This window comes from Lysobacter cavernae (assembly GCF_042648505.1).
Lineage (GTDB): Bacteria > Pseudomonadota > Gammaproteobacteria > Xanthomonadales > Xanthomonadaceae > Lysobacter_L > Lysobacter_L cavernae.
On the sequence record NZ_JBHRXK010000003.1, the window covers coordinates 230,687 to 284,966 of the forward strand.

General features: G+C 68.3%; 58 protein-coding genes (2 of these 58 cut by a window edge). 24 read left to right on the forward strand and 34 right to left on the reverse strand.

The features are described from left to right. On the reverse strand, positions 1-406 hold the start of the coding sequence (locus ACFOLC_RS08120) for an L-serine ammonia-lyase (protein WP_386758741.1). It extends 992 nt beyond the left edge of the window; only the first 406 of its 1,398 coding nucleotides appear in the window; the start codon lies at positions 404-406; the stop codon falls past the left edge of the window. A gap of 129 nt (positions 407-535) precedes the next feature. On the opposite strand from ACFOLC_RS08120, the gene ACFOLC_RS08125 reads away from it, so the two are divergent. Beyond that, entirely contained in the window at positions 536-766 is a 231-nt protein-coding gene (locus ACFOLC_RS08125; RefSeq protein ID WP_386758742.1) for a glutaredoxin family protein, read from the forward strand. Positions 767-842: 76 nt separating this feature from the next. Here ACFOLC_RS08125 and ACFOLC_RS08130 read toward each other — a convergent pair whose 3' ends face one another. Genes ACFOLC_RS08130 through ACFOLC_RS08140 form a run of 3 tightly spaced genes read right to left on the reverse strand, consistent with a single transcriptional unit; the run spans position 843 to position 2,697 of the window. After that, positions 843-1,394: a YceI family protein gene (locus ACFOLC_RS08130; protein ID WP_386758743.1), complete on the reverse strand. Its 552-nt coding sequence runs from the start codon at positions 1,392-1,394 to the stop codon at positions 843-845. Further along, positions 1,394-1,990 carry a cytochrome b gene (locus ACFOLC_RS08135; RefSeq protein WP_386758744.1) on the reverse strand — a complete coding sequence of 199 codons (597 nt, stop codon included), beginning with the start codon at positions 1,988-1,990 and terminating at the stop codon, positions 1,394-1,396. Before ACFOLC_RS08135 ends, ACFOLC_RS08130 begins: the two co-directional genes overlap by 1 nt. After that, a complete protein-coding gene (locus ACFOLC_RS08140) occupies positions 1,987-2,697 on the reverse strand; it encodes a YceI family protein (protein WP_386758745.1) in 711 nt (236 codons plus the stop codon). The genes ACFOLC_RS08135 and ACFOLC_RS08140 overlap by 4 nt, the downstream gene beginning before the upstream one ends. A 189-nt stretch (positions 2,698-2,886) precedes the next feature. Here ACFOLC_RS08140 and ACFOLC_RS08145 point away from each other — a divergent pair, with 189 nt between their 5' ends. Further along, positions 2,887-6,411: an ATP-binding protein gene (locus ACFOLC_RS08145; RefSeq protein WP_386758746.1), complete on the forward strand. Its 3,525-nt coding sequence runs from the start codon at positions 2,887-2,889 to the stop codon at positions 6,409-6,411. A 25-nt stretch (positions 6,412-6,436) separates the two neighbouring features. On the opposite strand, the gene hemE is transcribed toward ACFOLC_RS08145, so the two are convergent. From hemE to ACFOLC_RS08165, 4 genes are all read right to left on the reverse strand, one after another. After that, positions 6,437-7,537, reverse strand: coding sequence for a uroporphyrinogen decarboxylase (gene hemE, locus ACFOLC_RS08150; protein WP_386758747.1), 1,101 nt, complete (start codon positions 7,535-7,537; stop codon positions 6,437-6,439). 120 nt (positions 7,538-7,657) lie between these two features. Further along, positions 7,658-7,912, reverse strand: a complete 255-nt coding sequence (locus ACFOLC_RS08155) for a hypothetical protein (protein WP_386758748.1) — start codon at positions 7,910-7,912, stop codon at positions 7,658-7,660. Positions 7,913-8,058: 146 nt separating this feature from the next. Further along, positions 8,059-9,165, reverse strand: coding sequence for a 3-dehydroquinate synthase (gene aroB / locus ACFOLC_RS08160; protein ID WP_386758749.1), 1,107 nt, complete (start codon positions 9,163-9,165; stop codon positions 8,059-8,061). Further along, on the reverse strand, positions 9,162-9,704 hold the full coding sequence (locus ACFOLC_RS08165) for a shikimate kinase (protein WP_386758750.1): 543 nt from the start codon (positions 9,702-9,704) through the stop codon (positions 9,162-9,164). Before ACFOLC_RS08165 ends, aroB begins: the two co-directional genes overlap by 4 nt. A gap of 144 nt (positions 9,705-9,848) precedes the next feature. Between ACFOLC_RS08165 and ACFOLC_RS08170 the strand changes: the two genes are divergently transcribed. Then, positions 9,849-10,052 carry a dodecin family protein gene (locus tag ACFOLC_RS08170; protein WP_386758751.1) on the forward strand — a complete coding sequence of 68 codons (204 nt, stop codon included), beginning with the start codon at positions 9,849-9,851 and terminating at the stop codon, positions 10,050-10,052. 15 nt (positions 10,053-10,067) lie between these two features. Here the strand turns inward: ACFOLC_RS08170 and ACFOLC_RS08175 are convergent, their stop codons facing one another. Further along, the gene (locus ACFOLC_RS08175; RefSeq protein WP_386758752.1) at positions 10,068-10,904 is read right to left on the reverse strand and encodes a kinase; all 837 of its coding nucleotides are present in this window, start codon (positions 10,902-10,904) and stop codon (positions 10,068-10,070) included. Between the two features lie 17 nt (positions 10,905-10,921). Here ACFOLC_RS08175 and pdxH point away from each other — a divergent pair, with 17 nt between their 5' ends. Both pdxH and ACFOLC_RS08185 read left to right on the forward strand, forming a co-directional pair. After that, the gene (gene pdxH / locus ACFOLC_RS08180) at positions 10,922-11,527 is read left to right on the forward strand and encodes a pyridoxamine 5'-phosphate oxidase (RefSeq protein WP_386758753.1); all 606 of its coding nucleotides are present in this window, start codon (positions 10,922-10,924) and stop codon (positions 11,525-11,527) included. A gap of 74 nt (positions 11,528-11,601) precedes the next feature. After that, positions 11,602-12,414 (forward strand): ABC transporter substrate-binding protein, encoded by an 813-nt coding sequence (locus ACFOLC_RS08185; RefSeq protein WP_386759029.1) that lies wholly within the window; start codon positions 11,602-11,604, stop codon positions 12,412-12,414. Positions 12,415-12,426: 12 nt separating this feature from the next. On the opposite strand, the gene ACFOLC_RS08190 is transcribed toward ACFOLC_RS08185, so the two are convergent. The 3 genes from ACFOLC_RS08190 to ACFOLC_RS08200 form a co-directional block, all read right to left on the reverse strand. Then, complete coding sequence (locus ACFOLC_RS08190) at positions 12,427-12,900, reverse strand: DUF4426 domain-containing protein (RefSeq protein WP_386758754.1); 474 nt, start codon at positions 12,898-12,900, stop codon at positions 12,427-12,429. 19 nt (positions 12,901-12,919) lie between these two features. Then, positions 12,920-13,765 carry a pyrroline-5-carboxylate reductase gene (gene proC, locus ACFOLC_RS08195; RefSeq protein ID WP_386758755.1) on the reverse strand — a complete coding sequence of 282 codons (846 nt, stop codon included), beginning with the start codon at positions 13,763-13,765 and terminating at the stop codon, positions 12,920-12,922. Between the two features lie 71 nt (positions 13,766-13,836). After that, a complete protein-coding gene (locus tag ACFOLC_RS08200; RefSeq protein ID WP_386758756.1) occupies positions 13,837-14,541 on the reverse strand; it encodes a YggS family pyridoxal phosphate-dependent enzyme in 705 nt (234 codons plus the stop codon). A gap of 100 nt (positions 14,542-14,641) precedes the next feature. On the opposite strand from ACFOLC_RS08200, the gene ACFOLC_RS08205 reads away from it, so the two are divergent. From ACFOLC_RS08205 to ACFOLC_RS08260, 11 genes are all read left to right on the forward strand, one after another. Then, entirely contained in the window at positions 14,642-15,679 is a 1,038-nt protein-coding gene (locus tag ACFOLC_RS08205) for a type IV pilus twitching motility protein PilT (RefSeq protein WP_386758757.1), read from the forward strand. A 62-nt stretch (positions 15,680-15,741) separates the two neighbouring features. Then, the gene (locus ACFOLC_RS08210; RefSeq protein WP_386758758.1) at positions 15,742-16,890 is read left to right on the forward strand and encodes a PilT/PilU family type 4a pilus ATPase; all 1,149 of its coding nucleotides are present in this window, start codon (positions 15,742-15,744) and stop codon (positions 16,888-16,890) included. A 222-nt stretch (positions 16,891-17,112) separates the two neighbouring features. After that, on the forward strand, positions 17,113-18,558 hold the full coding sequence (locus ACFOLC_RS08215) for a DcaP family trimeric outer membrane transporter (RefSeq protein ID WP_386758759.1): 1,446 nt from the start codon (positions 17,113-17,115) through the stop codon (positions 18,556-18,558). Positions 18,559-18,627: 69 nt separating this feature from the next. Then, positions 18,628-19,950: an arginine/agmatine antiporter gene (adiC, locus tag ACFOLC_RS08220; RefSeq protein WP_386758760.1), complete on the forward strand. Its 1,323-nt coding sequence runs from the start codon at positions 18,628-18,630 to the stop codon at positions 19,948-19,950. Between the two features lie 87 nt (positions 19,951-20,037). Beyond that, the gene (locus ACFOLC_RS08225; protein WP_449284292.1) at positions 20,038-22,326 is read left to right on the forward strand and encodes an Orn/Lys/Arg family decarboxylase; all 2,289 of its coding nucleotides are present in this window, start codon (positions 20,038-20,040) and stop codon (positions 22,324-22,326) included. Positions 22,327-22,394: 68 nt separating this feature from the next. After that, a complete protein-coding gene (locus ACFOLC_RS08235; RefSeq protein ID WP_386758761.1) occupies positions 22,395-23,303 on the forward strand; it encodes a cation diffusion facilitator family transporter in 909 nt (302 codons plus the stop codon). Further along, complete coding sequence (locus ACFOLC_RS08240; RefSeq protein ID WP_386758762.1) at positions 23,300-24,646, forward strand: amino acid permease; 1,347 nt, start codon at positions 23,300-23,302, stop codon at positions 24,644-24,646. The genes ACFOLC_RS08235 and ACFOLC_RS08240 overlap by 4 nt, the downstream gene beginning before the upstream one ends. Before the next feature lie 41 nt (positions 24,647-24,687). Continuing rightward, positions 24,688-26,034 (forward strand): TolC family protein, encoded by a 1,347-nt coding sequence (locus ACFOLC_RS08245; protein WP_386758763.1) that lies wholly within the window; start codon positions 24,688-24,690, stop codon positions 26,032-26,034. Beyond that, positions 26,024-27,028 (forward strand): HlyD family secretion protein, encoded by a 1,005-nt coding sequence (locus tag ACFOLC_RS08250; RefSeq protein ID WP_386758764.1) that lies wholly within the window; start codon positions 26,024-26,026, stop codon positions 27,026-27,028. The genes ACFOLC_RS08245 and ACFOLC_RS08250 overlap by 11 nt, the downstream gene beginning before the upstream one ends. Positions 27,029-27,107: 79 nt before the next feature. Then, entirely contained in the window at positions 27,108-28,232 is a 1,125-nt protein-coding gene (locus ACFOLC_RS08255; RefSeq protein WP_386758765.1) for an ABC transporter permease, read from the forward strand. A gap of 23 nt (positions 28,233-28,255) precedes the next feature. Further along, the gene (locus tag ACFOLC_RS08260) at positions 28,256-29,416 is read left to right on the forward strand and encodes an ABC transporter permease (RefSeq protein ID WP_386758766.1); all 1,161 of its coding nucleotides are present in this window, start codon (positions 28,256-28,258) and stop codon (positions 29,414-29,416) included. Positions 29,417-29,426: 10 nt separating this feature from the next. On the opposite strand, the gene ACFOLC_RS08265 is transcribed toward ACFOLC_RS08260, so the two are convergent. Beyond that, complete coding sequence (locus tag ACFOLC_RS08265) at positions 29,427-29,981, reverse strand: DNA-3-methyladenine glycosylase I (protein ID WP_386758767.1); 555 nt, start codon at positions 29,979-29,981, stop codon at positions 29,427-29,429. 7 nt (positions 29,982-29,988) lie between these two features. After that, positions 29,989-31,713, reverse strand: coding sequence for a dipeptidyl-peptidase 3 family protein (locus ACFOLC_RS08270; protein ID WP_386758768.1), 1,725 nt, complete (start codon positions 31,711-31,713; stop codon positions 29,989-29,991). Between the two features lie 90 nt (positions 31,714-31,803). Between ACFOLC_RS08270 and ACFOLC_RS08275 the strand changes: the two genes are divergently transcribed. The 3 genes from ACFOLC_RS08275 to ACFOLC_RS08285 are packed head-to-tail and all read left to right on the forward strand — an operon-like array spanning position 31,804 to position 33,787. Continuing rightward, positions 31,804-32,370, forward strand: coding sequence for a YqgE/AlgH family protein (locus tag ACFOLC_RS08275; RefSeq protein ID WP_386758769.1), 567 nt, complete (start codon positions 31,804-31,806; stop codon positions 32,368-32,370). Next, positions 32,370-32,861: a Holliday junction resolvase RuvX gene (gene ruvX / locus ACFOLC_RS08280; RefSeq protein ID WP_386758770.1), complete on the forward strand. Its 492-nt coding sequence runs from the start codon at positions 32,370-32,372 to the stop codon at positions 32,859-32,861. The genes ACFOLC_RS08275 and ruvX overlap by 1 nt, the downstream gene beginning before the upstream one ends. Beyond that, positions 32,858-33,787: an aspartate carbamoyltransferase catalytic subunit gene (locus ACFOLC_RS08285; protein WP_386758771.1), complete on the forward strand. Its 930-nt coding sequence runs from the start codon at positions 32,858-32,860 to the stop codon at positions 33,785-33,787. Before ruvX ends, ACFOLC_RS08285 begins: the two co-directional genes overlap by 4 nt. Before the next feature lie 104 nt (positions 33,788-33,891). On the opposite strand, the gene ACFOLC_RS08290 is transcribed toward ACFOLC_RS08285, so the two are convergent. The 16 genes from ACFOLC_RS08290 to ACFOLC_RS08365 form a co-directional block, all read right to left on the reverse strand. Continuing rightward, on the reverse strand, positions 33,892-34,656 hold the full coding sequence (locus ACFOLC_RS08290) for a carboxylesterase family protein (protein WP_386758772.1): 765 nt from the start codon (positions 34,654-34,656) through the stop codon (positions 33,892-33,894). Positions 34,657-34,795: 139 nt separating this feature from the next. After that, positions 34,796-36,157, reverse strand: coding sequence for a magnesium transporter (gene mgtE, locus ACFOLC_RS08295; RefSeq protein ID WP_386758773.1), 1,362 nt, complete (start codon positions 36,155-36,157; stop codon positions 34,796-34,798). A gap of 210 nt (positions 36,158-36,367) precedes the next feature. After that, positions 36,368-38,089: a phosphoenolpyruvate--protein phosphotransferase gene (gene ptsP / locus ACFOLC_RS08300; protein ID WP_386758774.1), complete on the reverse strand. Its 1,722-nt coding sequence runs from the start codon at positions 38,087-38,089 to the stop codon at positions 36,368-36,370. 13 nt (positions 38,090-38,102) lie between these two features. Beyond that, positions 38,103-38,372, reverse strand: coding sequence for an HPr family phosphocarrier protein (locus ACFOLC_RS08305; RefSeq protein WP_386758775.1), 270 nt, complete (start codon positions 38,370-38,372; stop codon positions 38,103-38,105). A gap of 51 nt (positions 38,373-38,423) precedes the next feature. After that, positions 38,424-38,816 (reverse strand): PTS sugar transporter subunit IIA, encoded by a 393-nt coding sequence (locus ACFOLC_RS08310; protein ID WP_386758776.1) that lies wholly within the window; start codon positions 38,814-38,816, stop codon positions 38,424-38,426. Between the two features lie 122 nt (positions 38,817-38,938). Next, the gene (locus tag ACFOLC_RS08315) at positions 38,939-39,196 is read right to left on the reverse strand and encodes a hypothetical protein (RefSeq protein WP_386758777.1); all 258 of its coding nucleotides are present in this window, start codon (positions 39,194-39,196) and stop codon (positions 38,939-38,941) included. A gap of 96 nt (positions 39,197-39,292) precedes the next feature. Then, positions 39,293-39,508 carry a hypothetical protein gene (locus ACFOLC_RS08320; RefSeq protein ID WP_386759030.1) on the reverse strand — a complete coding sequence of 72 codons (216 nt, stop codon included), beginning with the start codon at positions 39,506-39,508 and terminating at the stop codon, positions 39,293-39,295. Positions 39,509-39,775: 267 nt separating this feature from the next. Further along, entirely contained in the window at positions 39,776-40,657 is an 882-nt protein-coding gene (rapZ, locus tag ACFOLC_RS08325) for an RNase adapter RapZ (protein ID WP_386758778.1), read from the reverse strand. Then, positions 40,654-41,604, reverse strand: coding sequence for an HPr(Ser) kinase/phosphatase (gene hprK, locus ACFOLC_RS08330; protein WP_386758779.1), 951 nt, complete (start codon positions 41,602-41,604; stop codon positions 40,654-40,656). Before hprK ends, rapZ begins: the two co-directional genes overlap by 4 nt. Before the next feature lie 144 nt (positions 41,605-41,748). Further along, positions 41,749-42,075 (reverse strand): ribosome hibernation-promoting factor, HPF/YfiA family, encoded by a 327-nt coding sequence (gene hpf, locus ACFOLC_RS08335; RefSeq protein WP_386758780.1) that lies wholly within the window; start codon positions 42,073-42,075, stop codon positions 41,749-41,751. A gap of 153 nt (positions 42,076-42,228) precedes the next feature. Continuing rightward, positions 42,229-43,644 (reverse strand): RNA polymerase factor sigma-54, encoded by a 1,416-nt coding sequence (locus ACFOLC_RS08340; protein WP_386758781.1) that lies wholly within the window; start codon positions 43,642-43,644, stop codon positions 42,229-42,231. 90 nt (positions 43,645-43,734) lie between these two features. Then, complete coding sequence (gene lptB, locus ACFOLC_RS08345) at positions 43,735-44,454, reverse strand: LPS export ABC transporter ATP-binding protein (protein ID WP_386758782.1); 720 nt, start codon at positions 44,452-44,454, stop codon at positions 43,735-43,737. Next, complete coding sequence (gene lptA / locus ACFOLC_RS08350; protein ID WP_386758783.1) at positions 44,454-44,957, reverse strand: lipopolysaccharide transport periplasmic protein LptA; 504 nt, start codon at positions 44,955-44,957, stop codon at positions 44,454-44,456. Before lptA ends, lptB begins: the two co-directional genes overlap by 1 nt. After that, a complete protein-coding gene (gene lptC / locus ACFOLC_RS08355; protein WP_386758784.1) occupies positions 44,938-45,507 on the reverse strand; it encodes an LPS export ABC transporter periplasmic protein LptC in 570 nt (189 codons plus the stop codon). Before lptC ends, lptA begins: the two co-directional genes overlap by 20 nt. Beyond that, on the reverse strand, positions 45,504-46,085 hold the full coding sequence (locus ACFOLC_RS08360) for a KdsC family phosphatase (RefSeq protein WP_386759031.1): 582 nt from the start codon (positions 46,083-46,085) through the stop codon (positions 45,504-45,506). The genes lptC and ACFOLC_RS08360 overlap by 4 nt, the downstream gene beginning before the upstream one ends. Positions 46,086-46,107: 22 nt before the next feature. Next, positions 46,108-47,133: a KpsF/GutQ family sugar-phosphate isomerase gene (locus ACFOLC_RS08365; RefSeq protein ID WP_386758785.1), complete on the reverse strand. Its 1,026-nt coding sequence runs from the start codon at positions 47,131-47,133 to the stop codon at positions 46,108-46,110. Positions 47,134-47,280: 147 nt separating this feature from the next. Here ACFOLC_RS08365 and ACFOLC_RS08370 point away from each other — a divergent pair, with 147 nt between their 5' ends. From ACFOLC_RS08370 to ACFOLC_RS08380, 3 genes are read left to right on the forward strand one after another with little or no spacing between them, the layout of a single operon-like run. Continuing rightward, positions 47,281-47,511: a BolA family protein gene (locus tag ACFOLC_RS08370; protein ID WP_386758786.1), complete on the forward strand. Its 231-nt coding sequence runs from the start codon at positions 47,281-47,283 to the stop codon at positions 47,509-47,511. A gap of 12 nt (positions 47,512-47,523) precedes the next feature. Beyond that, positions 47,524-48,801, forward strand: a complete 1,278-nt coding sequence (gene murA, locus ACFOLC_RS08375; RefSeq protein ID WP_386758787.1) for a UDP-N-acetylglucosamine 1-carboxyvinyltransferase — start codon at positions 47,524-47,526, stop codon at positions 48,799-48,801. An 11-nt stretch (positions 48,802-48,812) separates the two neighbouring features. Continuing rightward, the gene (locus ACFOLC_RS08380) at positions 48,813-49,145 is read left to right on the forward strand and encodes a hypothetical protein (protein WP_386758788.1); all 333 of its coding nucleotides are present in this window, start codon (positions 48,813-48,815) and stop codon (positions 49,143-49,145) included. A gap of 71 nt (positions 49,146-49,216) precedes the next feature. Here ACFOLC_RS08380 and ACFOLC_RS08385 read toward each other — a convergent pair whose 3' ends face one another. Genes ACFOLC_RS08385 through purM form a run of 4 tightly spaced genes read right to left on the reverse strand, consistent with a single transcriptional unit; the run spans position 49,217 to position 52,402 of the window. After that, positions 49,217-49,903: a DUF3108 domain-containing protein gene (locus tag ACFOLC_RS08385; RefSeq protein WP_386758789.1), complete on the reverse strand. Its 687-nt coding sequence runs from the start codon at positions 49,901-49,903 to the stop codon at positions 49,217-49,219. Beyond that, positions 49,903-50,622, reverse strand: a complete 720-nt coding sequence (locus ACFOLC_RS08390; protein ID WP_386758790.1) for a DUF3108 domain-containing protein — start codon at positions 50,620-50,622, stop codon at positions 49,903-49,905. The genes ACFOLC_RS08385 and ACFOLC_RS08390 overlap by 1 nt, the downstream gene beginning before the upstream one ends. A gap of 39 nt (positions 50,623-50,661) precedes the next feature. After that, positions 50,662-51,333 carry a phosphoribosylglycinamide formyltransferase gene (gene purN, locus ACFOLC_RS08395; RefSeq protein ID WP_386758791.1) on the reverse strand — a complete coding sequence of 224 codons (672 nt, stop codon included), beginning with the start codon at positions 51,331-51,333 and terminating at the stop codon, positions 50,662-50,664. A gap of 4 nt (positions 51,334-51,337) precedes the next feature. Then, complete coding sequence (purM, locus tag ACFOLC_RS08400) at positions 51,338-52,402, reverse strand: phosphoribosylformylglycinamidine cyclo-ligase (protein ID WP_386758792.1); 1,065 nt, start codon at positions 52,400-52,402, stop codon at positions 51,338-51,340. Positions 52,403-52,523: 121 nt separating this feature from the next. Between purM and ACFOLC_RS08405 the strand changes: the two genes are divergently transcribed. Further along, positions 52,524-53,621 (forward strand): DUF2066 domain-containing protein, encoded by a 1,098-nt coding sequence (locus ACFOLC_RS08405; RefSeq protein ID WP_386758793.1) that lies wholly within the window; start codon positions 52,524-52,526, stop codon positions 53,619-53,621. Positions 53,622-53,632: 11 nt separating this feature from the next. Then, on the forward strand, positions 53,633-54,280 hold the 5' portion of the coding sequence (locus tag ACFOLC_RS08410; RefSeq protein ID WP_386758794.1) for an AI-2E family transporter. The gene runs 498 nt beyond the window's last position; 648 of the gene's 1,146 nt are visible here — the first part of the coding sequence; it begins with the start codon at positions 53,633-53,635; its stop codon lies off the right edge, out of view.

Sequence of the window (54,280 nt, forward strand, 5' to 3'; positions counted from 1 at the left end):
AACGCATGCCGTTGGTGTGAAACGGCAGCTTCTGCCGCTTGTTCATGATCAGGTCGTGCTTTTCGTCGAAGCCGATCTCGTGCTGCCCGAACAGGCGGATGCGCTTCTCGCTGCGGATGCGTTCGAGCGCGGCGGGGATGATGTCCGGGTCGATCTGATTAGGCATGTGGCCTTCCAGGCCCATCAGCACCGCCTTGTCGGTGCCGTGACCACGGCCGGTCAGGGCCAGCGAGCCGAACACCTCGGCGCGCACGCGGACGGTGCGTTGCAGGTCATTGCCCTCGCCGGTGCCGCCCTCGATCAACCAGCGCTGGATGAAACGCGCCGCGGCGCGCATCGGACCGACGGTGTGCGAGGAACTCGGTCCGATACCGATCTTGAACAGGTCGAAACTGCTGACAGCCACGTGTTGCTCCGACGGATGAGAGGCCCCATGGCGGCTGGCTTTGGGGCGATGCCGTTATTCTACGCGCGCCCTCGGGCTCGTTCCCGCCATACCGTGGCGCATTGCCGATGCCACTCCGATGCCGATGCCATGTCTCATCTGAAGCTGTTCCAGCGCGACGACTGCCACCTCTGCGATCTGGCCCTGGAAGTGCTGGCCAACGCGCGTTCGCCGGATTTCGAGAGCGTCTTCATCGACGACGACGATGCGCTGGAAGCGCGTTACGGCATCCGCGTGCCGGTGCTGCGCGACGAGGCGCGGGGCGTGGAGCTGGATTGGCCGTTCGATGTGGACGCGCTGGGGCGATTCCTGGCGCGCTGAATTCGCTCGGCACCGACGTCCTGACAGCAGGACGGCGCACTCCGGGCGCGCCGTCTTGCGTGGGCCGGGGCAGCGATCACTTCGCCGGGGCGAAGACGACCTTGGTGCTCACCGCCACTTCGTTCGGGATCAGGCCAGTGTCCGCCCAATCGCCGCTGCCGACGCCGAAGTCCAGGCGCTTGACCGTGGCCTTGCCGCTCAGCACCGGTTGCGTGCCCGGGGTCCAGGTGAAGGTCAGGGTGACCGGCTTGCTGACGCCGCGCAGGCTCAACGTGCCGTCGGCGGCGTACTGGTTGCCGCCGAGGCTGCGGAACCTGCTGGCGGTGTAGCGCGCCTGCGGGAACTTGGCGACGCTGAAGAATGCGCTGCCCTTGAGTTCGCTGTCGCGGTCGTTGTTGGCGGTGGTCACGCCGGCCAGCGGGATGGTCACGTCGAGCTTGGACGCGGCCAGTTGCTGCGGGTCGAAGCTGAACCTGGTGGCGAAGCTCGGGAAGCGACCGCTGAACACCTCGCCTTCGTACTGGGTGGCGAAGGTCAGGCTGGAACCGGGCGCCTGCACGTAGTCGGCAGCGAAGGCCGGTGCAGTGAAGGCCAGGGCAGCGGCGAGCAACAGGGGCTTGAACGACATCAGCGAATCTCCGAAGCGGTGACAGAGGGGGCAACAGCGCTGCGATCGCGACGTCCCGGCAACATGCGGGTCAGCGTGGCGTCGCGCTGGAACAGGTGGTGGTAAAACGCGGCGCCGGCGTGCACCGCGACCAGCGCGACCAGCATCCAGAACAGCCATTCGTGGGTGTCACGCAGCAGCGGTTGCAGTTCCTGGCTGGGTGCGGCGAGCTTGGGCAGCTTGAACAGGCCGAACCAGCGCAGCGGGCGCAGTCCGCTGACCGAGTCGTACAGCCAGCCCGACAGCGGCACCGCGAACACCATCGCGTACAGCAGCCAGTGGGTGACCGTGGCGATGCGCTCCTGCCAGCGCGGCGTGCCCGCCACCGGCTGCGGCGCGCCGGCATACGCGCGCCACAGCAGGCGCAGCAGCACCAGCGCGAGCACGGTCAGGCCGGTCGACTTGTGCAGGTCGTAGACCCAGAAATAGCGCGGCGACTTGGGCAGCTCGACCATGACCAGGCCGACCACGGCCATGATCAGGATCAGCAGCACGGTCAGCCAATGCAGCAACTGGCTGATCGTGCCCCAGCGGTCGGCGGTGTTCCTCAGGGTCATGGTGTCGGTTCCGGTGCGGGCGATGGGGTGTTCTGGGAAGCGGGGTCGGGCGGCGGAATCGGTTCGCCTGCCGGTTCGGCCGGTATCAGCGGCGGGCGTGCGTCGTCCGTCTCATCGTCGGGTCCGTTGCGGCTGCGCACCGCCTCGGCCTCGATGCGCAGCTCGACGCAGTCGCCGATCACGTTCTTCCAGGCGTCGATGCCGAAGTCGCTGCGACTGATCGTCGCGGTCGCCGAAAACCCCGCGGTACGGCGGAACGGCGGCAACGGGTGACGCTTGATCGCGTTGAGGGTGACGTCCAGGCACAGCGGCCGCGTCACGCCGCGCAGGCGGAGATCGCCGCAGACCCGGGCCCGGTCGGCCGCGACTGGCTCGACCGCGGTTGAAACAAAATGCGCCTCGGGATGGTGCTCGCCATCGAGCAGGTTGGCGGCCAGCGCGGCGGTGTTCCACTTGGTATCGCCCAGGTCGAGCCGCTGCAACGGCACGCGCACGTCGAGCCGCGCGCTGCGCCAGTCGTCGCGGTCGAACACCAGCACGCCGCTGCTGCCCGACACCGTGCCCAGCGCCTTGGAGAAGCCGGCGTGTTCGATCGCGAACAGCACGCGCGTGTGCACCGGGTCCAGGGTGTAGGTGTCTGCCGCGGCGACCGCGGAGAACGGCAGCCAGGCGGCGAGGGCGGCAGCGGCGGCGCGAGGCCAGGGCATCGAACAGGGCTCCACAGCAGGGCGAGGTCGGGACGATTCTAGGCGCAGGCGGGTGAACCCACCGGCTGCCGTTTGCAACGGAACGTTGCGCACCGCACGGGAACCCCGGATGCAGGCGCCGACTTGCGCCGCAAGGCGCTGATCGCCGAGCCTAGTGGCTGGGGACGGAACTGGCCGGAGAAGGACGCCATGCTGGCAAGAGGGATCGTGCTGCTGTTGCTTGCGCTCTCGGTGGGGTGGCCGGCGTATGCGGGTCTGCCGGAAACGCCGCGCCCGCGCCAGCTGACCGTGGCCGACGGGCTGCCCTCCAACCGAATCAACGGCATCACCGAGGACCACAACGGCTACCTGTGGATCGCCACCAGCGACGGCCTGGCCCGTTACGACGGCATAGGCTTCCGCATCTGGCGCGCCGAGGACGGTCTGCGCGACAACTTCGTCTGGGCGGTCCACGTGGACGCGCGCAACCGCGTATGGGCCGGCACCAGCCAGGCCGGGTTGGCGATGCTCGATGTCGACCGCAAACAGTTCCGCTTCTTTGATCGCAGCAACACGCCGGCGATGGGCAGCGACACCGTCTGGTCGATTGCGTCGACGCCGGATGCGGCGCTGTGGTTCGGTACGGCATCCGGCGGCTTGCACCGGCTCGCTGCGGACGGCGCGGTCACCCGCTACATGCCCCGTGCCGGCGACCCGCGCAGCCTGCCGAGCGCCGAGATCGGGCAACTCGTGGTGGCGCCCGACGGCGCCCTGTGGATCGGCACCAAGGCCGGCGTGGCGCGCTGGACCGGTCGCGATTTCGAGCGCGTCCCCGAGTCGGCGCTGAGCGCTTCGGCGATCAACGGCATCACCGTCGAGTCCGATGGCACGCTGTGGTTCGGCACGCCGCGCGGGGTGGCCGTGCGCCGTCCCAGTGGTGGTTATGCCGCCACGCCGTGGGCCGATGCCGGCATGACCGACACGATCCTGCACGTGCTGCTGCGCGATCGCAGCGGTCAGTACTGGTTCGATATTCCGCAGGGACTGGGCCGCGACAACGACGGCGTGCTCGGCGTGGTGCCGCTGTACAGCGAGGTCTCGCAAGGCCTGGTGCGCCCGGCCTGGGTCGGTGCGTACCAGGACCGCGAAGGCGGCTTGTGGTTCGCCAGCTACACCAGCGGCCTGTGGTATCTGCCGGTGCACTGGCGGCAATTCGCCGTGTTGTCACGTCGCGTCGACGACCCGGCGTCGCTGGCCAATGCCCATGTCCGCGGCATCGCCCCGGCGGCCAACGGCGACATGTGGCTGGTGGGCAGCGGCGGCGTGCTCGACCGACTCGACCCCGAAACCGGCACGGTCCGGCATGTCGCCCGCGATATCGGCGACGGCTACGTCCTGGCCAATGTCCTGGAGGACCGCAGCGGTGCGGTCTGGGTGAGTTTCGTCGACGGCCTGGCCCGGGTCGATCCGGCCAGCGGGCGTGTCGAGCGCTGGGCCGCGGGCAGTGCCCAGGATGCGCCACCGAGCGGCGAGAGCATGCTCGCTGAAACCGGCGACGGTCTGATCTGGCTGGCCGAGGAGCGCGGCATCGTGCAGGCGCGCGACACGGACGGACACGTACGCGAATCGTTGAGTGCCGGCGACGGCCGGGGCCTGCCCAAGGGCCTCTTCATCGAGCAGATCGGCCGCGGACCGGATGGGTCGTTGTGGGTGGCCGGGTCGCAGGGCGTGTCGATGTGGAACGCCGGCGCGCGCCGTTTCGAGGCGGTGCCCGGTGCCTCAGCCCGGCACACCCACGGCTTCGCAATCGAAAATGAAAAGCGAGTGTGGCTGGCGCGGCTGGGTGTGTTGGAAGCCTACCGCTGGGACGGTGCCTCGTTGCAGCCGGAATCGGGCGTGGACACACGTCAGGGCCTGCCCCTGATCGCGCCGAGTGGCGTCACGATCGATCGCACGGGCGTGCTCTGGGTCAGCAGCGTGCGCGGCCTGATCCGGGTCGATCCGGCCGGCAAGTCGGTACGCATCTACGGAGTGCGCGATGGCCTGCCCAGCCAGGAGTTCGACACCAGGCCGGTGCCGCGGCCGAGTGACGGCCGCATCCTGGTCGGTAGCCCGGAAGGGCTGGTGCTGTTCGATCCGGCGGTGGTGCGTCCGGGCACACAGACGCCGCACCTGATCATCGAAAGCGTCGACGCGCGCCGCCAGGACCGGCGGGTGCCGTTCTTTCCCGGACGCCCGTTCCGCATCGAGCACGACGACCGCGACCTGCGCATCGTCGCGCGCCTGCTGTCGTTCAACGACGCGCGCAATCACGTCTACCGCTTTCGCCTGAACGGCTACGACGACGACTGGGTCGAGGTCGGCGCCAGCGGCGAGCGCGTGTTCTCGCAGCTCAAGCCGGGTGACTACCGTCTGCAGGTGTCGGCGCGCACTGCCGACAACGTCTGGTCCGCGGCGCAGGCGGTCGCGTTCACCGTGGCGCCGCCGTGGTGGCAGACCTGGCCGGCGATCGTCGGTTTCATGGGTCTGGCGCTGCTGCTGGTGTGGTGGCTGGCCGATGCCTACCGCATGCGCCTCAAGCGCAAGCATGCCTGGCAGCTGGCGCAACACGAGCGCGAGATCGCCAAGCAGGCCTCGCTGGCCAAGACCCAGTTCCTGGCCACGCTGGGTCACGAGGTGCGCACGCCGATGACCGGTGTGCTCGGCATGAGCGAGTTGCTGCTCGACACGCCGCTCGACCCGCAGCAGCGTGGCTACACCGAGTCGATCCGCCGCGCCGGTCAGCACCTGCTGCGGCTGGTCAACGACGCGCTCGACCTGGCGCGGATCGAGTCGGGCAAGCTCGAATTGACCGAACAGCCGTTCGACCTGCGCGCGCTGGTCGAGGAGGCCGCCGGGCTGATGGCGCCTCTGGCGCGCCAGCGCGGCCTGGCCTTCAGCGTCGACATCGCGGCGGATGCGCCGCACGGCCTGCGCGGCGACGGCAGCCGCGTTTGCCAGATCCTGCTCAACCTGCTCGGCAACGCGATCAAGTTCACCGAGCACGGCTCGGTCAGTCTGCGGGTTGGCGCGTTGACACCCCAAGGCGTGCACTTCGAGATCGTCGACACCGGCCCGGGCCTCAACGAGGAGCAGAAGACGCGCCTGTTCCGTCGTTTCGAGCAGGCCGAAGGCGCACGCACCTCGGCGCGCTACGGCGGCAGCGGCCTTGGCCTGGCGATCTGCCAGGAACTGGCCGCGGCGATGGACGGCCAGATCCGTGTCGACAGCACCCCCGGCGAAGGTGCGTGCTTCGTGGTCGACTTGCCGCTGCCGGCCGCACCGGTGCCGTCGCGGCAGGTGGTGGAGGTCGACTTCGCATCGCGGCGCAGGTCGTTGGCGTTGTTGCTGGTCGAGGACGACCCGACCGTGGCCGAGGTCATCGCCGGCCTGTTGCGCGCGCAGGGGCACCACGTCACCCACGTCGGCCATGCCTTGGCGGCGCTGACCGAAGCGGCGACCGCCTCGTTCGACGCGGCCCTGCTCGACCTCGACCTGCCGGGCCTGGATGGCCTGGCACTGGCGCGGCAACTGCGCGCGCAGGGTTTCGAGCGGCCGCTGCTGGCGATCACCGCGCGTGCCGATGCCGACGCCGAACCGCAGGCGATGGCCGCGGGGTTCCACGGTTTCCTGCGCAAGCCGGTGACCGGCGCGATGCTGGCGGGGTTGCTGGAAGGCGCGGGCGGCCGCCCCTAGGCGAGACGGCCGCAGATCATAGAGCTCAGCGGGCGCTGAGCTCGTGCACCGCCGCGACCAGCGCGGCGACGTGGTCGGGGCTCATGTCCGGCGACATGCCATGGCCGAGGTTGAACACGTGGCCCTCGCGCGAGCCGCCGTTGCCGGCGGCGTAGCTGTCGAGCGCACGGCCGACTTCGCGACGGATCGCCTCTGGCTGCGCGTACAGGGTGACCGGGTCGAGGTTGCCCTGGATCGCGACGCGGCCGCCGGTGCGGCGTGCGGCATCGCCCAGCTCGACAGTCCAGTCGACGCCGACGCCTTCGGCGCCGCTGGCGGCGAGTTCTTCCAGGTAGGCGCCGTTGCCCTTGCCGAACAGGATCAACGGTGCGCTGTTGTCACCGTCACCGCGCGGCAGCTCCTGGGCAATGCGGTTGAGGTAACGCAGCGAGAACTCGCGGTACATCGCCGGTGACAGCACGCCGCCCCAGGTATCGAACACCTGCAACGCCTGCGCGCCGGCCAGGCGCTGCGCGTTGAGGTAGGCGATCACCGCATCGGTGACGACCTCGAGCAGCCGGTGCATCGCCGCCGGCTCGTTGAGCGCCAGTGACTTCACCTTGGAATAGTTGTCGCTGCCGCCGCCCTCGATCATGTAGCAGGCCAGTGTCCACGGGCTGCCGGAGAAGCCGATCAGCGGCACAGTGTTGTCGAGCTCGCGGCGGATCGTGCGCACCGCGTCCATCACATAACGCAGCTCGGTCTCCATGTCCGGCACGGCGAGGCGGGCGATGTCGGCGGCCGAGCGCACCGGGCGCTCGAACTTCGGGCCTTCGCCCTCGACGAAATACAGCCCCAGGCCCATCGCGTCGGGCACGGTGAGGATGTCGGAGAACAGGATCGCCGCGTCGAGCGGAAAGCGGCGCAGCGGCTGCAGGGTGACCTCGCAGGCCAGCTCCGGGTTCTTCGCCATCGCCAGGAAGCTGCCGGCCGCGGCGCGGGTGGCGCGGTATTCCGGCAGGTAGCGGCCGGCCTGGCGCATCAGCCACACCGGCGTCCTGTCGACACTCTCGCGGCGCAGGGCGCGCAGGAAGCGATCGTTCTTGAGGGCGGATACGGACGTCGGCGGAGCGGGGGCTGCGGTCATTCGGGATCCTCGCGCGCGTGGGGCGCAAACTGGGGGCGGCATTATCGCCGTTGGCGCCCGCCGGAGCAGCGGGCCAGGCCGGCACGGGCGCACCGGTGTGTTTCATCCGGCATGCGACCGCTATTTCGGGGACTCGCTGCCCTGCGCGAACATCAGCTGGAAACCCCGTTTGAGCTGCAGATCGCGGGCGTGTTCGAGCGCGCTGAACGCGCTGTCGCGGTCGAGGAACTGCTCGCGCCGCAACGTGCTGCGGCCGCCGATCTGGCCCGACTCGCGCACCAGCGTCCACCCGCCCAGCAGGTCGGGTTGCAGCATCAGTTGCACGAAGCGCGGAGCCTCGCGGCCGTCGGGCCGTTGTTGCAGGAGCAGTCGCATCGACAGGAATTGTACGGGAGCCGGGGCTCCTGCCGCGTCGCAGCGCTTGCTCGTCCCGACGGACCCGGCTGGGGCTTGCTTCTCCCCTCGTGGCGACTACAGGCAGTGCAAGGCTGGGAAGGTGCCCGAAGTGCGGAGAGGGGGCTTCAGCCCGCAGCCAGCGCCGCGATCACGGCGTCGTCGGCGACCCCGGAGACCACCCGCGCCGCGCCCGCTTTGTCCCACAGCACGAAGCGCAGGCCGGCGGCGTCGGCTTTCTTGTCCAGGCGCATGCGCGCGAGCAGGGCCTGTGCATCAAGCCCGGCCGGGATCGTGGTCGGCAGCCCGAACCGCTGCAGCAGCGCGGTCAGGCGCTGGGCATCGGCCACCGGAGCCCGTCCCAGCGCGGCCGACAGCCGCGTCGCCAGCACCATTCCGACCGCGACCGCCTCGCCGTGGTTGAGGCCGCCGCCGTGGGTGCCGGCATAGCCCTGCTCGGTCTCGATCGCATGACCGAAGGTGTGGCCGAAGTTGAGCATGGCGCGGTCGCCGTGCTCGTAGGGATCGCGCGCGACCACCTCGGCCTTGTACGTGCAGCTGCGCGCGATGGCCTCGGCCAGCGTCGCGTCGTCGCGGGCGAGGAGGGCATCGGCGTGCGCTTCCAGCCAATCGAGGAACGTCGCATCGAAGATCGCGCCGTACTTGACCACCTCGGCCAGGCCGGCGCGCAGTTCGCGATCGGGCAGGCTGCGCAGCGCGGCGGTGTCGGCGATCACCGCGCGCGGCGGGTGGAACGCGCCGACCAGGTTCTTGCCCGCCGGCAGATCGACCGCGGTCTTGCCGCCGACCGAGGAGTCGACCATGGCCAGCAGCGTGGTCGGCAGCTGCACGCAGTCGATGCCGCGCATCCAGCAGGCCGCCACGAAGCCGGCGAGGTCGCCGACCACGCCGCCGCCGAGCGCCAGCACGGTGGCATCGCGGGTCGCACCCAGCGCGGACAGGGCGTCCAGGCACTGCGTGAAGCGCACCAGGGTCTTTTCCTGTTCGCCGGCCGGAATCACGAAACGCGTCAGGGCCAGTCCCGGCCGCGCCTCGCGCAGCGCGCCTTCGACGCGATCGGCGTACAGCGGCGCGACGTTCTCGTCGCTGACCAGCAGGGCATGGCGGCCGCGCACGTACTGGGCGATGCGCGGCCCGTCCGCCAGCAGCTGCGGGCCGATGCTGATGGTGTAGCTGGCCACGCCTTCGACTTCGACCCGCCGCAGTGCGTTCATGCCGTCACCCCGCTGCGCTGCCAATGCGATTCCAGGAGATGGGCGAGCCGCAGCGCCGCATCGGCCGCGCTGATTTGATCGGTGTCGAAGCTCAAGTCGGCGACCTCGGCATAGAGCGGTGCGCGCAGGATGGCCAACTCACGCAGTACCTGCTCGCGGTCACCGCGGGCGAGCAGCGGCCGGGTGCGGTCACGGGCCAGGCGCTCGAGTTGTTGTTCGACGCTCACCTGCAGGTGCACCACGAAGCCACGCTCGCGCAGCAGCCGGCGGTTGTCGGCGTCGAGCACCGCGCCGCCGCCGGTGGCGAGCAGCACGCCGTCGCCGGCCAGCACCTCGGCCAGGGCCGCGCGCTCGCGGTCGCGGAAGCCGGCCTCGCCCTCGCACTCGAAGATGGTCGCCACGCTGGCGCCGCTGCGCTGTTCGATCTCGCGGTCGGCGTCGGCCAGGTGCAGGCCGAAACGCTCGGCCAAGTGCCGGCCGATGCAGGTTTTTCCGGCGCCCATCGGGCCGATCAGGATCAGGTTGCTGGCGGGGTTCATGAGGGGATTGTAGCCAGCCACGCCGCCGCCGGCGGTGCTTGCGTGGCCTTAACGAGACGCGGGGTACGGTCGCGATTCCGGTGGCCTGCCCCGATGGCATGCCGCTTGCCGGAGTCAGCCGTTCACCAGCCCGGGAGAATCACCATGTCGGTAGCCAAGGTCATCGAACTGAACGCCTCGTCGAAGACGAGCATGGAAGACGCGGTCAAGACCGGTCTCAAGAAATGCGCCGAGTCGGTCAAGAACATCAAGGGCGCGTGGGTCAACGAACTCAAGGTCGTCACCGACGACAACGGCAATGTCACCGAGTGGCGGGTGAACCTGAAAGTCAGTTTTGTCGTGCAGTGACGGCGCTGCATGCCTTCAAGGCGATAGGCAAGGCGGCGCTAATGCCAAAGGGCGCCGCTGCGCATCCAGGTGCAGCGTGCGTTCGGCCAGCGTCGGCAGGCACTCCAGCGAGTGCCGGCTGACGCGTTCGAACAACTGCACGAAACGCTCCAACTGCGGCCTGGTCATGGCCCGGCGTTGCGGTTGCGCGGCCTGCAGCGACTGTTCCTGCTGCCAGCGCCAGGCCGGTACGACCTCGAAGCCCGGTGCCTGCAACCACAGCAGCCGGTCCAGTCGCGCCCACAGCGCCGGATAGTCGCGGCCCAGTGCTTCGTTGCAGTGGTGCCGCCAGCGGCCGTCGCCGTCCTCGTCGCGCTCGAGTGCGTTGATCGGTTCGATCAGTGCAGGGCCAGCCTGCGGCGGCGTCTTCAGGAACCAGCCCTCGAACAGCACCAGCTCGACGGCGCGCACGTGCGGCCAGCGTGACGGTGGCAGGCGCGTGTCGGCGAGCTTGTCGAAGCGCGGCAGCCGTGTCGGCCGCCCCGCACGCAGGGCGTCGAGCACCTCGCAGGCCAGCGCCACCTCGTGCGTGCCCGGTGGCCCGCGTGTGGCCAGCAGCGGATGGGTCGTGCGCGCCAGCCGTTGCCGTTCGCGCCGTCCCAGGTAGAAATCGTCCACCGACAGCGTCGCCACGGCCAGTCCGCGCGTGCGGGCGAGGGCCGCGACCTGCGCCGCCAGCGTCGACTTGCCGCTGCCCTGCACGCCACCGATCGCATAGATGCGGCTGCCGTGGGCGAGTGCGTCGTCGAGCACGCGGCCGACGACATCGGCGGCGTAGCCGGTCGTGACACAGGGATGCGGCCGTGGCGACATCGGCCCACAATAGCGCAATGACCACGACCGCCCCGCCGCTTGCGCAAGCCCTCGCTACGTTCGCCCAGTTGTTCGAGGAAGCGCACGCCGCCGGCGAGCCCGACCCGACCGCGATGACGCTCGCCACCGCCACGCTCGACGCGCGGCCATCGGCCCGCACGGTGCTGCTCAAGGCCCACGATGCGCGCGGTTTCGTTTTCTATACCCATCTCGACGGCCGCAAGGGCCGCGAGTTGCAGGCCAATCCGCATGCGGCCCTGCTGTTCCACTGGCCGCGCGTGCGCCAGGGCGTGCAGGTGCGCATCGAGGGCGCGGTGGAAATCGTCTCCGACGCGGAGGCCGATGCCTACTTCGCCACGCGCCCGCGTGGCAGCCAGTTGGGCGCATGGGCGTCGAAACAATCCGAGACGCTGGACGCGCGCGAGACGTTCGAGCAGCGCTACGCCCAGGCCGAGCGAGAGTTCGACGGCCGCGACGTACTGCGCCCACCGCGCTGGACTGGCCTGCGCGTGCGGCCGCAGGCGATCGAGTTCTGGTACGGCGCCAGCTTCCGCCTGCACGAGCGCCAGCTTTACGAATGCGACGTGGCGGGCGAGTGGCACAAGCGGATGTTGTTTCCGTGAACGGCCGGGAATCGGGTGCCGGGAATCGGGTGCCGGAAAAACGGCAGGCCGCTTCAATCGATTCTCCATTCCCGATTCCCCATTCACGGCTTTCGGGCCCGCAACGCATCGTCTGCCTCACCGAGGAACCGACCGAGACGCTGTACGCGCTTGGCGAGCAGCACCGCATCGTCGGCATCAGCGGTTTCACCGTGCGTCCGGCGATCGCGCGCAAGCAGAAGCCGAAGGTCAGCGCCTTCACCAGCGCCAAGATCGGCGAGATCCTCAAGCTGCAACCGGATTTCGTGATCGGCTTCTCCGACATCCAGGCGGAGATCGCGGCCGAGTTGATCAAGCACGGCGTCGAGGTCTGGATCAGCAACCACCGCAGCGTCGCCGGCATCCTCGACTACATCCGCCGGCTCGGCGCGCTGGTCGGCGTAGCCGACAAGGCCAATGCCTATGCCGATGAATTGCAGCGCGGCCTCGACGCGGTCGCGCTCGCGGCGGCCGCTCTGCCGTGCCGGCCCAAGGTCTATTTCGAGGAATGGGACGAGCCGCTGATCAGCGGCATCGGCTGGGTCGCCGAGCTGGTGCGTATCGCCGGTGGCGATGACGTGTTCCCGGAACGCGCGGCCGAGCCGCTGGCCAAGCAGCGCATCCTCGAAGACCCGGACGAGGTGGTCCGGCGCGCACCGGATATCATCCTGGGTTCGTGGTGCGGGAAGAAGTTCCGCCCCGACAAGGTGGCCGCACGACCGGGCTGGGACGCGATTCCGGCGGTGCGCGCGGGCGAACTGCACGAGATCAAATCGCCGATCATCCTGCAGCCCGGACCGGCGGCACTGACCGAGGGCGTGCACGAGATCGCGGCGATCGTGCAGGCTTGGGCGCAGCGTGCGCGTTGAGCCAGCAGCGGCTCAGCGTGGAAAAAACTCGCGGCTGAACTGCATCGTCGAAGCCGCGCCGCCGTCGCGGACGATGGCGAGGTCGAAGCGCAGGGTTTCCGGCGGCGAAATCGCCACTGTGCCGACGTAGTCGAGCAACCCGCCGCTGCGCAGCTCGCGCAGCTCGATCGCGTGGCGACGACCGCGCAGGTCGGTGGCGGTGGCGGTGATCCGCGCCGGCAGCGACACCTCCTGCGCCTCGGGCCCTTGCCGCACCGCGACCAGCAGCATCACCGTAGTGTCGGCACGGGCGATGTCGTACTGGCGGGCTATCGCCGGGCTCAGGGTCGAGGTCTGCATCACGCTGGCGCGGATGCTGACGTCGCCGATGCGGGTGACCGCCTCCTGCTGTGCGGATGCGGACGTGGCCACCGGCGTCGAGGCCTCACGGCTGCAGGCGGTGGTCAGGGCCAGCAGCAGGCTCAGTGCGGCAAGGGGAAGGCGCATGGCATCGGCTCCTGAAAGCTCAATCGTTGGCGGCGGACAGTTGCCGGCCGCGTTCGGTGGCTGCCGCGATGGCACGGTCGACCAGGGCGCGAAAGCCGCCGGTCTCGAAGGACTCGACCGCGGCCTGGGTGGTGCCGCCGGGCGAAGTCACGCGCGTGCGCAGCACGTCGGCGGGTTCGTCGAGTTGGGTCAGCATGGTTGCCGCACCGAGCAGGGTCTGCTGGACCAGGGCACGGGCGGCCTGCGGCGGCAAGCCCTGGGCGATGCCGGCGGCCTGCATCGCCTCGGCCAGCAGGAACAGGTAGGCCGGGCCGCTGCCGGACACCGCGGTGACCGCGTCCATCTGCGCTTCGTCGTCGATCCACACCGTCGGCCCGACCGCATCGAGCAGGGCCGCGGCCTGGTCGCGTTGCGCGGTGTCGGTGCGGGGATTGGCATACAGGCCGGTGATGCCGACACCGAGCAGCGCCGGTGTGTTCGGCATCGCCCGCACCACCGCCAGCCCGCCGCCGAGCCAGCGCTCCAACTGCGTGACGGTGATGCCGGCTGCGATCGAGATCACGACCGGGCGCTGTGCCTGCGCGAGCGTGGCCAGCTCGGTACACACCGCGCGCATGACCTGTGGTTTGACCGCGAGCAGCCAGACGGCGGCGCCTTGCGCGGCGGCGGCGGCCTGGTCGAAGCCGGCGACGCCGAAATCGCGGTGCAGGCCGTCGCGCAGGGCGACGACCGGCTCGGCGACGCGGATCGCGGTGGCGTCGCGGCTGCGCGCGACGAGGCCGCCGATCAGGCTGCGCGCCATGTTGCCGCCGCCAATGAAGGCGATGGCACCGGCAATGGGCAATGGGGAATCGGGAATCGTCATGGTGTCCGCGGCGCAGAGAGGTTCGTGGAAAAGGATAGCCAGTGCAGCGTTGTCTCCGAAGGGGGCGGCTTCTACGGCTCCCCATTCCCCATTCCCGATTCCCGGCGTTTCCGGGCGCCGAACAAGGCGGTGCCGATACGGACCATGGTCGCACCTTCGGCGATCGCGATCGCGTAGTCGTCGCTCATGCCCATCGACAGCGTGTCGAGCTGCGGGTGGTCGGTGCGCAGGGCATCGAACAGGGCACGGGTGCGGCGGAAGGCATCGCGGCGCTGCTCGGGTTCGGGGTACGGGGTCGGGATCACCATCAGTCCGCGCAGCCGCAGCCGCGGCTCGACGGCGATGGTCTTGGCCAGCGCAATCACCTCGTGCGGCTGGCAACCGTGTTTGCTGGCCTCATCGTCGATGTTGACCTGGACCAGCACGTTCAACGGCGCCTGGTCGTCGCGGCGGTGCCGGGCCAGGGCTGCCACCAGCTTGGCGCGGTCGAGCGTGTGCACCCAGTCGAACAGCTCGGCGGCTTCCTTGGCCTTGTTCGACTGCAGGTGGCCGATCAGGTGCCACTCCAGGTCCAGCCCGGTCAGGGCAGTGCGCTTGCCGGCGGCTTCCTGGACGTAGTTCTCGCCGAACGCGCGCTGGCCGGCCGCGGCCAATTCCGCGACGGCCGTCGCATCCTGGGTCTTGCTCACCGCGAGCAGGCGCGGCGCTGGCCGTCCGGCCGCCACCGCCGCGTTGTCTAGCTGGCGCAAGATGTCGTGCAAAGCGCGTGCGCGCACGTCTCAAATCCTGTCGAAAAGGCTGGAAAAGTAACAAGGTGTGGGGGCTATACTGCCGCCAGGGGCTATTCCGTTCCAGTCGCAGTGCAGGGGAGCACGCATGGATATCGCCGAACTTCTGGCGTTTTCAGTCAAGAACAAAGCATCCGACCTGCATCTCTCGGCCGGCCTGCCGCCGATGATCCGCGTCGACGGCGACGTGCGCCGCATCAACATTCCGGCGCTCGACCACAAGCAGGTGCACGCGCTGGTCTACGACATCATGTCGGACAAGCAGCGCCGCGATTACGAAGAATTCCTCGAGGTCGACTTCTCGTTCGAGATCCCGGGCCTGGCGCGCTTCCGCGTCAACGCGTTCAACCAGAACCGCGGTGCCGGCGCGGTGTTCCGTACCATTCCGTCCGAAGTCCTCTCGCTCGAGGACCTGGGCTGCCCGCGCATCTTCAAGGAACTGATCGAGCAGCCGCAGGGCCTGATCCTGGTGACCGGCCCGACCGGTTCGGGCAAGTCGACCACGCTGGCGGCGATGATCGACCACATCAACAAGAACGAGTACGGCCACATCCTCTCGGTCGAAGACCCGATCGAGTTCGTGCACACCTCGCAGAAGTGCCTGATCAACCAGCGCGAAGTGCACCGTGATACCCACGGCTTCAACGAAGCACTGCGCTCGGCGCTGCGCGAAGACCCCGACTACATCCTGGTCGGCGAGTTGCGCGACCTGGAGACCATCCGCCTGGCGTTGACCGCCGCGGAAACCGGCCACCTGGTGTTCGGCACCCTGCACACCTCCTCGGCGGCGAAGACCGTCGACCGCATCATCGACGTGTTCCCGGCCGGCGAGAAGCCGATGGTGCGCTCGATGCTGTCCGAATCGCTGCGCGCGGTGATTTCGCAGGCGCTGCTGAAGAAGGTCGGCGGCGGCCGCACCGCGGCGTGGGAGATCATGGTTGGCATCCCGGCGATCCGTAACCTGATCCGCGAGGACAAGGTCGCGCAGATGTACTCGTCGATCCAGACCGGCCAGAACTACGGAATGATGACGCTCGACCAGCACCTGCAAGACCTGGTCAAGCGCGGCCTGATCCTGCGGCCGCAGGCGCGCGAGTACGCCAGGGACAAGCGCCTGTTCGATTGACCGCCTTGTTTTAGTTCGTCATAGCCGCGCAGGTCGGGGAGGCCGGCGGCAGGGGAGTACGCATGAACACCAGCACCACGGGCAGCAGCATCGATTTCACCTCGTTCCTCAAGCTGATGGCGCACCAGCGCGCCTCGGACTTGTTCATCACCGCCGGCATGCCGCCGTCGATGAAGGTGCACGGCAAGCTCTCGCCGATCACACAGAATCCGCTGACGCCGCAGCAGAGCCGCGACCTCGTCCTCAACGTGATGACGCCGCAGCAGCGCGAGGAGTTCGAGAAGACCCACGAGTGCAACTTCGCGATCGGCGTGTCCGGCATCGGCCGCTTCCGCGTGTCGTGCTTCTACCAGCGCAACCAGGTTGGCATGGTGCTGCGCCGGATCGAGACCAAGATCCCCACCGTCGAAGAACTCAACCTGCCGCCGATCATCAAGACGCTGGCGATGACCAAGCGCGGCATCATCATCTTCGTCGGTGCCACCGGTACCGGCAAGTCGACCTCGCTGGCGGCGATGATCGGCTACCGCAACTTCAACTCGACCGGCCACATCATCACCATCGAGGACCCGATCGAGTTCGTGCACAAGCACGAAGGCTGCATCATCACCCAGCGCGAGGTCGGCATCGACACCGACAGCTGGGACGCTGCACTGAAGAACACCCTGCGCCAAGCGCCGGACGTGATCATGATCGGCGAGGTGCGCACCCGCGAGGGCATGGACCACGCCATCGCCTTCGCCGAAACCGGTCACCTGGTGCTGTGCACGCTGCACGCCAACAACGCCAACCAGGCGATGGACCGCATCATCAACTTCTTCCCGGAAGACCGCCGCAACCAGTTGCTGATGGACCTTTCCCTGAACCTCAAGGGCGTGGTCGCGCAGCAGCTGATCCCGACCCCGGACGGCAAGGCCCGTCGTGTCGCCATGGAAATCCTGCTCGGCACGCCGCTGGTGCAGGACTACATCCGCGACGGCGAGATCCACAAGATCAAGGAAGTGATGAAGGAGTCGGTGCAGCTGGGCATGAAGACCTTCGACCAGGCCCTGTTCGAGCTGTACCAGGCCGGCGAGATCAGCTACGAGGACGCGCTGCGTTACGCCGACTCGCAGAATGAGGTGCGCCTGCGCATCAAGCTCGCCCAGGGCGGCGACGCGAAGACGCTGGCACAGGGTCTCGACGGCGTCGAGGTCGCCGAAGTGCGCTGATTGCGCTGAATTACGCTACCGCGTGACGCAGAAAGCCGGGCTATGCCCGGCTTTTTTGTGCCCGTCGTGTCGTCCATCGTGACGCATCGTTCACGGGCAGCCGGCATCCTGTGCGCCAGCGGCAATCCGTGACCTTGTACACGTTTGCGCGCCCGGCCCGTGATGACCAGGCCCGGTCAGGTGGGTTGCCGATCCGAATGTCGCGCTCCCATGGAGGGAGAAATGCGTTTCAGGACGCCGACCATCGCCTGCCTGCTCGCCCTGACCGCCGCTCCGGCTCACGGGCAGGACACCGCGGAAAGCCTCAGGGGCGAGATCGAGGTGCTGAAGCGCAGCTTGCAGTCGCTGGAAGCGCGGTTGCAGGCCATCGAGCCGACGCCGTTCGCCGCAACCACGGCACCCGCCCCGGCGCCGGGTAAGCCGTCCACGGCGGCCGTGGCATCAGTCGCACCGCAGGTGACCGCCGGTGCGTCGCCGGCGGTCACCGAGGTGCCTGGGGTGCTGCCATCACTGCTGCCCGATCGCGAGTCGGTCGCCGATCCTTCTTCGGCGGCATCGCGTGTCGACAACAGCGCCTCGCCGACCGACCCCGAACTGAAAGGCTTTTTCGCCATTCCCGGCACCGAATCCATGATCCGCATCGGTGGCTATGCCAAGCTCGATGCGATCTACGACTCGCGCAAGCTGGGTGACCAGGACCAGTTCATCACCGCGGCCATCCCGGTGTCGTCGGCACCCGGCAGCGACGTCACCAACTTCAACCTGCACGCCAAGCAGACGCGTTTCAGTTTCGAGGCGCGTCGGCAGCTCCCTCGCGGCAACCTGCGCTTCTATCTGGAAAACGACTTCTTCGGCGGCAGCGACGGCTACGAATTCCGCCTGCGCCACGCCTACGGCCAGCTTGGCAATACCTATGCCGGTTATGGCTATTCGATGTTCATGGACGCCGATGCACTGCCGGACACCCTCGACTTCGAAGGCCCGGGCAGTGCGCCGTACCTGCTGGTCGCGGGCATCCATCACAGCTTCGAGTTTGGCAAGGGCAACAGCCTGACCCTGGCGGTCGAAAATCCGGAAACGCAGATCGCTGCCGCCGAAGACGAAACCAGCACCAACCGCATGCCCGACGTGGCCGCCACGGCGCGCATCGAGCGCGACTGGGGGCATCTGCAGCTGAGTGGCCTGCTGCGCCGCTTGAGCTACATCAAGGACGACAGCAAGCGCCATGACTATGCAGGCGGCGTGTCGTTCACCGGTTCCGCCGCGGCCGGCGAGCAGGACCTGCTGCTGTTCGGCGCCAACTGGGGCGAAGGCATCGCCCGCTACATCGCTGATATCGGCGGCTCCGGTCTGGACGCTGCGATCGATGCCAACGGCGACCTGCGGGCGCTTACCAGTTATGGCGGTTTCTTCGGCTACACCCATTACTGGAACCAGGAGTGGCGCTCCAACCTGGTCTACGGCTACCTGCACCTGGACGACGAGGTGTTCCTGTCGGCCGACACCTTCCGCCGCAGCCAGTACGGCGCGCTCAACCTGATCTGGAGCCCGGCGCCGTCGTGGACGATGGGCATGGAGCTGCTCTACGGCCAATACCAGCAGCAGGACGGCCGCGACGGCGACGCGCTGCGCCTGCAGGGCAGCCTGCAATACAACTTCATCAAGTAGCCATATCGCGGCCCGCGTCCGCAGACCGCTGGAACGAACGCCTCCCACCGTTTTCAGGAGATCGCAGTCATGGCGCAACAAGGCAAGAAAATCGGCGTGGTAGCAGCCACGTTCCTGGTCGCCGGCAACATGATGGGATCGGGCGTGTTCCTGCTGCCGTCGAGCCTGGCCAAGATCGGTACCGCCTCGATCTGGGGCTGGTTGATCACCACCGCCGGCGCGTTGTTGCTGGCGTTCGTGTTCGCCAAGCTTGGCAAGCTCGCGCCCAAGGCCGGTGGCCCCTATGCCTACGCGCGCGACTCGTTCGGTCCGTACATGGGCTTCCAGACCAATACCATTTACTGGTTTGCCAACTGGATCGGCAACGTCGCCATCCCGATCGCGGCGGTAGGTTATTTCAGCTATTTCATCCCGGCGCTGTCGGAACCCTGGGTCCGCTGCATCGCGGTGCTCGCCCTGATCTGGCTGCTGACCTTCGCCAACGTGATCGGTCCGCATTTTGTCACCAAGGTCCAGACGGTGACGACCAGCTTCGCGCTGATACCGATCCTGGGCATCGCGGTTTTCGGCTGGTTCTTCTTCAAGCCGGAGGTCTTCGAAGGCGCCTACAACGTGTCCGGCCAGTCGAACTTCGGCGCGATCTCCAGCGCGGCGGCGTTGACCTTGTGGGCCTTCATCGGTGTCGAGTCGGCATCGGTCACCGCCGGCGTGGTCGAGAACCCGGAGAAGAACGTCGCCCGCGCAACACTGGCCGGCGTGGCCTTGGCCGCGGTGTGCTACATCGCCAGTTCGGCGGTGATCATGGGCATGGTGCCCAACGCTGACCTGCAGCACTCCGATGCGCCGTTCGCGCTGGCTGCCGCCAACGCCGTCGGTGGTTGGGGCGGTGCGGTGGTCAGCCTGTGCGCGACCATCGGCGCCGCCGGTTCGCTGGGTGGCTGGATCCTGCTGACCGCGCAGAGCGCCAAGGCCGCGGCCGACGACGACCTGTTCCCGGCGGTGTTCCGCAAGGCCAATGCCGATGACGTTCCGGTCAAGGGCATCCTGATCGTGGCTGTGCTGATGTCGATCGCGGTATTGATCACGGCCAGTTCGGAGACGGCCTCGGCGCAGTTCGACGTGATCACCTCGGCGGCGGTGATCCTGACCGTGCTGCCTTACATCTACTCGGCGGTGGCCTGCTACTTCGTGGTCGAGGAGTCGCACACCATGGTCCACACCGGTGCGTTCTGGGTGCTGACCAGCGTCACGGTGGTTTATTGCCTGTGGGCGATCTTCGGTTCGAGCGGCGCGATCGTGAAGTACGCGTTCCTGTTCGTGCTGTTCATCACCGTGTTCTATCCGTTCTTCAGTGAGCAGCGTCGCCAGGCGCGCCGGCTCAAGAAAGCGTGACGCCTCCGGCCCGGCCGCCGAACCCTCCCAATTTTCCTCTGGCGGCCGGGCTTTCACTTTCGTGTGAAGTTTCAAAGGAGTTCCCCCATGTACTACAAGGCACTCGACTACCCGATCGTCGTCATCGATGCGGATTACGACTCCCCCCGCATTGGCGGCATCCTGATCCGAGCGTTGGCCGATGAGTTGCGTGCGCAGAACCATCGCGTTCTCAGCGGCCTGACCCTGGACGATGCCCGTGCAGGCGCACGCACCTACGTCGCCGCCTCGGCAGTGCTGATATCGATCGATGGCACCGAGAACGAGCCGCAACAGTTCCAGAAACTATTCGCGTTCCTGCAGGAACAGTCGGCGCGGCGTGCCAACCTGCCGGTGTTCCTGTACGGCGAGCGCCGCACGATCGAGCAGGTGCCGAGCAAGCTGCTCAAGTTCGTGCACGGCTACATCTTCCTGTTCGAGGACACCAAGAGCTTCATCGCCCGCCAGGTGATGCGCGCTGCCGACGAGTACATGCAGCAACTGCTGCCGCCGTTCTTCAAGGCGCTGATCAAGCACGCGGCCGAGTCGAACTACTCCTGGCATACGCCCGGCCATGCCGGCGGCGTGGCCTTCACCAAGTCGGCGGTCGGTCGCGCGTTCCATCAGTTCTATGGTGAAAATACGCTGCGCAGCGACCTGTCGATATCGGTGCCGGAACTGGGCTCGCTGCTCGACCACAGCGGCCCGATCAAGGCCGCCGAAGCCGAGGCCGCGCAGAACTTCGGTGCCGACCACACCTTCTTCGTCACCAACGGCACCTCGACCGCCAACAAGATCGTCTGGCACGGCACGGTCGGGCGCGGCGACGTGGTGTTCGTCGACCGCAATTGCCACAAGTCGCTGCTGCATGCGCTGGTCATGACCGGCGGCGTACCGGTGTACTTCACCCCCAGTCGCAACGCCCACGGCATCATTGGTCCGATCAGCCTGGACCAGTTCTCGCCCGAGGCGCTGCAGGCCCGGATCGACGCCAATCCGCTGGCAAGCAAGGCGCATAAGAAAGGCGCCAAGCCGCGGATCGCGGTGGTCACCAACTCGACCTACGACGGTCTTTGCTACAACGCCGAAACGATCGCCCACAACATCGGCAACGCGGTCGATTTCCTGCATTTCGACGAAGCCTGGTACGCCTACGCCGCCTTCCATCCGTTCTACGAGAACCATTACGGCATGGCCAAGGGCAAGCCGCGCGAGCAGGAGGCCATCATCTTCGCCACCCATTCGACGCACAAGCTGCTGGCGGCGTTCTCGCAGGCCTCGATGATCCATGCGCGCGACAGCCGCACGCGCTCGCTTGACGCGGAGCGCTTCAATGAATCGTTCATGATGCACACCTCGACCAGTCCGCTGTACAGCGTGATTGCCTCGTGCGACATCGCCTCGAAGATGATGGAGGGCGCGGCCGGGCAGTCGCTGGTGCAGGAGATGCAGGACGAGGCGATCGCATTCCGCCGCGCAATGGCCCATGTCGAGAGTGAACTGGGTCGCGACGACTGGTGGTTCAAGGTATGGCAGCCCGATCGCGTCACCGCGGCGCTCGATGGCGGCCAGAGCATGGCGCCGGTGGTGGCCAAGCAGCCTGACTGGTACCTGCGGCCGAACGCCGCCTGGCACGGCTTCGGCGATCTCGCCGACGACTACGTGCTGATCGATCCGATCAAGGTCACCCTGGTCACGCCGGGCCTGTCGATGGACGGCGAGATGCACAAAACCGGCATCCCGGCGGCGGTGCTCAGCAAGTTCCTGTGGACGCGCGGCATCGTGGTCGAGAAGACCAACCTGTATTCGTTCCTGATCCTGTTCTCGATGGGCATCACCAAGGGCAAGTGGAGCACGCTGGTGACCGAGCTGATGGGCTTCAAGCAGCTCTACGACCGCAATGCACCGCTGAGCCAGGCCCTGCCGGAGCTGGCCGAGGACAACCCGCAGGCCTATGCCGATACCGGCCTGCGCGACTTGTGCGACGGTCTGCATGCATTCAATGCCGAATACCGCGTGGCCCAGGTGATGCGCGAGATGTACGTCGATCTGCCCGAGCCGGTGATGACGCCGGCCGAAGCCTACGATCATCTGGTGCGCGGCCAGGTCGAGCGGGTCCGCATCGACGAGCTCAGCGGCCGCATCGCCGCGACCATGCTGGTGCCGTACCCGCCGGGCATCCCGACCATCATGCCCGGCGAGCGTTTCGGCGATCAGAAGGAGCCGATCATCGAGTCACTGCGCATCGCCAAGGCGCAGAACGAGCGCTTCCCCGGCTTCGAGTCGGACGTGCACGGCCTGATCGTCGAGCGCGACGCGAAGGGCCCGCGTTACGTGGTCGAGGTGCTCAAGGTCTGATGCGGCCGAGCGGTGGCCGCCTGCGGGCGGCCTGCCGCGTCTGTAAGGCAGAGGGGATACCACACGGCATGCAGATGGACACGAAGCGCGAGCAGGGGCTGCTGAAGCTGTCGATCGCGGTGACGCTGCTGGTCGGTGTGATCGGCGTTGCCAGTGGCCTGCTGATCGGTTCGCAGGCGATCGTGTTCGACGGCATGTACAGCCTGGTCGACGTGGTGCTGACGGTTGCCGCGCTGGCGGTGTCGCGGCTGGTCGCGCGCGAGGGCAGCCACCGTTTCCAGTACGGCTACTGGCACCTGGAGCCGATGGTGGAGGCCTTTGGCGGGGCGATACTGGCATTGGCCTGTGTCTATGCGGCGGTCAACGCGGTTGACGGTCTGTTGAGCGGTGGCCATGAGGTTTCCTACGACTTCGGCGCGGCCTGGGCCGCGGTGCTGAGCGCGGTCGGCCTGGCCATGGCGGTGTACATGAAGCGGCGGTCACGCGAGCTGCAGTCGGGCCTGCTCGCGCTGGATGCGCGCAGCTGGCTGGTCAGTGGATTGCTCAGCCTGGCGCTGCTGGTGGGCTTCGTGATCGCAGTGGCGATCGAAGGCTCGGCGTGGTCGGCGTGGGTGCCCTATGTCGACTCGGCGGTGTTGCTGGTGATCGCCCTGGCGATGCTGCCGGTGCCGGTGGCGGCGATGTGGGGGCCGATGCGCGAGGTACTGCAGGTCGCACCCGACGAGCTCGACCGCAAGGTGCAGGCCGTGATGGACGCGGTGATCGCCGAGCGCGGCTTCCTTGAATACACCAGCCACGTCGCCAAGATCGGTCGCGCCCGCTTCGTCGAAATCCACATCTTGGTGCCGCCGGATTACCACATCGGATCGATCGCCAACGCCGATGCCATCCGCGACGACATCGCCCATCGCCTCGGCGCGCACGGCCCGCAGTTCTGGCTGACCGTCGACTTCACCGCCGACCGGGCCTGGACATGAGCGCCGCCGCGCCGCGCAAGCTCGGTCTGGCCATGGCGACCATGCTGGTCGCCGGCAACATGATCGGCACCGGCGTGTTCCTGCTGCCGGCCAACCTGGCCACGGTCGGCAGCATCTCGCTGTTCGGCTGGATCGTCGCCACCACCGGCGCGGTCGCACTGGGCCTGGTGTTCGCGCGGCTCGGCCAGCTCGATCCGCAACCCGGTGGGCCGTACGCGTACGCGCGTGACACCTTCGGCCCGTACATCGGGTTTGCCAGCAACTACTCGTACTGGTTCGGCAACTGGATCGGCAACATCGCGATCGCGCTGGTGGTGACTGGCTACCTCAGCCGGCTGGTGCCGGGCCTGGACGGGCCGTATGCACGGGTGCTGTTCACGCTGCTGGTGATCTGGGTGTTGACCCTGGCCAACGCACGCGGCGCACGCTGGGTCGGCGCGCTGGAGGCCTGGACGCTGTCGCTGGCCTTGATCCCGATCCTGTTCATCGCCGTCGCCGGCTGGTGGTGGTTCGACCCGGCGCTGTTCCGTGCCGGCTGGAACGTCAGCGGCCTGGGCGACTTCGATGCAATTTCGCGCAGCGCCTCGATCGCGTTGTGGGCGTTCATGGGCGTGGAGAGTGCGTCGGTGTCGGCCGGGGTGATCGACAACCCGCGCCGCAATATCCCGCTGGCGACGCTGCTGGGCCTGGCCGTATCGGCGGTGGTCTACGTCGCCTGCTCGACGGTGATCATGGGCATGCTGCCGATGGAGACGCTGAAGAACTCCTCGGCGCCGTTCGCCGAGGCCGGCCGCATCATGATCGGCGAGTGGGGCGTGTGGATCGTCGGCCTCTGCGCCGTGCTCAAGTCGGTGGGCGCGCTCGGCGGCTGGATGCTATTGGTCGGACAGTCGGCACAGGCGGCGGCGAAAGACGGGTTGTTCCCGCGCGTGTTCGGCCGCCTCAACCGCCACGGCATGCCCGGTGCAGGTCTGATCATCGTCGCGGTGCTGATGAGTGCGGTGTTGCTGGTGACGGTCTCGCCGACGCTGGCCGGGCAGTTCGACCAACTCACCAACATTGCGGTGCTGCTGACCATTCCGCCGTACCTGTTCTCGGCGGTGACGCTGTGGCGGGTGAGTCTGGACCGCGGAGAGTGCGGCGGCCTGCGCTGGGGCAGTTTTCTCGCCGGCGGTGCCGCCACGGTCTATTGCCTGTGGGCGTTGATCGGCGCCGAGCCCAGTCTGCTGGCGCATGCGGTGGTCCTGCTGCTGCTCAGCGCGCCGCTGTACCCGTTCTTCATGCAGCGGGTGCGAACGGTGGTGCAACCACGCCCGCCGGCGGACGATGGGGTTTCTCCATGACCTGTTCACGGGCTTGCACCCTGCTCGGATGTTGCCTCGCCGTGGCGTGGCCCGTCTTCGCCCAGGAACCGCTGAGCTTCGACGACGCGCTGCTGCGTTTGCAGCAACGCAACGAAAAACTGGCGGCGGCGGGTCACGCGGTCGACCAGGCCCGCGCCGAGGCCGGGGTCGCCCGCAGCCGGCGCTGGCCGACGCTGAACGTGGAAGCGCAGGCACTGCGTTGGGACGACCCGCTGGTGCTGGAGTTCAGCGACACCCAAATCTCGCTGCCCGATCTGCCGATCGCATTGCCGCCGCTGCCGCTGCCGACCACGCGTCTGGAGATCGACAGGCAGGACTACCGCAGCGTGCTGGCCACGGCCAAGCAGCCGCTTTACGCCGGCGGCCGCATCCAGGCCGGCATCCGCGCGGCCGATGCGGCGGTGGCCGCCGCGCAAGCGCAGCAACTGGGCGAGCAGGGCGGGTTGATGCTGGAACTGGTGCAGCGTTATTTCGGCCAGCGCCTGGCCGATCAGGCGGTGCTGGTGCGGCAGGCCACGCGCGACAGCCTCGGCCGCCACCTCGACGACGCACGCAAGCTCGAACGCGAAGGGCAAATCGCCCGCGCCGAACGCCTGCGTGCCGAAGTCGCGTGGGCCGAAGCCCAGCGCGAACTCGGCGATGCACAACGACAGGCCGAGATGGCGCGCTCGGCGCTGGCGGTATTGCTGGCGAGCGAACAGGGCTTCGATCCGAGCACGCCGATCCCGCAGGCACCGGCGCCGCAATCTCTGGCCCAGCTCAAGCAGCGTGCGCTGGAGAGCAACCCGCAGCTGACCCGCGTCGCCCAGGAGCGGGTGCGTGCCGAACAGGGCGTGCGCGCCGTGCGTGGCGAGTTCGCCCCGACTATCGGCCTGCTGGCGTTGAGCCGTCTCTACAGTCGCGACCCGATTCTGCAGGAGCCGGACTGGGCGATCGGCGTGAGTCTGGACTGGCCGCTGTTCGACGGCTTCCAGCGCAACCACAAATTGCAGGGCGCACGTGCCCAGCTCGATCGGGTCGAGTCGTTGCAGGCCGCCGGACGCCGTGATGTCGAGCTGCTGGTCGAGCAGCGCCATCAACAGCTGCTCAACGCGCACGAGCAACTGCAGTCGTACCAGACCACGCGCGCCCTGGCCGAGGAGAGCCTGCGCGCGCAACGCATCGCCTTTGCCGAAGGCTTCGCCACCTCGCTGGATGTCGTCGATGCCGAGCTGGCCCTGTCGCGCCTGCGCCTGGGCATCCTGTCGACCCGCTACCAGGCGGTGGTGGCGCAGGCGGGCCTGTACGAGGCCAGCGGCGAGAGCGGGCGCATCCGTGAATTCGTCAGGGCGGCACCGGCCGCCGAGGGAGATGGGGATGTCCACTGACAGTGACAAGCGCACCGGCCTGCGGTTGCTGCTGGTCATCGCCGCGTTGGCCGTGATCGGCGTGCTGGTGTGGTGGCTGCGCCCGGGCGAGCCGTTGCTGCAGGGGCAGGTCGAAGCCACCCAGGTCAACGTCGGCGCCAAGGTGCCGGGCCGTATCGACACGGTGCTGGTGCGCGAGGGCGCTGCGGTCAAGAAAGGCCAGGTGCTGGCGACGCTGGCGACGCCGGAGATCCAGGCCAAGGCCAGCCAGGCCGATGCCGTGGTCGCGGCCGCGCGCGCGCTGGAAGACAAGGCCAAGAACGGTGCGCAGCCGCAGGACATCGATGCTGCACGCATGCAGTGGCAGGCCGCCGAACGCGGCGCCGACCTCGCGCAGGTGACCTATGCGCGGGTGCAGCGGTTGTACAACGAGGGCGTGCTGCCGCAGCAGAAGCGCGACGAGGCGTTCGCCCAGGCCAAGGCCACGCGCGCACAGGCCGATGCCGCCAATGCGGTGTATCGCAAGGCGCACGACGGCGCCCGTCCGGAGGATCTGCGCGCGGCGCAGGCGCAACTGGCGCAGGCCGAAGGCGGCCGCAACGAGGTGCAGGCCTACCTCGACGAGCGCCAGGTGCGTGCGCCGATCGCCGGCGAGGTCAGCACGCGCGTGCTCGAACCCGGCGAAGTGGCCGCTGCCGGCGCGCCGATCGTGGTGATCGCCGACCTGTCCGACCTGTGGGTGAGCTTCAATCTGCGCGAGGACCGCCTGGCCGGTGCACGTATCGGCCGCGAGTTCGAGGCGCAGGTGCCGGCGTTGAAGAAAAGCGGCGTGCGCATGCGCATCGACTACCTGGCGCCTCTGGCTGACTTCGCCACCTGGCGCTCCTCGCGCGACCTCGGTGGTTTCGACCTGCGCACGTTCGAGCTGCGTGCCCGGCCGCTGCAGCCGGTGCCTGGCCTGCGACCCGGCATGAGCGTACTGCTGCCGGCGTCGACACTGGCCAGCGACGACTGAGATGGCGGTCGCTGCGGCCAGCGCATCGCGGATGCAGTGTGCAGGTCTGGGCGCGGTGTGGCGGCGCGAGTGCGCGCGCATGTTCGCCGACCGTCGCAGCCGCCTGCTGCTGGTGGTGTTTCCGTTGGCGAGCTGGCTGTTGCTGCTGTGGCTGTTCTGGCCGCGCGTGCCGCACGACCTGCCGATCGCCGTGCTGGATGCCGATGGCAGCGCGTTGTCGCGGCAACTCACGCGCGCCATCGACGCCACGCCCTCGATCCGCGTCGCTTACGCGGTGACCGACCAGGGCGGAGGTCGCGATCTGGTACTGCGTGGCCAGGCCTATGCGGTGCTGGCGATTCCGGCGGGGCTGGAAGCCTCGGTGCTGCGCGGCGATCCCGATCCGGTGCAGCTGTTCTACAACACGCAGCTGCTGACCGCCGGCAACCTGGTCGCACGCGATGCCCGGCTCGCGGCCGGCACGCTGTCGGTGACGCTGGCGGCCGGGCGGCGTGCCTTGCAGGGCGAGAACACCCGTCTGGCGGTCGCCGCCGCCAATCCGATCGGCACCGAGTTGCATCCGTTGTTCAACCCTTCGATGGACTACGCACGTTTTCTCGGCCTGACGTTGGTCGCGGCCCTGTTGCATATCTTCGCGGTGGTGGCCGGTGCCGATGCCTGCGGTCGCGAGCTGCGTGAACGCACGGCGGGCGCATGGTTCGAAGCATCGGGCCGGTCCGCCTTTGTGGCGCTGGCCGGCAAGCTGGCGCCGTATGCGCTGTGGTTCGCGGCGCTCGGCAGCGCGGTGTTGCTGACGTCGATGGCGCTGCTGCGGATCGAGATGGCCGGCAGCGTCGTGTTGCTGTTGCTGGGATGGTGCGTGTTCGGCATCGCCAGCCTGGGGCTGGGGGCGTTCCTGATCGGCTGCACGGCCAATCTGCGCATGGCCACCAGCATCGCCAGCCTGATCATCAGCCCGGCCTTGGCGTTCTCGGGGCTCACGTTTCCGGCGTGGTCGATGCCGGTGATGATCAAACTGTGGTCGGCCCTGTTGCCGCTGACCCATTACCTGACCCTGCACGTGCAGCAGGTTTCGATGGGCGCGGGCGCGGCCAATGCGTGGCTGCAGATGCTGCCGTTGCTGGCCTTCGCGGTGCTGCCGTTCGTGCTGCTGCCACGCTGGCAGCGCTTGTTGTCGCAGCCTGCGTACTGGGGGCGGGCGTGAGCCGGACGCGCACGAGCGGGGTGATGACGGCCGCACGCGACGAATGGCGGCGCCTGGCCACCGACGTGGGCGCGCTGCTGGTGCTGCTCGGCGGCGTGCTGTTCTATGCCCTGTTCTATCCCACGCCGTACCTGCACCAGGTAGCGCGTGATCTGCCGTTGGTGGTGGTCGATGGCGATCGCAGCGCGTTGTCGCGGCAGTTGATCCGCATGGCCGATGCCAGCGACCAGCTGCAGGTGATGGCGGTGCTCACCGAGCGCGGCGAGGCCGAACGTTGGCTGCGCGACGGCCGCGCCCATGCGCTGCTGGTGGTGCCGCGCGAGTTCGAGCGTAAAGCCCTGCGCGGCGAGGCACAGACCGTGGGCGCCTACGGCAATGTCGCGTACTTCCTGGTGTATTCGCAGGCCGCCGAAGGGCTCAGTCAGGCGATCGGCAGCTTGAACGCGGGCGTTGTGATGCAGCGTTTGCAGCTGCAAGGCGCGCCGGCCTCGTCGTTGATGGCACAGCGTGACCCGCTGCCGCTGATCCCGCGGCCTTTGTTCAATCCCGGTAACGGCTATGGCAACTACGTGGTGCCGGCGGTGCTGGTGTTGATCCTGCAGCAGACGATGCTGATCGGCATCGGTCTGCTCGGACGTGCGCCCATCGCGGCTCGCGACGCCATCGTCGCCGATATTGCCGGCCGCAGCCTGGTGTATGTGCTGCTGCAGACGGCCTATCTGCTGTTCTTCCTCGGTGTTGTCTACGGCCTGTACGGCTTTCCACGGCATGGGGCCTGGTGGACGTTGCTCGTCTTCATGCTGCCGTTTCAGTTTGCGGTCGCGTTGCTGGGACGCGTGCTGGTCAATATCTTCCCGACTCGCGAGTTCGCGCTGCAGGCGCTGCTGTTCACATCGATGCCTGCGGTGTTCCTGTCCGGCTTCTCCTGGCCGCGCGAGGCGATGCCGGCGCCGTTGTGGTGGCTGTCGCACTGCCTGCCGAGCACGCCGGCCATCGACGGCTTCGTGCGCATCAACCAGATGGGGGCGAGCCTGCAGCAGGCTGGCCATGCCTGGGCCCTGCTGTGGGCGCAGGTGCTGGTGTTCGCGGCCATCGTCGCCTGGCAGGAGTCACGGCGCAGCGCCCGCGAGGGTTTGTCTGGTGGTGATTCCGCCTTGTCTGTGCTGCCCGATAGCCTGAACTAGCCGCGTAGAGCTAGGGGCCGCGTCGCCAAGGCGGGTCGAGCACGAGGATGCGTGCGTAGGCCGGGCAGCTTTCGCGATGCGCGCCGGCCAGGTAGCCCAGGCTCATCAGGAACTCGCCGGTGATCTCGCCGCCGGTGAAGTGGAAGGTCCGCTTGAACAGTTTGACCCAGGCTGCCTTGTCGCGCGGTTGCCCATCGAGCACGTGATGTGCGTCCAGCCATTTCGCAAAGCCGCCATGCGTGTCGCGCAGTTGCCGGATGACCTGGGCATTGTGGATCGCCGCATCCACCTTGAGCCGGTTGCGGATGATGCCGGCGTCGGCGAGCAATCGTGCGCGGTCAGCCTCGCCGTACGCGGCCACCCGGTCGACGTCGAAGCCGTCGTAGGCGCGACGGAAACCCTCACGCTTGCGCAGCATCGTCTCCCAGCTCAGCCCGGCCTGGTTGATCTCCAGCAGCAGGCGCTCGAACAGCACGGCCTCGTCGCGCTGCGGGACGCCGTATTCGTGGTCGTGGTATGGGCCGTGCAATGGATGGCCCGGCGCGGAGTCGCAGTAACCCGACATCGGCCGGTCACCGCGCCTTGGGCGTGGCGTACTGCGACAAGCCCAGCACGTCCAGGCCCTGCTCGAAACGGATGTCGACCGGGATCTTCGCGTCCTTGAGCCGGGCCAGGTCGCCGGCCAGTTCGGGCTTGATCACGCCCAATGCCTCGGTCATGCGCTTGGCTTGCGCATAGTCGCCGTCGCCCTGCACGGTCAGCAACTTGGCGCTGAGCGTGTTCATCGCGGTACGCATCTTCTCGAAATCGACGCGGTACTTGCCACTCGACGCGTCGCGGGTGAACGCGCCCTGCTCGGCGAAGAAGTTGAAGCGCAGCATGTTGGCCTTGCCGTGTGCGTCGGCCGTGCCAAAGCGCACCGAGCGCAGGATGCCGGCGAGGAAGGTGACGTAGCTGTCCATCAGCTTGGCCTTGTCGAGTTCGCCCTGCTGGCTGAGCGCATCGATCATGTACAGGCCGAGGATGTCGGCCTTGCCTTCCTCGAAGCTCGACGAATACTCCTTCAGCGCCTCGTCTACCGTGCCCTTGCCATCAATCCCGCTTTTATCAAGCACGTTCTTGATGCCCAGGCCGTGCGCGACCTCGTGGAACATCGTGTTTCCAAAGAACGCATCGAAGGTGACGTGCTGGAGCTGGTCGTCGGCGATCAGCTGTTTCGCGATCGGCATCAGGATCGCGTCGAACTTGGCCTGCATGACGTTTTCCAGCTGCAGCCGGCGCGTGCCTTTCCTCAGTTGCACCTCCTCGTCGTTCGGCAGGTTGATGGCGATGGTCTTGGCGCCAACGTTGGCATCACCAGCGTAGTAGACGACTTGGTAGGCGTTGAGGTCGGCATCGGAGCCAGGGATCTCGGCCTTGTACTTCGCGTCGACCGGCAGGCCCTGCTGCAACGCCGGCAGGAACTTGGCGAAGCGTGCCAGCTTCTGGCTCCATTCGATGTCCTTGATCAGCACCAGGCCCTCGTAGGCGGCCTTGTAGCCGTAAAGCTGGTCCTCGTAGGTTTCGATCGGGCCGATCACGATGTCGACCGGGTTGGACTTCATGTCCATCCACGCCAGGTCGCTGGCGCGGAAGTCGTCGCTCAGCAGTGCGTCGGCGCGCATCGTGAGGTAATTGGCGAACGACTTGTCGGCGCTGAGTGCCGCCGCTTCGCGCAGCAGGGTGGCGGCGCGCTCGAGTGGCGCCCGGTAGGCTTTGTGGTAGGGCACCGTGATCAGCTTGCCGGCACTGTCGCGGCGCAGCAGGGTGTAGTTGGAGGTCTTGTCGGGCAACGCGGCCACCTCGAACTCGGCCTTGTTCATGTCGCTCGGGTAGAAGGGACCGCCGGCCGGGCGCGGGCCGATGCCGTCGATGAGCGGCGCATCCTCGTTGAGCCGGTCCCAGGGGCCGAAATTGATCTCCACCAGTGCACGCGTGGCGTCGTCGGGCGCGCGGGCGAGCAGGGTGGCACGGTCGCCGCTCCAGGACTGCTGCCAGTAGATCGCGTTCATCACGTCGCTGGCTTCGACCAGCTTGGCGATCATGCGCCGGCCTTGCTCATCGAAGCGCGACAGGTCGGCCTTCAGCGGCACCACCGCGTAATCGCCGGCATGGGCGGCAGCGTAGCCGGCGGTGCCGCTCTTCGCGGCCTCGCTGGTTGCGGGGACGTTCGACTCGGGGGCCTTCTGCTGGCAGGCGCCAAGGGCGAGAACGGCCAGGCAGGCAAGGCCGAGCGTGCGGAGCTTGAGTGTGGCCATGGCCTTGGTACGCAAAGTTGGGGCAAGCCGCCATCCTACGCCCGCGCGGCTGCGGCCCGCGATGCGGGATGGCGCGATAGAATGCGGCCCATGCCCGTGATGCCCACTCCCCTCGCCAACCAGCTGCTGATCGCGTTGCCGGCTTTGGCCGACACCAACTTCTCGCGCAGCGTCGCGCTGATCTGCCAGCACGACGACGACGGCGCGATGGGCGTCGTGGTGAATCGCCCGTCCGAGTACACGCTCGGCGAAGTGTTTGGACAGATGGGCATCGAGGGCGGCGACGAAACGCTGCGCGCCCAGATCGTCCTCGCCGGTGGCCCGGTCCACCCCGAACGCGGTTTCGTGCTGCACGATGGCGGCCTGCAGTGGGATTCGACCCTTGCGATCACCGACGCGCTGTTCCTGACCACCTCGCGCGACATCCTCGAGGCCATGGCCAAGGGCGAGGGGCCGCAGAACGCGGTGGTCGCACTTGGTTGCGCCGGCTGGGGCTCGGGCCAGCTCGAGCATGAGCTGACCGAGAACGACTGGTTGACCGCACCGGCCGATTCCGAATTGTTGTTCGAGTTGCCACTGGAGTCCCGCTGGCAAGCCGCGGCCGGCCGCATCGGCGTCGATTTCGCCCATCTGGCCGACTACGCCGGACACGCGTGATGACGTCGTCGGGCCCTGACTCCAAGATCCGGCGCGATGGCACCGTGCTCGGCTTCGATGTCGGCGCGCGCCGCATCGGCGTCGCGGTCGGCAGTGCCTTCGGCCACAGCGCCCGCGCGCTGGCGGTGGTCGACGTGCACGGCCACGGCCCCGACTGGGGCGCGATCGACCGCCTGTGCAAGGAGTGGCGCCCAGACGGCCTGATCGTCGGCGACCCGATGACGCTCGACGGCGGCGACCAGCCGATCCGCCAGCGCGCCCACGCCTTCGCGCATGAACTGCATGTGCGTTACCAGCTGCCCGTGGTCCTCGTCGACGAGCGCTCCAGCTCGGTCGAGGCCGCGCACCGTTTTGCCGCCGACCGTGCCGAAGGCCGCAAGCGCCGGCGCGATGCCGAAGCGCTCGATGCGGTCGCTGCGGCGGTCATCGTCGAACGCTGGCTGGCTGCCCCCGACGACGCCACCGAACTCTCCGACCTCCCCGCCGCATGAATTCCACGCATTCCGCCTTGCCGCGCCATCTGCTGACCCTGGATGGCCTTCCCGAAACTGCGCTCAGCGCACTGCTGATCCGCGCCCAGGCCTTCGCCGAAGGGCATTACGATCGCCGCGCACTCGATGGCATCGCGGTGTGCACGCTGTTCTTTGAGCCTTCGACACGCACCCGCATGAGCTTCCAGCTGGCCGCGCAGCGGCTGGGCGCCGACGTGCTCAACTTCGACGCCTCGACCTCGTCGACGCGCAAGGGCGAGACCGCGCTGGACACGCTGAAAAACCTCGAGGCCATGGGCGTGCGCGGTTTCGTGGTCCGCCACCACGAGGACGGTGCGGTGGCGGCGCTGGCCGGGCACGTCAATCCCGGCACGGTGCTGGTCAACGCCGGCGACGGCCGCAGCGCGCACCCGACCCAGGGCCTGCTCGACATGCTCACCTTGCGTCAGGCCAAGGGCGCGGACTTCTCCCGGCTCAAGGTGCTGATCGTCGGCGACGTCAGACACTCGCGGGTCGCGCGCTCGGACCTGCAGGCGCTGCGAACGCTTGGTGCCGGTGAAATCCGCGTCTGCGGCCCTGCGGCGCTGTTGCCCACGGATGCCACGTTGCAAGGCTGCGTGGTATCGCAAGATTTCGATGCCGCGCTCGAAGGCGTCGACGCGGTGATGATGCTGCGCCTGCAGCGCGAGCGCATGGACGAGGGCTTGGTCACCTCGCTCGACGACTACCACCGCGACTACGGGCTGACCGCCGCGCGTCTGCGGCGTGCCGCGGCCGATGCGGTGGTGATGCACCCCGGGCCGATCAATCGCGGCGTCGAGATCACCGACGAGGTGGCCGACGGCCCGCAGTCGTTGATCCTGACCCAGGTGCGCAATGGCGTCGCCGCGCGCATGGCGGTGCTGGAGGCACTGCTGCGGGGGTGAAGCGGGCATGCGGTGAGGCGGACGCCCGCCCATCCTTCGACTTCGCTGCGCTACGCTCAGGACGAACGGTGCCGGGTGACGAACCTCTCACCGTCCGCAGCAGCTCACCGCTTCTGCGCAAACACCCACGCCCACAATTCAGGCGTTGCATAGGCTGGGTCCCAGGCGTTGTGCCCGGCTTCGGCGAACTCGGTGTAACGCACCTCGCCGCCGACACGGCGCAAGGCCTCGACCATGTGCCGGGATTGATCGGGGGTGATCACCTCGTCGCGGCCGCCATGGAAAATCCACATCGGCAGGTGCTGCAGCCGTTGCGCCGCGGCGGCGAAGGGGTCGGGCGCCGTGGCGACGCCTTCCACCACCAGCGGTTCGTGCACGTTCGACTGGGTGATTCCGCCGCACACCGGCACCAGCGCGGCAAAGCGCAGCGGTTGCGCCAGTGCGAGTTCGTACACGCCGTAACCACCGCGCGAAATGCCGGTCAGGGCAATGCGATCGGGGTCGCCACCGAACTCGCGCACGCTGGCATCCAGTGCGGCCAGCGCCAGGCGCGTGTTGCCACCGCTCCACGATTGCCCCGGCGGGGTCTGCGGAAACACGACCAGTGCCGGGAAATCGGCACGATGGCGACGCAGGTACGGCCCGAGCCCGACCTGTGTCTGCAGGATGTTGTCGTCGCCGCGCTCACCGGAACCGTGCAGGAACACGATCACCGGCGGATGCCGGCCGCCCGCGGCCTGCGACGGCACGAACACCTGATACCGATGCAGCATGCCGTCGAGCTGAAGTTGTCGGGCGACGAATTCACCGGCCTCGGCACGCTGCGGTCGATGCGCGCAAGCGCTGATCAGCAGGACAACGGCAATCATCACGACCGCAGTCAGCGGGCGCCTTGGGCGCGGATGTGGCATCGGTGGGCTCCGTGCGGGCGGATGCTCATCATTCCGCGCGATGTGCGCGTTGTCCAACCCGGCGCAACGGGCCGACGCAGCAGGAGCTACGCCGCAATCAGCGCAACAGGATCAGTGTCGCCAGTCCGAGGAAACTGAGGAAGCCGAGCGTGTCGGTCATCGCCGTGAGGATGACGCCGCCGGCCAGGGCCGGATCGAGGTTGAGGCGTTTGAGCGTCAGTGGCGCCAGCACGCCGGTCAGCGCGGCGACGCAGAAGTTGATCGTCAGCGCGCTGCCGATCACCAGGCCCAGGCGCGGATCGTGGAACCACAGCCAGGCAACCCCGCCGACGATGCTGCCGAGCATCAGGCCGTTGCTCAGCGCGACGCGGATTTCCTTCCACAGCAGCGTGCGCACGTTGGAAGCGCCAACCTGGCCCAACGCCAGGCCGCGCACCATCAGCGCCAGCACCTGGGTGCCGGCGTTGCCGCCCATGCCGGCGACGATCGGCATCAACACCGCCAGCGCGACGATCTTCTCGATCGTGTCCTCGAACTGGCCGACCACGCTCGAGGCAATGAACGCGGTGACCATGTTGACCGCCAGCCACACCACGCGCCGGCGCACCGCGCGCGGCACCGGGCTGAACATGTCGTCGTCCTCGTCCAGGCCGGCGGCGCTCAGCGCCTGGTGCTCGGCCTGGTCGCGGATGATGTCGACGACGTCGTCGATGGTGATGCGGCCGAGCAGGATGTTGTTCTCGTCGACCACCGGCGCGCTGAGCCAGTCGTGGTCGGAGAACTGGCGGGCAACCTCGTTGGCCGACTCGTCGACGTCGATCGCCGCCTGCTCATCGTCGATCAGCTTGTTGATCGGCGTGCCCGGCTCGTGGGTGAGCAGGGCGGCCAGCGCGATGCGGCCGAGGTACTGGTGGCGGCGGCTGACCACGTACAGGTGGTCGGTGTGCTCGGGCAACTCGCCGCGCAGGCGCAGGTAGCGCAGCACCACGTCGATGGTGGTGTCGGCGCGCACCGTCACCACGTCGGGATTCATCAGGCGGCCGGCGGTGTCCTCCGGGTACGACAGCACCTGCTCGAGCCGCTCGCGGTTCTCGCGATCCATCGACTTGAGCACTTCGTCGATGACCGTGTCGGGCAGGTCCTCGACCAGGTCGGCAAGGTCGTCGATGTCGAGGTCTTCGACGGCGGCGACGATCTCGTCGGTGTCCATGTCGGCGAGCAGGCCCTCGCGCACCTCGTCGCCGACGTGGACCAGCACCTCGCCGTCGTCCTCGGCGTCGACCAGGCCCCACACCACCGTGCGCTTGGCCGGTGGCAGCGATTCGAGCAGGTTGCCGATCTCGGCCGGCGACAGGGTGTTGACCAGCCGCCGCACCGGCCCGAGCCGGCCGCTGTCGAGCGCATCGGAGAGCAGACGCAGCTGTCGCGCGGTCTTGTCGTGGCGGACGGCTTCGGCCATGCGGCGCTCCGTGGGCGGGCTCACGAAAACCGCCGGGGCGGTTCTCGACGGGGAGCCGCAGCCGCCGCCGGGATTCGGCAACGACGGATGCGACCGGCATCAAGCGTTCATGCGGGCATTATCGCCGTTGCCGACGGCACTGCACACCCTCATTCGCGTGCGGCGGCGCGTGATCGGGCCGGCGCGCAGCGAGGGGCGGATGAAATCGCGCTAAGGAAACGCCTGCGCCAGCAACCAGCGCTCGATCTCGGTGCGGTCGCGCGCGCGCAGCAACGCCGGCGCACGCGCCTGCAAGGTGGCGAGGTCGCAACCGCGGATGGTGCGGCGCAGTTCCAGCAGGGTCGAGGGGTGCAGGCTGAACTCGTTGAGCCCCAGTGCCAGCAGTAGCGGCGCGAAACGGCTGTCGCCGGCCATCTCGCCGCAGACCGCAATCGGCTTGTCACGCGCCTTCGCCAGCCGGATCACGTCGCGGATCAGTCGCAGCACGGCCGGATGCAACGGCGTGTAGATCTCGCCCAGAGCCTCGTTGTTGCGGTCGGCGGCGAGCAGGTACTGGACCAGGTCGTTGGTGCCGATCGAGAGAAAGTCGACGCTGCCGATGAAGCCGGGCAGGGCGATCGCGGCAGCCGGAACCTCGATCATCGCGCCGAGCGGCACCTTGTCGGCGATCTCGTGGCCTTGCGCCCGCAATTCGCCGGCCAGGTGCTTGAGCAGGGCGCGCACCGTGAGAATTTCCTCGCGCGAGCTGACCATCGGCAGCAGGATCCGCAGCGGACCGTAACCGGACGCGCGCAGCAGCGCCCGCAGCTGGGTGTCGAGCAGTCCGTCGCGCGCCAGCGACAGGCGCACGCCGCGCAGGCCCAAGGCCGGGTTGGGCTCGTCGCGCAGGGCCAGGCCGGTGCGATCGGCCTTGTCGGCACCCAGGTCGAGGGTGCGGATTGTCACCGAGCGCCCGGTCATGCCGAGCACGACGTCGCGGTAGGCGCGGAACTGCTCGTCCTCGTCGGGCAGCTCGTTGCGCTGCAGGAACAGGAACTCGGTGCGGTACAGGCCGATGCCGGCCGCGCCGAGCGCGTGCGCCTCGGCCACGTCCTCGCGCGACTCGGCATTGGCGTAGAGCTTGATGTCGACGCCGTCGACGGTGCGCGTGGGTTCGCGGCGCAGGCGGTGCAGTTGCTTGCGCTCGCGCGCCAGCTCGCGCACGCGGGCGCGGTGCGTGCGCAGATCGGTGGCATCGGGCTCCAGCACCACCAGGCCGCTGCTGCCGTCCACGGCCAGCACGTCGCCGTCGTTGACCTTCTGCAGTGCCAGCGTGGCGCTGACCACCAGCGGCAGGTGCAGGCTGCGCGCGAGGATCGCACTGTGCGACAGCGCGCTGCCGGTGGTGGTGACGATCGCGACCACGCCCTGCGCCTGCAGCTGTGCCAGTTCCGCCGGGGCGACGTTGTCGGCCACCAGAATCTCGCCGGCGACGCCGTGCATGCCGGCGTCGTGGCGGTGCAGGGCGGAGTGGATGCGGCTGATGACCTGGTCGATGTCCTCGACGCGACTGCGGAAATACGGGTCATCCATCGTCTCGAACACCGAGGCGATGCGATCGCGCTGCAGCCGCAGCGCGTAGTCGGCCGAATAGCGGCCGGTGCGGATCAGTTCGTCGAGGCCGTGCAGCAGCTCGGGGTCATCGAGCAGCAGGGTGTGCAGGTCGAGGAATTCGCCGACCTCGTGCGCCAGCGCGCCGTGCAGGCGCTCGCGCAGGGCGTGCATCTCGACGCGGACGCTGTGGATGGCCGCATGCAGGCGCGCCAGCTCGGTATCGACGGCGTTCGGGGCGATGCGTTCTTCGACGACTTCCAGCGCATGCGGCAGCCGGACCCGGGCGCGACCGAGCGCGCTGCCGCGCGATGCGCCGTGTCCGTGGAATTCCTGCCTCATGCGCGCCGTCCGCTCAGCTGTCTTCGTCGAAGCGACGGTCGAACAGCGCGATCACCGCTTCGGCCGCGCTCGCCTCGTCCTCGCCCTCGACCCGCAGCTTGAGTGGCGTGCCCTGGCCGGCGGCGAGCAGCATCACGCCCATGATGCTCTTGGCATTGACCTCGCGGCCCTTGGCGGTGAGCGTGGCGCTGCTGCGGAAGGCCGACAGCAGCTGCACGAGTTTGGCCGTGGCCCGCGCGTGCAGGCCGAGGCGGTTGGGGACGGTCAGTTCGCGTTCGATCATCGCCAGGTCCTCGGGGCCATTTCCTGATGCATCCGTTTCATGCGCAATCCGTCATGCCTCATCCAATATCACGCCGTTGCGCGCGCCGGCGGCGGCCACCGCGGGCAGCTCGTCCAGGGCCAGGTCGGCGTAGTTCATCACCCGCAGCAGCATCGGCAGGCTCAGTGCCGACACCCGCCGCACCGGCGTGCCCAGCCGCGCCACCTTGGCAGCCAGGTTGCTGGGCGTGGCGCCATACAGATCGGTCAACACCAGCACGCCCTGGCCGTCGTCGACGCGGCGCAGCGCCGCGCTGGCCAACGGCAGCAGGGCATCGGGGTCGCCGTCGAACGGAACCTCCAGCGCCTCGGTGCGCAGCGGCAGTGGGCTCATGAGGCGATTGGCCACCGCGACCAGCGCGTTGCCAATGCCTTCGTGGGTGATGAGGAGGATGCCGACGGCCATGGCGTCAAATTAACAGAGCCAGGTGACGGCCTGAAAGCGGCGTGATGCACCCAACCGCGCATGCACGGCAAAGCGGCCCGCGTGGACGGGCCGCTCATTGCACCGGGGAGGGCCGAAACGCGTCAGTGCGGCGGCGTGGTCTCGTCCTTGGGCGGCGTCTGCGTGCCTTCGGCCGGGGGCGGCGTGGTGGGGGCGCCGGTTTCCGGCGTCTGCGCCGGAGGCGTGGTGGTGTCGGCAGGCGGCGGCGTCTGCGTGTCAGGCGGCGGTGTTTCGGCGGCCGGCGGGGCGATCTCGGTCTGCGACTTGTCACAGCCGCCGAGCAGGCCGAGGCCGGCAGCGGCCAGGGCGAGGGTCAGGATGCGGGAAAGAGTTGAACTCATGGGTCCTCCGGTAGCGGGGCGTGCAGGTCAAGCAGGCAAGGTATGCCGGTAAGGTGTGCCGGCCGAGGGCATGGCCTCGCTCAGTAATGGCCTCGCTCAGTACTTGCTGTCGCTGCTGCGGTGGTGGCTGGTGTCGTATTCGACTTCGGACAGGTTGCCGTCGCCGTTCTTGTCAGCCTTGTCGAAGTGTTTGGCGAGCTGCGCGTCCGCCAGCGCCTCGTCCTTGCTCAGCGCGCCGTCGGCGTTGACGTCGAGGTCGCGGAAGCTCCGTGACGTGGGAGCAACCCGTGGTGTCGCCCGCCGGCGGCGGATTGGCCGGCGGCGGCTCGGTACGTTGCGCCAGGGCCGACGGCGCCGTCAGTACGGCGGAAAGGGCGAGCAGTGGCAGCCAGGGGCTGCGGGCGTGGGCTTTCATAGGGAGCGGTCTCCATGGAAGGACGTGCGCTGCTTGCAACGCAGTCCGACCGTACCCGGGTGCGTGCAAGCCCCATGCAAGCTTCATGGAAAAATTTCGTGAGACGACGCCGTCTTGGCGCACGAAGTTACGCCCAGTTCACGCGCAGCGTTGCAAACGTGAGCTCAGTCCAGCTCGCGGTGGTGCACCGCGACTTCGTCCCAGCCCTGCTCGCGCGCGTGCTCGGCCAGTCGCTCGGCCAGGTACACCGAGCGGTGGCGGCCGCCGGTGCAACCGAAGGCGATGGTGGCGTAGCTGCGGGTGCTGTCGGTGTGCAGCCGCGGCAGCCAGGTGTCGAGGAACTGGCTGATCTGCGCGACGAACAGGTTCACGTCGGCCTGTGTTTCCAGATACTCGCGGATGGCGGCGTCGCGGCCCGACAGCGGCCGCAATACCGGATCCCAATGCGGGTTGGGCAGGGCGCGTGCATCGAACACGAAATCGGCATCGGCCGGCACGCCGCGACGGTAGGCGAACGACTCGAACAGCAACGACATGCCGGCATCACCACCGAGGCCGAATTCGGTGATCACCTGGCGGCGCAACTGGTGCACATTGAGGTCGCTGGTGTCGACCACGGCATCGGCGATCTGGCGCAGCGGCTTGAGCACCTGCCGCTCCAGCGAGATCGCGTCGGCCAGGCCGAGGCCGAGCTGGCTCAACGGGTGGCGGCGGCGGGTGTCGGCATAACGCTTGAGCAGGGCGTCGTCGCGCGCATCGAAGAACACCAGGCGCGGATCGAAGCCGAGCGCGCCAACCGCGGACAGCCACTCGGGAATATTGCTCAGGTCGCTGTGGCGATTGCGCACGTCGATGCTGACCGCCAGCTTCGTCGGCGCGCCGTCGTCGGCGTGGACCACGCTCTTGACGAACGCCGGCAACAGTTCCGCCGGCAGGTTGTCGACGCAGTAGAAGCCGAGGTCTTCGAAGGTCTTCAACGCCACCGACTTGCCCGAGCCGGACATGCCGCTGACGATGACCAGGGTGGGGACGGCGACCTGGCTCATGCTTCGCCACGCTCGAGGAAGTTGCTGTGGCGGGCAATGAACGCCGCGGCCGGGTCCAGGCCTTTCATGCGCAGGCTGTGCAGGCGCGTGGCGGCTTCGGTCAGTACCGCCAGGTTGCGGCCGGGCATCACCGGCAGGGTGATCATCGGCACATCGAGGTCGAGCACGCGGCGCGAGCCGCTGTCGCCGGTGAGGCGCTCGATGCCGGTCGGCAGCGGTTCGGTCATGGGTCGGGTCAGGTGCACGATCAGGCGCAGGTACTTGTTGTTCTTGACTGCCGTGTCGCCGAACATCTGGCGGATGTTGAGCACGCCCAGGCCGCGCACCTCGAGCAGGTCCTGGATCATTTCCGGGCAGGTGCCGTCGAGCACGTCGGGCGCGATCTGGGTGAACTCGGGAGCATCGTCGGCGACCAGGCGGTGACCGCGCGTGACCAGTTCCAGCGCCAGCTCGCTCTTGCCCGAGCCGGATTCACCGGTGATCAGCACGCCGATCGAGTAGATCTCCATGAACACGCCGTGCAGGGTCACCCGCGGCGCCAGCGTGCGCGCCAGGTGGTACTGCAGGTGGTTGAGCAGCTCGTGGCCGCGCCGCGGCGACACCCACAACGGCGTGTCGCTTTCCTCTGCGGCGATGCGCAGGTCCTCGGGGCAGGGCTGGTCCTTGCTGATCACCAGCGCCAACGGACGGAACTGGATGATCTTCTCGATCGTCTCCCAGCGCAGCCGCGAGTCCAGTGCATCGAGCCAGGACAATTCCTCGGTGCCGAGGATCTGCACCTTGTTGGGGTAGATCGCGTTGAGGTAGCCGGCCAACGACGGTCGCCGTGCCACGGTGTTGACCGATTCGAGCATGCGGCGCTCGCCACGCTGTCCGGCCAGCCAGCGCAGGGCGAGGCGATCGCGTTGCTGCTCGTACAGTTCACCTGCACTGATGCTCGTGGTCATGCGGGCCTCAGCGCTGGAGCTGGCAAGCGGTATCGGTGGAACGGTTCACGGCGGCGGCGCGATTCCCGGGCATGCCGGGAATCGCGGCCGGATCCGCATGGGGCAACGAGCGGAGCGGCATCGTGGACGGGATGGTCGGACGGATCAGCCGAATTCGCCACTGCGCACGGCGCTCTCGCCGCGGTGATGGTCGATGCGCTTGCTGCGGTACTCCTTGAGCAGGCGGTCGAGCTTGTCGGCAAGCAGGTCGATCGCGGCGTACATGTCGATCGCGGCGGCGTCGGCATGCAACGTGGCCCCGGCGATGGTGACCGTGGCCTTGGCGCGATGGTCGGGCTTGTCGAGACTGAGTTGGGTGCGTACATCGAAAGGTTGATCGAAATGCCGTTGCAGCCGCGCCAGCTTGGATTCGACGTAGTCACGCAGTGCCGGAGTGACTTCGATCTGCTGGCCGTAGGTCTCGATACGCATCGGATACCTCCTTACGTCGCAACGGGAGGACAGCATCTCACGCTCAGCGGACGGTGCAAGGGGGTGGCGCGATGGCGGCGCATGAATGCGGCGGAAGGCCTTGATCGGACAAGCGTTTGGAGCGATGCCGGGTCGGCGCCGCGAAACGCGGAGTCAGCCCATCCGGACCCGGTCCTGCGATGACGGAATGCTCATCGCCTCGCGGTACTTGGCCACGGTGCGCCGCGCCACCGGTACGCCGGTGGCCTTGAGGGTTTCCGCCAGACGCGCGTCGGACAACGGCTTGCGCGGGTTCTCGGCCTCGATCAGGCGACGGATCATGGCCTGAATCGCGGTGCTGGAGGCCTCGCCGCCGGCGCCGGTGTCGATGCCGGAGGCGAAGAACGCGCGCAGCGGCACGGTGCCGCGCGGCGTGCGCGCGTACTTGCGGGCGATCGCGCGTGAGACGGTGGATTCGTGCAGGCCGACCTCGCCGGCGACCTCGCGCAGGGTCAGCGGCCGCAGCGCACTGTCGCCGAATTCGAGGAACGCCGCCTGCTGCTTGAGCAGGCAGCGCGCGACCTTGAGCAGGGTGTCGCCGCGCGCCTCCAGGCTCTTGAGCAGCCAGCGCGCTTCCTGCAGGTGGCCGCGCAGGTAGCTGGCATCGCTGGCGCTGGCGTGGCGGATCATGCCTTCGTAACCGCGGTGGATGGAGATGCGCGGGCGCATGCCGTCGGCCAGGGCGACCCGCCACAGGCCGTGCTGGCGCCAGATCACCACGTCCGGGGCGACGTAGGTGTCGGTGGCGATCGCGCCGATCTGCGCGCCCGGGCGCGGGTCGAGCGAGCGCAGCAGGTGCACCGAGGTCTCGACCTCGGCGTGGTCCAGCTTCAGCTCGGCGGCCAGGCCGGCGACGCCGATCTTGGGCAGGCGCTCCAGCGGGCCGTTGGCGAGCTGGTAGGCCAGCGCCTTGCCGGCGGTGTCGTCCGGCAGCGGCGACAATTGCAGGCGCAGGCACTCGCCGAGCGAGCGCGCGCCGATGCCGACTGGGTCAAAGCGTTGCACCTGGTGCAGGACGGTGTGGATCTCGTCCTCGCCGACATCGATGGCCGTGCCCAGCGAGGCGGCGATCGCCGCCAGCGGTTCGCGCAGGTAGCCGTCATCGTCGATGGCCTCGATCACCGCCACGCCGATCAGGCGGTCGCGCGGCGACAGCGGGCTCAGATGCAGCTGCCAGAGCAGGTGGTCGTGCAGGGTATCGGCTTCGGCGACCTGCTCGGCGATCGGCGTGTCATCGTCGTGGTCGGACGGGCCGATGCGCTCGTACCAGGGCTCGCCGTCGTTGCTGCCCCAATCGGCCTCCGGCGGCAGGTGTTCGGGCTCGACGGCGGTGGTCTGGCCGTTGACCGCCTCGCCGTTGCCGACCTCGATGGTCGACTCGGTCCAGTCCAGCAGCGGGTTGCTTTCCACCGCGGTGGCGAGTTCGGCTTCCAGTTCCACCGATGACAACTGCAGCAGACGGATCGCCTGACGCAACTGCGGCGTCATCACCAGCTGTTGTCCGAGCGCGGCTTGAAGGCGAGGTTTCATCATCGAAAGCTAACGCGACCTGGGAAGATCGACGGCCGCAATGCGTTTCGCCTGGTGCGGGGCGCACCCTACCTTTCACTCCATGAAAGGTTACAGCCGGAAGGTTTCACCCAGATAAACGCGACGGACGTCGGGATTGGAGAGCAGCGCGTCCGGAGCCCCCTGCGCGAGCACGCCACCTTCATTGAGGATATACGCCCGGTCGCAAATACCCAAGGTTTCACGTACGTTGTGATCGGTGATCAGCACACCAATGCCGCGATTCTTGAGGTGGCGCACGATTCGCTGGATCTCGCCGACCGAAATCGGGTCGACGCCGGCGAAGGGTTCGTCGAGCAGCATCAACCGCGGCTTGGCCGCCAGCGCGCGGGCGATCTCGACGCGGCGGCGCTCGCCGCCGGACAGGCTGGCACCGATCTGGTCGGCGACGTGGGTGACCTGCAGCTCGTCCATCAGGCTGGCCAGTTCGCGTTCGCGGCCGGCCTTGTCGAGGTCCTCACGCAGCTCCAGCACCAGCCGGATGTTGTCGGCGACGCTGAGCTTGCGGAACACCGACGGCTCCTGCGGCAGGTAGCCGACGCCGTACTTGGCGCGCGCGTACATCGGTTCGGAGGTGATGTCCTTGCCGTCGAGCACGATCTGGCCGGCATCGGCCGGCACCAGGCCGACGATCATGTAGAAGCAGGTGGTCTTGCCGGCGCCGTTGGGGCCGAGCAGGCCGACCACTTCGCCGGCATCGAGGGTCAGGCCAAAGTCCTTGACCACCTCGCGCGCACGGTAGGCCTTGCGCAGCCCCTGGGCGACCAGCATCAGCCGCCTCCCTGCGCGTTCTTGGGCATGATCCGCACCTTGACCCGGCCGGCGTTGGGGCCGCCGCCCTGCACCTGGCCGGTCTTCATGTTGTAGACGACGCGTTGGCCGGCGATCGAGCCGCTCGGCTGCTGGATGTCGACGCCGCCGGTGAACACCACGACCTCGGCCTTGAGGTCGTAGTCGATCTTGTTGGCGACCGCCGTCATCGGCTTGCCGTCGTCGAGCTCCTGTTTCATCTTGGCCGGGCCGCCGGTCAGCACCGCGCGCACCGGTTCGCCGCCGCTGGTGGTGATCACGGCCTGGCTCGAGCGGATGTCGAGCGTGCCTTGGGTGATGATCACGCCGCCACTGAGCGTGGTCGGACGGCTGTCGTCCATCGAGTAGTCGGTGCTGCCGGCATCGATGTCCATCGGCTTGTTGCGGTCGCTCGAACGCGCCAGCACGGTGGCGGGCGCCGCGACCAGCAGCAGCGCGAGCAGACTAGCGGGCAGAGCGTTCATAGCGGACCTTGACGTCGGATTTGATTTGCACGCGCTTGGCAGCCAGATCGGCTTCGAGGCCGCGGCCGTTCAGTATAAAGCCCGGCTCGGTGACGGTTACCGCCACAGCCGAGGTCGCGCGCTTGGCGTCCGGGAATACGTTCAGCTGCTCGCTCGCCACCTTCACCGGCTTGCCGTCGGCGTTGGTGCTGTCGGCCCGGACCTGGCCGCGCAGGCGCAGCTCCTCGCCCTTGGCGCTGACCCAGCCGGTCTGCGCGCGCACTTCCCAAGGGCTGGCCTGGCTGCCGGCCGCGGTGGGAATCACGAACAGCGGCGTGGTGATGTCCATGGTCTTCACGTCCGGGTCGCGCTCGAGCCGCGGCGCGCGCAGGGTGAAGGATTCCTGGCCCTGCTCGTCGAGCGCGACGATCTCGAAGTCGCTGAGCACGTAGTCGGGACGTTTCGCGATCGGGCCGGAGGGCGCGTCCTTGACCCGCTGTGACCACAGCGCCCAGCCGCTGAGTGCGGCACCGATCAGCAGCAGCACGGTGACGATGCCGCGCCAGCTCATGCAGTGCCCTCGACGCGCGTGCCTTCGACGCGGGTGACATCGGCCAGCAGGGCTTCGGCGTGGCCCTGCGCGGCCAGCAGCAGGTCGCAGAACTCGCGCGCGGCACCGTGGCCGGCACGCGCACCGGTGCGCCAGTGCACGCGCTCGCCGACCCAGCGGTGGGCATCGATCGGCGCCACGGCCAGGCCGACCTGCAGCATCACCCGCAGGTCGGGCAGGTCGTCGCCCATGAACGCGACCTCATCGAGGCCGATACCGAGCCGCGCGGCGATGTCGTGCACGCAGGCGAGCTTGTCGGCGACGGCGGTGTGCACTTCGCTCAGGCCGAGCTCGGCGCCGCGGCGCTGCGCGATCGTGCTGGCGCGCGCGGTCACCAGCGCGACTGCGATCCCGGCCTTGCGCAGCAGCACCAGGCCCTGGCCGTCGTGGACGTGGAAGGCCTTGAGTTCGCGGCCTTCGCTGTCGAAGAACAGGCGACCGTCGGTCAGCGTGCCGTCGACGTCGAAGCAGGCCAGGCGGATGCGCGCGGCGCGCTCGCGGATGTCGGCGGGGTAGTCGTTGAGGTGGCTGTAGGGCATGTCGGCGGGCGGCATCGGGCGATCACACCACCCGTGCGCGCAACAAGTCATGAATGTTGAGGGCACCGACCACGCGCTGTTCAGCGTCAACGACCAGCAGGCCGCTGATCTTGTGCGCCTCCATCAGCTGCGCGGCCTCGACCGCGAGCGCGTCGGAGCCGATGGTCTTGGGTGCGCGCGTCATCACCTCGACGATGCGCGTGTTGCGCAGGTCGACGCGGTCGTCGTCGAGGGTGCGGCGCAGGTCGCCGTCGGTGTACAGGCCGAGCAGGCGGCCGTCGTCGTCGACCACGGCGGTCATGCCCAGGCGCTTGCGGCTCATTTCCACCAGCGCTTCGCTGACGCTGGCGTCGGCGCCGACCCGCGGCACGTCGTCGCCGGCGTGCATGACATCGCTGATGTGCAGCAGCAGGCGCCTGCCGAGCGCGCCGGCCGGGTGCGAGCGGGCGAAGTCGTCGGCGGTGAAGCCGCGCGCCTCGAGCAACGCGACCGCGAGTGCATCGCCCATCGCCAGCGAGGCGGTGGTGCTGGAGGTCGGGGCCAGGTCGAGCGGGCAGGCCTCGGCCGGCACGCTGACGTCCAGGTGCACGTCGGCCTCACGCGCCAGCGACGAGAGGGGGCGGCCGGTCATCGCGATCAGCGGGTTGCCCTGGCGCTTGAGCACTGGCAGCAGCAGCAGGATCTCGTCGCTCTCGCCCGAGTAGGACAGTGCCAGCACCACGTCGGCGTCGGTGATCATGCCCAGGTCGCCGTGCGCGGCCTCGCCGGGATGCACGTAGAACGCCGGGGTGCCGGTCGAGGCCAGGGTCGCGGCGATCTTGCGGGCGATGTGGCCGGACTTGCCCATGCCGGTGCAGACCACGCGCCCGCGCGCGGCCAACATCAGGTCGCAGGCGGCGCTGAACTCGCCGTCGATGCGCGCGGCCACGGCCACCAGCGCCTGGGCCTCGATCCCGAGCACGCGGCGGCCGCTGGCGGCCAGGCCGGTCGCGGTCGACGGGCTGGGGTCGGCTGAGGTGAGTCGATCGGGGTTGGGGATGCTTGCCATTTCGGACCGGGGGCCTTTCCGCTAGGCTAATCCATCAATTCTATGCGGTTCATCCGCCAAAAGCCCGTCAACGTCGGGCTCCCGCTCACCCGCGTGACCGTGCGCAGTCGTCAGATCGCCCGGCCCGCATGAACTTCCGAGGCCTGTGTGAATCCCGAGACCATCCGCCACTTGATCGAACAGGGCCTGCCCGGCGCCCGCGCTGACGTGCGTGGCGACGACGGCGTGCACTTCGAGGCCACTGTCGTGGCCGAGGCGTTCCGCGGCAAGCTGCCGCTGGCCCGCCATCGCCTGGTCTACGCCACGCTGGGCGAACGCATGGGTGGCGAGATCCACGCGCTCGCGCTCAAGACCCTGACCCCCGAAGAAGCCGCCTGAGTCCAAGTCCCCATGCAGAAGATTGTTGTCGAAGGCGGCGCCGCGCTGAACGGCGAGGTACAGATTTCCGGTGCCAAGAACGCGGTATTGCCGATCCTGTGCGCGACCCTGCTGGCCGATGCGCCGGTGGCGATCACCAATGTGCCGCACCTGCACGACGTGGTGACCACGGCCAAGCTGCTGGCCGAGCTCGGTGCCGGCATCACCATCGACGAGGGCACGATCGCCAAGGGCAGTGCGATCACCGTCGACCCGACCACGGTGCACAGCCAGGTCGCGCCGTACGAACTGGTCAAGACCATGCGCGCCTCGGTGCTGGTGCTGGGGCCGTTGCTGGCCAAGTACGGCAGCGCCGAAGTGTCGCTGCCGGGCGGCTGCGCGATCGGTTCGCGCCCGGTCGACCAGCACATCAAGGGCCTGCAGGCGCTCGGCGCCGAGATCACGGTCGAGAACGGCTACATCAAGGCGCACCGCAACGGTCGCTTGAAGGGCGCGCGCTTCGTGTTCGACGTGGTCAGCGTCACCGGCACCGAGAACGTGCTGATGGCAGCGGTGCTCGCCGAAGGCACCAGCGTGCTCGAGAACGCGGCAATGGAGCCGGAAGTGGTCGACCTGGCCGACTGCCTCAACGCGCTCGGCGCGAACATCGAACATGCCGGCAGCGGCCGCATCGTCGTGCACGGCGTCGAACGCCTGCATGGCGGCACCCACGACGTGCTGCCCGACCGCATCGAGACCGGCACCTTCCTGGTCGCCGCGGCCATGACCGGCGGCCGCGTCACCGTGCGCCGTGCGCGCCCGGACACGCTCGACGCGGTGCTCGACAAGCTGCGCGACGCCGGCGCCGAAATCAGCGTCGACGGCGACCGCATCACCCTCGACATGCACGGCCGCCGGCCGCGCGCGGTCGACCTCACCACCGCGCCGCACCCGGCGTTCCCGACCGACATGCAGGCGCAGTTCATGGCGCTCAACAGCATTGCCGAGGGCGTCGGCGTGATCAACGAGACGATCTTCGAGAACCGCTTCATGCACGTGCAGGAACTGCAGCGCCTGGGCGCCGACATCCGTGTCGAAGGCCACACCGCGATCGTGCGCGGCGTCGAGCGCTTGAGCGGTGCGCCGGTGATGGCCACCGACCTGCGCGCATCGGCGTCGCTGATCCTTGCCGGCCTGGTCGCCAACGGCACCACCACCATCGATCGCATCTACCACCTCGACCGCGGCTACGAAAACATCGAGGAGAAGCTGTCGGCGTTGGGTGCGAACATCCGTCGCATCTCTGGATGAGTACTCGCCCGATGAGCCCGAAGCCGCGCAGCCGCTTTACCCTGCGACGCAAATTCCTGCTGGGCTTCGTCGTGCTGTTGCTTGGTGCGATCGCCTGGCTGCACTTCACCGGTGCCGCCGGCACCAGCGGCATTGCCAGCCAGGACATGGACTGGGACGGCGACGGCGCCGTCACCCGACACGAAGTGCTGCAGTCGCTGTATGCCGTGGTCGTCGAGAAAACCACGCAGGGGCAGCGCGAATGTCGCGCCTACACCTGGCGCCGCGACGGCGGCACCATCCGCGTCGACTGCAGGACGACGCCGGCGTCCGCCGCAGATACCAAGAAAGACGCCGGCAAATAAGCCGGGAAACAAGAAAGCCCCGCTGCGGCGGGGCTTTCCGTTGGGTCGCGTGGTGCCGGTTGTGCAGCGGCTCAGCGCACCGCCTGCACCTTGAGGTCGATCGCGTCCTGGCCCTTGTCGCGCTGCAGGATGCGCGCCGGCACCGGCATGCCGTCGACCACCCAGGCGATGGTCTGTTTGTTGCCGTTGGTGCTGACCACCTTGGTTGCCTGCTGTGGCTTGCCGGCGACGGTGATCTGCTCCTTGCCGGCGACGGCGTAGCTCAGCTGCTTGACGCGGCCGTCCTCGACCATGCGGTAGTTCAGCGGCTTGCCGGCGGCGACGTCGCGCACCAGCGCCAGGTTGATCAGCAGCGCGTCCATGTCGCCGGCCTGCAGCTTGATCGGGCCGGCGCGGTCGGGCTTGACGTCGCCGGACCAGCTGGCCACGCCGCGGGCCCAGTCGTAGGTGGCATTCTTGTTCTGCTTCTTGGTCAGCACCTTGGAGCTGTCGTTGCCGGACAGCGGTCGCCACTGGCCGCCCTTTTCCTCGAACACGGTCGACTGCTGCAGTTCGGCCAGTGGGCTGGACACGGCGAGGCTGTACTTCCAGCGGTTGGCGCCGTCGGCGACCAGGGTCATGCGGCCGTTGCCCTGCATGCCCATGTAGCTGGCCTGGTAGTCGGCGGAAAACGGCTTGACCGCCAGCGCCGGTGCGCTGATCGCGGCCAGCAGCAGGGCGAGGGCAGCACGCGCGCGGATCGGGGAGGTATTGGCCATCACTGGGCTCCTTTGTAGTCGACCAGTCGCAGGTCGAACGTGTCTTCACCGTTGTCGCGTTGCAGGATCCGCACCGGCGTCGGCACGCCGTCGACCACCCACACTACGGTCTCGTCGTTGCCGCCGCTCTGCACGCGGCTGACCCGCATCGCACTGAAACTCATGCCGTCGACGACCGTGCCCTCCAGCTCGGGAGCGACGGCGTACTGGTAGTCGCGCGCGCGGCCGTTGTCGACGAAGCGGTAGTGCAGGGTCTGGCCGGGCTGGGCGTCGCGCACGATCGCCAGGTTGATCAGCAGCCCGCTCATGTCGCCGTCCTTCAGCGGCACCGGCGAACGGCGGTTCTTCTTGACGTCGCCGGTCCAGCGCGCGGTACGCGTGGACCAGTCGTAGGTGCCGGTCATCTCCTTGCCCATGAACACGGCCTTGCGCACCGTGCTCTGGCTCAGTGGCCGGTAGGCATTGCCGACGGTGTCGAACACCGTGCTCTGCTGGGCGTTGACGCCGGCCAGCCCGACCAGGCCGCGGGTGCCGCGCATGCCCAGGTCGACGCGCCAGCGCGTGCCATCGCCGTGGACCACCTGCATGGTGGCCTCGCCGAGGACCTTGCCGTCCTTGAAGACCTGGTAATTGGCGACGAAGGGCTCCAGGGCCGCCGCCGGGGCGGCAAAGGCCGCGCCGAGCAAGAAGACGCCCATGACCGGGAAAACCTGCTTCATCGAACCTCGACTGCGCAACGGAAGGTGTGAACCGGCATGTTAAGCCGAAGCAGCGCCGTCGTCGGCCTGCAGATCACCGGCGGAATCTAAGCGCAGCGGGGTAAATAACGGATGACCGTCGGCCATGACCGTTGCACCGCGTTCAGCCAGGCGGCCGGAAACGGCCAGGCGAAGGGTCGCGATCAGCAGCGGGTGCTCCACGGCCAGCACCCGCGCCGCCAGGGATTCGGCATCGTCACCGGCCAACACCGGCACGACCGCCTGTGCAATCACCGCGCCGGCATCGAGTTCGGGAGTGACGAAATGAACGCTGGCGCCGTGCTCGCGCTCGCCCGCCGCCAAGGCGCGTGCATGCGTGCGCAGGCCGCGGAACCTGGGCAGCAGCGACGGGTGGATGTTGAGCAGGCGTCCGCGCAGGCCGGCGATGAAGGCCTCGCCAAGGATGCGCATGTAGCCGGCGCAGAGCACCCAGTCCGGTTGCCGCTCGGCCACCGCCGCGGCCAGAACGGCGTCGAACGCGTCGCGATCGGCGTAATCCCGGGCGTCGGCGCTCCAGCGCAGGGCCGCCGGCACGCGTTGCAGCGCCGGTGCCCCGGGCTTGTCGGAAAACACCCCGACGATCTCGGCGTCGAGTTGCCCGGCCGCGATCGCATCGAGCACCGCCTGCAGGTTGCTGCCGCGGCCCGAGGCCAGCACCGCGATGCGCCGCATCGGCTCAGCCAATGCGGACGCGTTCGTTGTCGGCGCGCTTGACCACCTGGCCGATCGCGCGGTGCGCCAGGCCGAGGCGGTCGAGGTCGGCGTTGACCGCGGTGACATCGTTCGGCGACACCACCAGCACGAAGCCGACGCCGCAGTTGAAGGTGCGCCACATCTCGTCGTTCGGTACCGCGCCTTCGCGCTGCAGCCAGTCGAACACGGGCGGCAGCACGATTGCCGACGCCTCGATGTCGAGGCCGAGGCCGTCCGGGATCACGCGGATGATGTTCTCGGTGAGACCGCCGCCGGTGATGTGGGCCATGGCACTGATTCCACCCTGTGCGCCATCGTGCTTGCCGAGCAATTCCAGGATCGGCTTCACGTACAGCGCGGTCGGGGCCATCAGGGCGTCGATCAGCTTGGTGCCTCCGACCTCGACATCGGCCGGGCGGCCGGCGCGGTCGTAGATGCGGCGGATCAGCGAATAGCCGTTGGAGTGCGGGCCGCTGGAGGCGATGCCGATCAGCACGTCGCCGGCGCGTACCTTGGCGCCGTCGAGCAGCTTGGATTTCTCCACCGCCGCCACGCAGAAGCCGGCCAGGTCGTACTCGCCCGGCGGGTACATGTCCGGCATCTCGGCGGTTTCACCACCGATCAGCGCGCAACCCGACAGTTCGCAACCCTTGGCGATGCCGCCGACCACGGCCACGGTGGTGTCGACATCGAGCTTGCCGGTGGCGAAGTAGTCGAGGAAGAACAGCGGCTCGGCGCCCTGCACCAACACGTCGTTGACGCACATGCCGACCAGGTCGATGCCGATGGTGTCGTGACGGTTGAGCTGCTGCGCCAGCTTGAGCTTGGTGCCGACACCGTCGGTGCCGGAGACCAGCACCGGTTCCTTGTACTTGTTGGACAGGTCGAACAGCGCGCCGAACCCGCCCAGCCCGCCCATCACCTCGGGACGGAAGCTGCGCTTGACCAGCGGCTTGATGCGCTCGACGACTTCGTTGCCGGCGTCGATATCGACCCCTGCGTCACGGTAGGTCAGCGGAGTGGGGGCAGAGGGGGTGGGAGCGGTCACGGCGGCCTCGGCGGTCGCGGAAGGAGTGAGTCGGCGATTTTACCAGCCGCAGCGGTCGCGAATGGACGTGCCGACGCCACTACGGCACCATTTCGCCCATTACGCATCTCCAGGGACAGCGATGGTTCGGGCAATCCGCACGAGAACACTGCACTCCAAGCTCTGCGCGCTGGGCCTGTTGGCGCTGCTGTGGGTGAGCTTTGCGGCCCCCGCGCAGCGCGTCGAGGGCGACCGGGCCAAGGCCGAGGGCATCTATTCGGCTGAAGTCCAGGTCAATGGCCAGGGCGAGGGTGAGCGCAACGGCGCGTTCGCGCGGGCGCTGGCGCAGGTGTTGGGCAAGCTGTCGGGCGACCGCGGCGCCGCCTCGCGCCCGGGTGTCGGCCAGGAGCTGCGCCGCGCCAAGGACTACGTCGAGGGCTACGACTACCGCCAGGACGAAGGCCTCGGCGCTGGCGGCGCGCCGAGCTTCCGCACCACGCTGGTGGTGCGTTTCGACGAGGAGGGCGTCAACGGCCTGGCCTCGACCCTGGGCATTCCGGTGTGGCCGCAACCGCGGCCCAAGCCGGTGCTGTGGCTGGCCATCGACGACGGCAGCGGCCCGCGCCTGGTCGGTTTGCCGCAGGTCAACGCGGCGCGCGCGGCGCTCAATCGTGCGGTCGAGCGCGGCTACAAGCTGGGTCTGCCGACCGGCAATGCCGCCGAACAGGCCGCGGTCGGGGCGATCTGGCGCGGCGACAGCGCCGCGGTCGCGCGCGCCTCGTCGCGCTACAGCCCGCCGATGCAGCTGATCGGCAAGCTCTACCGGGACAAGGCCGGCTGGAAAGGCGACTGGACCTTCGTCGACGGCGGCAAGGTGCTGTCGAGCTGGTCCAACACCGGTGCCGATGCGCGCCTGGTGATGGCCTCCGGTGCCGACGGCGCCGCCGATGCGCTGACCCGGCGCTACGCCAAGCGCAGTGCCGCCGGCCCGGCTGGCAGCTACCGCGTCACTGTCACCGGCATCGACAGCAGCGATGACTTCATCCGCCTGGCCGGTTACCTGCAGAAGCTGGCCGTGGTGCGCAAGGTCACGCCGGTGCGGGCGACGCCGCAAGGCCTCGAATACGAACTGGACCTGATCAGCGGTCTGGCCGGTTTCAACCGCATGGTCAGCGGCGGCAACGTCCTGGAGCCGCTGGAGGGCCTGGAAGGCCAGCCACCGGTGTATGTGCTGCACTGATGGAGACAAGAATGGATTCGTTGGACGAGATCGCGCGCTTCCTGCGTCGGTTGCAATGGGCTGCGCTCGGGCTCGGTGCCTGCTGGCTGCTGTGGCTGCTGGCGCCCATCCTGACCCCGTTCGTGGTGGCCTTGCTGCTGGGTTGGCTCGGCGATCCGCTGGTCGACCGCCTGCAGCGCTCCGGTCGCTCACGCAACGTCGCGGTGACCCTGGTGTTCACCCTGATGGCGATGCTGGTGTTGCTGGCACTGGCGGTGCTGGTGCCGCTGATCGAGCGCCAGATCTCGACCCTGGTGACGTCGCTGCCGCGATATCGCGACTGGCTCATGGGCACCGCGTTGCCTTGGGTCGAGATGCGCACCGGCTACGAGATCACCAACTGGCTTGACCTCAACCATCTGGTGCAACTGGTGCGCGACAACTGGGAGCGTGCCGGCGGCTTCGCCACCACGTTGCTCGGCTACCTGTCGCGCTCCAGCTTCGCGGTGATCGGCCTGGTTGCCAATGTCGCCCTGTTGCCGGTGATCGCGTTCTTCTTCCTGCGCGACTGGGACCTGATCGTCGAGCGCGTGGCTTCCCTGATCCCGCGCGATCACCTGCCCACGGCCAGCCTGCTGGCGCGCGAATCCAGCGACGTGCTTGGTGCGTTCCTGCGCGGC

Excerpts from the sequence above, each read along its gene's own strand:
- ACFOLC_RS08140 (WP_386758745.1), bottom strand. The coding sequence starts at position 2,697 with ATGCCCTGGCCTCGCGCCGCCGCTGCCGCCCTCGCCGCCTGGCTGCCG.
- ACFOLC_RS08255 (WP_386758765.1), top strand. The coding sequence starts at position 27,108 with ATGTTCGCCGACCGTCGCAGCCGCCTGCTGCTGGTGGTGTTTCCGTTG.
- ruvX (WP_386758770.1), top strand. The coding sequence starts at position 32,370 with ATGACGTCGTCGGGCCCTGACTCCAAGATCCGGCGCGATGGCACCGTG.
- ACFOLC_RS08135 (WP_386758744.1), bottom strand. The coding sequence starts at position 1,990 with ATGACCCTGAGGAACACCGCCGACCGCTGGGGCACGATCAGCCAGTTG.
- ACFOLC_RS08130 (WP_386758743.1), bottom strand. The coding sequence starts at position 1,394 with ATGTCGTTCAAGCCCCTGTTGCTCGCCGCTGCCCTGGCCTTCACTGCA.
- ACFOLC_RS08260 (WP_386758766.1), top strand. The coding sequence starts at position 28,256 with ATGACGGCCGCACGCGACGAATGGCGGCGCCTGGCCACCGACGTGGGC.
- lptC (WP_386758784.1), bottom strand. The coding sequence starts at position 45,507 with ATGAGCTGGCGCGGCATCGTCACCGTGCTGCTGCTGATCGGTGCCGCA.
- hemE (WP_386758747.1), bottom strand. The coding sequence starts at position 7,537 with ATGACCGCAGCCCCCGCTCCGCCGACGTCCGTATCCGCCCTCAAGAAC.
- ACFOLC_RS08250 (WP_386758764.1), top strand. The coding sequence starts at position 26,024 with ATGTCCACTGACAGTGACAAGCGCACCGGCCTGCGGTTGCTGCTGGTC.
- ACFOLC_RS08145 (WP_386758746.1), top strand. The coding sequence starts at position 2,887 with ATGCTGGCAAGAGGGATCGTGCTGCTGTTGCTTGCGCTCTCGGTGGGG.
- lptB (WP_386758782.1), bottom strand. The coding sequence starts at position 44,454 with ATGCTGGTCGCCCAGGGGCTGCGCAAGGCCTACCGTGCGCGCGAGGTG.
- ACFOLC_RS08265 (WP_386758767.1), bottom strand. The coding sequence starts at position 29,981 with ATGTCGGGTTACTGCGACTCCGCGCCGGGCCATCCATTGCACGGCCCA.
- ACFOLC_RS08340 (WP_386758781.1), bottom strand. The coding sequence starts at position 43,644 with ATGAAACCTCGCCTTCAAGCCGCGCTCGGACAACAGCTGGTGATGACG.
- ACFOLC_RS08285 (WP_386758771.1), top strand. The coding sequence starts at position 32,858 with ATGAATTCCACGCATTCCGCCTTGCCGCGCCATCTGCTGACCCTGGAT.
- ACFOLC_RS08380 (WP_386758788.1), top strand. The coding sequence starts at position 48,813 with ATGAGCCCGAAGCCGCGCAGCCGCTTTACCCTGCGACGCAAATTCCTG.
- ACFOLC_RS08155 (WP_386758748.1), bottom strand. The coding sequence starts at position 7,912 with ATGCGACTGCTCCTGCAACAACGGCCCGACGGCCGCGAGGCTCCGCGC.
- ACFOLC_RS08290 (WP_386758772.1), bottom strand. The coding sequence starts at position 34,656 with ATGATTGCCGTTGTCCTGCTGATCAGCGCTTGCGCGCATCGACCGCAG.
- hprK (WP_386758779.1), bottom strand. The coding sequence starts at position 41,604 with ATGACCACGAGCATCAGTGCAGGTGAACTGTACGAGCAGCAACGCGAT.
- murA (WP_386758787.1), top strand. The coding sequence starts at position 47,524 with ATGCAGAAGATTGTTGTCGAAGGCGGCGCCGCGCTGAACGGCGAGGTA.
- ACFOLC_RS08315 (WP_386758777.1), bottom strand. The coding sequence starts at position 39,196 with ATGAGTTCAACTCTTTCCCGCATCCTGACCCTCGCCCTGGCCGCTGCC.
- hpf (WP_386758780.1), bottom strand. The coding sequence starts at position 42,075 with ATGCGTATCGAGACCTACGGCCAGCAGATCGAAGTCACTCCGGCACTG.
- proC (WP_386758755.1), bottom strand. The coding sequence starts at position 13,765 with ATGACGATTCCCGATTCCCCATTGCCCATTGCCGGTGCCATCGCCTTC.
- ACFOLC_RS08190 (WP_386758754.1), bottom strand. The coding sequence starts at position 12,900 with ATGCGCCTTCCCCTTGCCGCACTGAGCCTGCTGCTGGCCCTGACCACC.
- lptA (WP_386758783.1), bottom strand. The coding sequence starts at position 44,957 with ATGAACGCTCTGCCCGCTAGTCTGCTCGCGCTGCTGCTGGTCGCGGCG.
- rapZ (WP_386758778.1), bottom strand. The coding sequence starts at position 40,657 with ATGAGCCAGGTCGCCGTCCCCACCCTGGTCATCGTCAGCGGCATGTCC.
- ACFOLC_RS08125 (WP_386758742.1), top strand. The coding sequence starts at position 536 with ATGTCTCATCTGAAGCTGTTCCAGCGCGACGACTGCCACCTCTGCGAT.
- mgtE (WP_386758773.1), bottom strand. The coding sequence starts at position 36,157 with ATGGCCGAAGCCGTCCGCCACGACAAGACCGCGCGACAGCTGCGTCTG.
- ACFOLC_RS08275 (WP_386758769.1), top strand. The coding sequence starts at position 31,804 with ATGCCCGTGATGCCCACTCCCCTCGCCAACCAGCTGCTGATCGCGTTG.
- ACFOLC_RS08215 (WP_386758759.1), top strand. The coding sequence starts at position 17,113 with ATGCGTTTCAGGACGCCGACCATCGCCTGCCTGCTCGCCCTGACCGCC.
- ACFOLC_RS08165 (WP_386758750.1), bottom strand. The coding sequence starts at position 9,704 with ATGAACCCCGCCAGCAACCTGATCCTGATCGGCCCGATGGGCGCCGGA.
- ACFOLC_RS08175 (WP_386758752.1), bottom strand. The coding sequence starts at position 10,904 with ATGTCGCCACGGCCGCATCCCTGTGTCACGACCGGCTACGCCGCCGAT.
- ACFOLC_RS08405 (WP_386758793.1), top strand. The coding sequence starts at position 52,524 with ATGGTTCGGGCAATCCGCACGAGAACACTGCACTCCAAGCTCTGCGCG.
- ptsP (WP_386758774.1), bottom strand. The coding sequence starts at position 38,089 with ATGAGGCAGGAATTCCACGGACACGGCGCATCGCGCGGCAGCGCGCTC.
- ACFOLC_RS08365 (WP_386758785.1), bottom strand. The coding sequence starts at position 47,133 with ATGGCAAGCATCCCCAACCCCGATCGACTCACCTCAGCCGACCCCAGC.
- purN (WP_386758791.1), bottom strand. The coding sequence starts at position 51,333 with ATGCGGCGCATCGCGGTGCTGGCCTCGGGCCGCGGCAGCAACCTGCAG.
- adiC (WP_386758760.1), top strand. The coding sequence starts at position 18,628 with ATGGCGCAACAAGGCAAGAAAATCGGCGTGGTAGCAGCCACGTTCCTG.
- ACFOLC_RS08310 (WP_386758776.1), bottom strand. The coding sequence starts at position 38,816 with ATGGCCGTCGGCATCCTCCTCATCACCCACGAAGGCATTGGCAACGCG.
- ACFOLC_RS08225 (WP_449284292.1), top strand. The coding sequence starts at position 20,038 with ATGTACTACAAGGCACTCGACTACCCGATCGTCGTCATCGATGCGGAT.
- ACFOLC_RS08270 (WP_386758768.1), bottom strand. The coding sequence starts at position 31,713 with ATGGCCACACTCAAGCTCCGCACGCTCGGCCTTGCCTGCCTGGCCGTT.
- ACFOLC_RS08305 (WP_386758775.1), bottom strand. The coding sequence starts at position 38,372 with ATGATCGAACGCGAACTGACCGTCCCCAACCGCCTCGGCCTGCACGCG.
- ACFOLC_RS08385 (WP_386758789.1), bottom strand. The coding sequence starts at position 49,903 with ATGGCCAATACCTCCCCGATCCGCGCGCGTGCTGCCCTCGCCCTGCTG.
- ACFOLC_RS08205 (WP_386758757.1), top strand. The coding sequence starts at position 14,642 with ATGGATATCGCCGAACTTCTGGCGTTTTCAGTCAAGAACAAAGCATCC.
- ACFOLC_RS08360 (WP_386759031.1), bottom strand. The coding sequence starts at position 46,085 with ATGCCCTACAGCCACCTCAACGACTACCCCGCCGACATCCGCGAGCGC.
- pdxH (WP_386758753.1), top strand. The coding sequence starts at position 10,922 with ATGACCACGACCGCCCCGCCGCTTGCGCAAGCCCTCGCTACGTTCGCC.
- ACFOLC_RS08240 (WP_386758762.1), top strand. The coding sequence starts at position 23,300 with ATGAGCGCCGCCGCGCCGCGCAAGCTCGGTCTGGCCATGGCGACCATG.
- ACFOLC_RS08235 (WP_386758761.1), top strand. The coding sequence starts at position 22,395 with ATGCAGATGGACACGAAGCGCGAGCAGGGGCTGCTGAAGCTGTCGATC.
- ACFOLC_RS08170 (WP_386758751.1), top strand. The coding sequence starts at position 9,849 with ATGTCGGTAGCCAAGGTCATCGAACTGAACGCCTCGTCGAAGACGAGC.
- aroB (WP_386758749.1), bottom strand. The coding sequence starts at position 9,165 with ATGAACGCACTGCGGCGGGTCGAAGTCGAAGGCGTGGCCAGCTACACC.
- ACFOLC_RS08210 (WP_386758758.1), top strand. The coding sequence starts at position 15,742 with ATGAACACCAGCACCACGGGCAGCAGCATCGATTTCACCTCGTTCCTC.
- ACFOLC_RS08390 (WP_386758790.1), bottom strand. The coding sequence starts at position 50,622 with ATGAAGCAGGTTTTCCCGGTCATGGGCGTCTTCTTGCTCGGCGCGGCC.